Source organism: Pseudarthrobacter sp. NamB4, from assembly GCF_005796185.1.
Lineage (GTDB): Bacteria > Actinomycetota > Actinomycetes > Actinomycetales > Micrococcaceae > Arthrobacter.
Genome location: NZ_VAHM01000019.1, coordinates 1 through 56,880, shown reverse-complemented (window position 1 = coordinate 56,880; position 56,880 = coordinate 1). Strand labels below are relative to the sequence as shown.

At 63.6% G+C, this 56,880-nt stretch carries 52 protein-coding genes and 3 pseudogenes (1 of these 55 only partly in view); 33 read left to right on the top strand and 22 right to left on the bottom strand.

The features are described from left to right. Window positions 1-47 carry the final stretch of a hypothetical protein gene (locus FDW81_RS15935; RefSeq protein ID WP_138135191.1) on the top strand. 1,522 nt of this gene lie to the left of the window's left edge, so 47 of the gene's 1,569 nt are visible here — the last part of the coding sequence; its start codon lies off the left edge, out of view; the stop codon is at window positions 45-47. A gap of 35 nt (window positions 48-82) precedes the next feature. Here the strand turns inward: FDW81_RS15935 and FDW81_RS15930 are convergent, their stop codons facing one another. Beyond that, window positions 83-1,432 carry a hypothetical protein gene (locus tag FDW81_RS15930; RefSeq protein ID WP_138135190.1) on the bottom strand — a complete coding sequence of 450 codons (1,350 nt, stop codon included), beginning with the start codon at window positions 1,430-1,432 and terminating at the stop codon, window positions 83-85. A 131-nt stretch (window positions 1,433-1,563) separates the two neighbouring features. On the opposite strand from FDW81_RS15930, the gene FDW81_RS15925 reads away from it, so the two are divergent. From FDW81_RS15925 to FDW81_RS15900, 6 genes are all read left to right on the top strand, one after another. Next, a complete protein-coding gene (locus tag FDW81_RS15925; RefSeq protein WP_138135189.1) occupies window positions 1,564-1,821 on the top strand; it encodes a hypothetical protein in 258 nt (85 codons plus the stop codon). A 397-nt stretch (window positions 1,822-2,218) separates the two neighbouring features. Then, window positions 2,219-2,785 (top strand): hypothetical protein, encoded by a 567-nt coding sequence (locus FDW81_RS15920; RefSeq protein ID WP_138135188.1) that lies wholly within the window; start codon window positions 2,219-2,221, stop codon window positions 2,783-2,785. Further along, the gene (locus tag FDW81_RS15915) at window positions 2,782-4,470 is read left to right on the top strand and encodes a nuclease-related domain-containing DEAD/DEAH box helicase (protein ID WP_138135187.1); all 1,689 of its coding nucleotides are present in this window, start codon (window positions 2,782-2,784) and stop codon (window positions 4,468-4,470) included. The genes FDW81_RS15920 and FDW81_RS15915 overlap by 4 nt, the downstream gene beginning before the upstream one ends. 78 nt (window positions 4,471-4,548) lie before the next feature. Beyond that, on the top strand, window positions 4,549-7,152 hold the full coding sequence (locus FDW81_RS15910) for a sigma-70 family RNA polymerase sigma factor (protein ID WP_171027248.1): 2,604 nt from the start codon (window positions 4,549-4,551) through the stop codon (window positions 7,150-7,152). Between the two features lie 161 nt (window positions 7,153-7,313). Next, window positions 7,314-9,782, top strand: a complete 2,469-nt coding sequence (locus tag FDW81_RS15905; RefSeq protein ID WP_171027247.1) for a PD-(D/E)XK nuclease family protein — start codon at window positions 7,314-7,316, stop codon at window positions 9,780-9,782. Further along, entirely contained in the window at window positions 9,779-12,955 is a 3,177-nt protein-coding gene (locus FDW81_RS15900) for an exodeoxyribonuclease V subunit beta (protein ID WP_138135184.1), read from the top strand. The genes FDW81_RS15905 and FDW81_RS15900 overlap by 4 nt, the downstream gene beginning before the upstream one ends. Window positions 12,956-12,969: 14 nt before the next feature. On the opposite strand, the gene FDW81_RS15895 is transcribed toward FDW81_RS15900, so the two are convergent. Then, window positions 12,970-13,215: a hypothetical protein gene (locus FDW81_RS15895; RefSeq protein ID WP_138135183.1), complete on the bottom strand. Its 246-nt coding sequence runs from the start codon at window positions 13,213-13,215 to the stop codon at window positions 12,970-12,972. A 724-nt stretch (window positions 13,216-13,939) separates the two neighbouring features. On the opposite strand from FDW81_RS15895, the gene FDW81_RS15890 reads away from it, so the two are divergent. Next, window positions 13,940-15,091: an ATP/GTP-binding protein gene (locus tag FDW81_RS15890; RefSeq protein ID WP_138135182.1), complete on the top strand. Its 1,152-nt coding sequence runs from the start codon at window positions 13,940-13,942 to the stop codon at window positions 15,089-15,091. Beyond that, window positions 15,088-15,441, top strand: a complete 354-nt coding sequence (locus FDW81_RS15885) for a hypothetical protein (protein WP_138135181.1) — start codon at window positions 15,088-15,090, stop codon at window positions 15,439-15,441. Before FDW81_RS15890 ends, FDW81_RS15885 begins: the two co-directional genes overlap by 4 nt. A 325-nt stretch (window positions 15,442-15,766) precedes the next feature. On the opposite strand, the gene FDW81_RS15880 is transcribed toward FDW81_RS15885, so the two are convergent. The 4 genes from FDW81_RS15880 to FDW81_RS15865 all read right to left on the bottom strand — a co-directional run bounded on the left by FDW81_RS15880 (window position 15,767) and on the right by FDW81_RS15865 (window position 18,645). Continuing rightward, window positions 15,767-16,486 (bottom strand): hypothetical protein, encoded by a 720-nt coding sequence (locus tag FDW81_RS15880; protein ID WP_171027246.1) that lies wholly within the window; start codon window positions 16,484-16,486, stop codon window positions 15,767-15,769. 470 nt (window positions 16,487-16,956) lie between these two features. Then, the gene (locus FDW81_RS15875) at window positions 16,957-17,736 is read right to left on the bottom strand and encodes a carbon-nitrogen hydrolase family protein (RefSeq protein ID WP_138135179.1); all 780 of its coding nucleotides are present in this window, start codon (window positions 17,734-17,736) and stop codon (window positions 16,957-16,959) included. 48 nt (window positions 17,737-17,784) lie between these two features. Continuing rightward, complete coding sequence (locus FDW81_RS15870) at window positions 17,785-18,072, bottom strand: hypothetical protein (RefSeq protein ID WP_240720345.1); 288 nt, start codon at window positions 18,070-18,072, stop codon at window positions 17,785-17,787. 105 nt (window positions 18,073-18,177) lie between these two features. After that, window positions 18,178-18,645: a carbon-nitrogen hydrolase family protein gene (locus FDW81_RS15865; protein WP_240720344.1), complete on the bottom strand. Its 468-nt coding sequence runs from the start codon at window positions 18,643-18,645 to the stop codon at window positions 18,178-18,180. Between the two features lie 298 nt (window positions 18,646-18,943). Between FDW81_RS15865 and FDW81_RS15860 the strand changes: the two genes are divergently transcribed. The 3 genes from FDW81_RS15860 to FDW81_RS15850 all read left to right on the top strand — a co-directional run bounded on the left by FDW81_RS15860 (window position 18,944) and on the right by FDW81_RS15850 (window position 22,205). Further along, window positions 18,944-19,693 (top strand): FadR/GntR family transcriptional regulator, encoded by a 750-nt coding sequence (locus FDW81_RS15860; protein WP_138135178.1) that lies wholly within the window; start codon window positions 18,944-18,946, stop codon window positions 19,691-19,693. A 1,343-nt stretch (window positions 19,694-21,036) separates the two neighbouring features. Continuing rightward, window positions 21,037-21,735, top strand: coding sequence for a hypothetical protein (locus tag FDW81_RS15855; RefSeq protein ID WP_138135177.1), 699 nt, complete (start codon window positions 21,037-21,039; stop codon window positions 21,733-21,735). A 5-nt stretch (window positions 21,736-21,740) separates the two neighbouring features. Then, complete coding sequence (locus FDW81_RS15850; protein ID WP_138135176.1) at window positions 21,741-22,205, top strand: hypothetical protein; 465 nt, start codon at window positions 21,741-21,743, stop codon at window positions 22,203-22,205. A gap of 418 nt (window positions 22,206-22,623) precedes the next feature. On the opposite strand, the gene FDW81_RS18635 is transcribed toward FDW81_RS15850, so the two are convergent. The 6 genes from FDW81_RS18635 to FDW81_RS15820 form a co-directional block, all read right to left on the bottom strand. Next, the gene (locus FDW81_RS18635) at window positions 22,624-22,758 is read right to left on the bottom strand and encodes a hypothetical protein (protein WP_255467123.1); all 135 of its coding nucleotides are present in this window, start codon (window positions 22,756-22,758) and stop codon (window positions 22,624-22,626) included. A 252-nt stretch (window positions 22,759-23,010) separates the two neighbouring features. Then, window positions 23,011-23,742 carry an SDR family NAD(P)-dependent oxidoreductase gene (locus FDW81_RS15840; protein ID WP_138135175.1) on the bottom strand — a complete coding sequence of 244 codons (732 nt, stop codon included), beginning with the start codon at window positions 23,740-23,742 and terminating at the stop codon, window positions 23,011-23,013. 15 nt (window positions 23,743-23,757) lie between these two features. Continuing rightward, on the bottom strand, window positions 23,758-24,525 hold the full coding sequence (locus FDW81_RS15835) for an SDR family NAD(P)-dependent oxidoreductase (RefSeq protein ID WP_138135174.1): 768 nt from the start codon (window positions 24,523-24,525) through the stop codon (window positions 23,758-23,760). Beyond that, window positions 24,512-25,903, bottom strand: coding sequence for an MFS transporter (locus tag FDW81_RS15830; RefSeq protein ID WP_138135173.1), 1,392 nt, complete (start codon window positions 25,901-25,903; stop codon window positions 24,512-24,514). Before FDW81_RS15830 ends, FDW81_RS15835 begins: the two co-directional genes overlap by 14 nt. After that, window positions 25,900-26,790, bottom strand: coding sequence for a polysaccharide deacetylase (locus tag FDW81_RS15825; RefSeq protein WP_138135172.1), 891 nt, complete (start codon window positions 26,788-26,790; stop codon window positions 25,900-25,902). The genes FDW81_RS15830 and FDW81_RS15825 overlap by 4 nt, the downstream gene beginning before the upstream one ends. Before the next feature lie 43 nt (window positions 26,791-26,833). Then, window positions 26,834-27,856 carry an asparaginase gene (locus FDW81_RS15820; RefSeq protein ID WP_138135171.1) on the bottom strand — a complete coding sequence of 341 codons (1,023 nt, stop codon included), beginning with the start codon at window positions 27,854-27,856 and terminating at the stop codon, window positions 26,834-26,836. Between the two features lie 215 nt (window positions 27,857-28,071). On the opposite strand from FDW81_RS15820, the gene FDW81_RS15815 reads away from it, so the two are divergent. From FDW81_RS15815 to FDW81_RS15790, 6 genes are all read left to right on the top strand, one after another. Then, window positions 28,072-29,154 carry a LacI family DNA-binding transcriptional regulator gene (locus FDW81_RS15815; protein ID WP_240720342.1) on the top strand — a complete coding sequence of 361 codons (1,083 nt, stop codon included), beginning with the start codon at window positions 28,072-28,074 and terminating at the stop codon, window positions 29,152-29,154. Window positions 29,155-29,255: 101 nt separating this feature from the next. Then, the gene (gene pxpA / locus FDW81_RS15810; RefSeq protein WP_370279108.1) at window positions 29,256-29,993 is read left to right on the top strand and encodes a 5-oxoprolinase subunit PxpA; all 738 of its coding nucleotides are present in this window, start codon (window positions 29,256-29,258) and stop codon (window positions 29,991-29,993) included. A gap of 28 nt (window positions 29,994-30,021) precedes the next feature. Continuing rightward, window positions 30,022-30,261 (top strand): acetyl-CoA carboxylase, encoded by a 240-nt coding sequence (locus FDW81_RS15805; protein WP_138135169.1) that lies wholly within the window; start codon window positions 30,022-30,024, stop codon window positions 30,259-30,261. Between the two features lie 8 nt (window positions 30,262-30,269). Further along, a complete protein-coding gene (locus tag FDW81_RS15800) occupies window positions 30,270-31,619 on the top strand; it encodes an acetyl/propionyl/methylcrotonyl-CoA carboxylase subunit alpha (RefSeq protein WP_138135168.1) in 1,350 nt (449 codons plus the stop codon). Further along, window positions 31,616-32,521 carry an allophanate hydrolase subunit 1 gene (locus tag FDW81_RS15795; RefSeq protein WP_138135167.1) on the top strand — a complete coding sequence of 302 codons (906 nt, stop codon included), beginning with the start codon at window positions 31,616-31,618 and terminating at the stop codon, window positions 32,519-32,521. The genes FDW81_RS15800 and FDW81_RS15795 overlap by 4 nt, the downstream gene beginning before the upstream one ends. Next, a complete protein-coding gene (locus tag FDW81_RS15790; protein WP_138135166.1) occupies window positions 32,511-33,497 on the top strand; it encodes a biotin-dependent carboxyltransferase family protein in 987 nt (328 codons plus the stop codon). The genes FDW81_RS15795 and FDW81_RS15790 overlap by 11 nt, the downstream gene beginning before the upstream one ends. A gap of 92 nt (window positions 33,498-33,589) precedes the next feature. Here FDW81_RS15790 and FDW81_RS15785 read toward each other — a convergent pair whose 3' ends face one another. Both FDW81_RS15785 and hisC read right to left on the bottom strand, forming a co-directional pair. Next, complete coding sequence (locus FDW81_RS15785) at window positions 33,590-35,002, bottom strand: amino acid permease (RefSeq protein WP_138135165.1); 1,413 nt, start codon at window positions 35,000-35,002, stop codon at window positions 33,590-33,592. A 55-nt stretch (window positions 35,003-35,057) separates the two neighbouring features. After that, window positions 35,058-36,153 (bottom strand): annotated as a pseudogene (gene hisC, locus FDW81_RS15780) (histidinol-phosphate transaminase). A 93-nt stretch (window positions 36,154-36,246) separates the two neighbouring features. Between hisC and FDW81_RS15775 the strand changes: the two are divergent. The 3 genes from FDW81_RS15775 (at window position 36,247) to FDW81_RS15765 (ending at window position 39,445) form a co-directional block, all read left to right on the top strand. Next, window positions 36,247-36,750 (top strand): Lrp/AsnC family transcriptional regulator, encoded by a 504-nt coding sequence (locus tag FDW81_RS15775; RefSeq protein ID WP_138135164.1) that lies wholly within the window; start codon window positions 36,247-36,249, stop codon window positions 36,748-36,750. Between the two features lie 119 nt (window positions 36,751-36,869). Then, window positions 36,870-38,528, top strand: coding sequence for a thiamine pyrophosphate-binding protein (locus FDW81_RS15770; RefSeq protein ID WP_138135163.1), 1,659 nt, complete (start codon window positions 36,870-36,872; stop codon window positions 38,526-38,528). Window positions 38,529-38,632: 104 nt separating this feature from the next. Then, a complete protein-coding gene (locus FDW81_RS15765; RefSeq protein WP_240720340.1) occupies window positions 38,633-39,445 on the top strand; it encodes an alpha/beta fold hydrolase in 813 nt (270 codons plus the stop codon). Window positions 39,446-39,807: 362 nt separating this feature from the next. On the opposite strand, the gene FDW81_RS18175 is transcribed toward FDW81_RS15765, so the two are convergent. Further along, window positions 39,808-40,011, bottom strand: coding sequence for a hypothetical protein (locus tag FDW81_RS18175; protein ID WP_205754627.1), 204 nt, complete (start codon window positions 40,009-40,011; stop codon window positions 39,808-39,810). A gap of 45 nt (window positions 40,012-40,056) precedes the next feature. Between FDW81_RS18175 and FDW81_RS15760 the strand changes: the two genes are divergently transcribed. Beyond that, on the top strand, window positions 40,057-40,986 hold the full coding sequence (locus FDW81_RS15760) for an NADP-dependent oxidoreductase (protein ID WP_138135161.1): 930 nt from the start codon (window positions 40,057-40,059) through the stop codon (window positions 40,984-40,986). A 34-nt stretch (window positions 40,987-41,020) separates the two neighbouring features. Here FDW81_RS15760 and FDW81_RS15755 read toward each other — a convergent pair whose 3' ends face one another. Further along, on the bottom strand, window positions 41,021-42,190 hold the full coding sequence (locus FDW81_RS15755; protein WP_138135160.1) for a pyridoxal phosphate-dependent aminotransferase: 1,170 nt from the start codon (window positions 42,188-42,190) through the stop codon (window positions 41,021-41,023). Between the two features lie 77 nt (window positions 42,191-42,267). Between FDW81_RS15755 and FDW81_RS15750 the strand changes: the two genes are divergently transcribed. Next, complete coding sequence (locus FDW81_RS15750; protein WP_240720338.1) at window positions 42,268-42,594, top strand: glycerophosphodiester phosphodiesterase family protein; 327 nt, start codon at window positions 42,268-42,270, stop codon at window positions 42,592-42,594. A gap of 92 nt (window positions 42,595-42,686) precedes the next feature. Continuing rightward, window positions 42,687-43,109, top strand: a complete 423-nt coding sequence (locus FDW81_RS15745) for a hypothetical protein (protein WP_138135159.1) — start codon at window positions 42,687-42,689, stop codon at window positions 43,107-43,109. Between the two features lie 240 nt (window positions 43,110-43,349). Here the strand turns inward: FDW81_RS15745 and FDW81_RS15740 are convergent, their stop codons facing one another. Further along, entirely contained in the window at window positions 43,350-43,757 is a 408-nt protein-coding gene (locus FDW81_RS15740) for a nuclear transport factor 2 family protein (protein ID WP_138135158.1), read from the bottom strand. Continuing rightward, the gene (locus tag FDW81_RS15735) at window positions 43,757-44,422 is read right to left on the bottom strand and encodes a dihydrofolate reductase family protein (RefSeq protein ID WP_138135157.1); all 666 of its coding nucleotides are present in this window, start codon (window positions 44,420-44,422) and stop codon (window positions 43,757-43,759) included. Before FDW81_RS15735 ends, FDW81_RS15740 begins: the two co-directional genes overlap by 1 nt. Window positions 44,423-44,564: 142 nt before the next feature. Between FDW81_RS15735 and FDW81_RS15730 the strand changes: the two are divergent. Continuing rightward, window positions 44,565-44,948, top strand: a pseudogene (locus tag FDW81_RS15730) (alpha/beta fold hydrolase); the annotation flags it as partial. Between the two features lie 92 nt (window positions 44,949-45,040). Here the strand turns inward: FDW81_RS15730 and FDW81_RS15725 are convergent. Continuing rightward, window positions 45,041-46,555, bottom strand: coding sequence for an MFS transporter (locus tag FDW81_RS15725; protein WP_138135156.1), 1,515 nt, complete (start codon window positions 46,553-46,555; stop codon window positions 45,041-45,043). A gap of 170 nt (window positions 46,556-46,725) precedes the next feature. Between FDW81_RS15725 and FDW81_RS15720 the strand changes: the two are divergent. The 3 genes and pseudogenes from FDW81_RS15720 to FDW81_RS15710 all read left to right on the top strand — a co-directional run. After that, a pseudogene (locus FDW81_RS15720) lies at window positions 46,726-47,062 on the top strand (PEP-utilizing enzyme); the annotation flags it as partial. A 172-nt stretch (window positions 47,063-47,234) separates the two neighbouring features. Further along, window positions 47,235-47,774: a hypothetical protein gene (locus FDW81_RS15715; RefSeq protein ID WP_138135155.1), complete on the top strand. Its 540-nt coding sequence runs from the start codon at window positions 47,235-47,237 to the stop codon at window positions 47,772-47,774. A 167-nt stretch (window positions 47,775-47,941) separates the two neighbouring features. Next, window positions 47,942-48,631 (top strand): response regulator transcription factor, encoded by a 690-nt coding sequence (locus FDW81_RS15710; protein WP_138135154.1) that lies wholly within the window; start codon window positions 47,942-47,944, stop codon window positions 48,629-48,631. A gap of 13 nt (window positions 48,632-48,644) precedes the next feature. Here the strand turns inward: FDW81_RS15710 and FDW81_RS15705 are convergent, their stop codons facing one another. Both FDW81_RS15705 and FDW81_RS15700 read right to left on the bottom strand, forming a co-directional pair. Continuing rightward, window positions 48,645-50,318 (bottom strand): GAF domain-containing protein, encoded by a 1,674-nt coding sequence (locus FDW81_RS15705; protein WP_138135153.1) that lies wholly within the window; start codon window positions 50,316-50,318, stop codon window positions 48,645-48,647. Window positions 50,319-50,575: 257 nt separating this feature from the next. Next, window positions 50,576-50,896 carry a GYD domain-containing protein gene (locus FDW81_RS15700; protein WP_138135152.1) on the bottom strand — a complete coding sequence of 107 codons (321 nt, stop codon included), beginning with the start codon at window positions 50,894-50,896 and terminating at the stop codon, window positions 50,576-50,578. A gap of 286 nt (window positions 50,897-51,182) precedes the next feature. Between FDW81_RS15700 and FDW81_RS18505 the strand changes: the two genes are divergently transcribed. The 5 genes from FDW81_RS18505 (at window position 51,183) to FDW81_RS15675 (ending at window position 55,714) form a co-directional block, all read left to right on the top strand. Next, window positions 51,183-51,341 carry a PEP-utilizing enzyme gene (locus FDW81_RS18505; RefSeq protein ID WP_240720336.1) on the top strand — a complete coding sequence of 53 codons (159 nt, stop codon included), beginning with the start codon at window positions 51,183-51,185 and terminating at the stop codon, window positions 51,339-51,341. A 104-nt stretch (window positions 51,342-51,445) separates the two neighbouring features. Then, window positions 51,446-52,510: a glycerophosphodiester phosphodiesterase family protein gene (locus FDW81_RS15690; protein ID WP_138135151.1), complete on the top strand. Its 1,065-nt coding sequence runs from the start codon at window positions 51,446-51,448 to the stop codon at window positions 52,508-52,510. Between the two features lie 166 nt (window positions 52,511-52,676). Continuing rightward, a complete protein-coding gene (locus FDW81_RS15685) occupies window positions 52,677-54,173 on the top strand; it encodes a serine hydrolase domain-containing protein (protein ID WP_370279104.1) in 1,497 nt (498 codons plus the stop codon). A 49-nt stretch (window positions 54,174-54,222) separates the two neighbouring features. Further along, window positions 54,223-55,224, top strand: coding sequence for a bile acid:sodium symporter family protein (locus tag FDW81_RS15680; protein WP_138135149.1), 1,002 nt, complete (start codon window positions 54,223-54,225; stop codon window positions 55,222-55,224). 226 nt (window positions 55,225-55,450) lie between these two features. Beyond that, window positions 55,451-55,714, top strand: coding sequence for a hypothetical protein (locus tag FDW81_RS15675; protein ID WP_138135148.1), 264 nt, complete (start codon window positions 55,451-55,453; stop codon window positions 55,712-55,714). 48 nt (window positions 55,715-55,762) lie between these two features. Here the strand turns inward: FDW81_RS15675 and FDW81_RS15670 are convergent, their stop codons facing one another. Continuing rightward, entirely contained in the window at window positions 55,763-56,677 is a 915-nt protein-coding gene (locus FDW81_RS15670; protein ID WP_240720334.1) for a DUF1524 domain-containing protein, read from the bottom strand. Window positions 56,678-56,880: the final 203 nt, after the last annotated feature.

The following is a 56,880-nucleotide window of genomic DNA, read 5'->3' as shown; positions in this document are numbered from 1 at the left end:
AACGGGCACTGGAAGGCGAAGTCCAGACGCTGCGGAATGCGTCCTAGGGTGAAGGGAAAAGATGGGCGTAAGTGCCTGCTTGCTACACCCTTGCTTTTTGCAGCGCGACGCCAGGAAGTCCCGGTGCAGCAAAATACATCGGCGTGTCATCAGAGCCGTGATCGGACGTGGACGAAGCCAGCTGCAACTGGGCGGCACCGTTCCACAGCCAGCCAACGTCAGCCGATGGCGCGATTCCACGGCCGGCAGTGCCCACAACCAGCGAGACGTTAGTCTGACTGGCAGTCTTGGCAAGAAATCCAGTCAGGGTTTCTACGGCCTTAGCCGACTCCTCGACTACAGCCTTGTCTGCGCTCCCTTTTGTAAGGGCATCAAGATCGTCAATGAAGATAGCGATGGGACGTGCCAAGTCCGCAGGAACCCGAAAGTCCCTTACGTCTTTAGTGCCCAGCCTTCGACAAGCATCGAGGCGTGGGAAAACTTGATCGCAAACTAGCCGCAGGAGTTCCCGCGCCTGCACGACTCCTGTCGACATAGCCTCCCGATGATGTCGCCAATTGGTGCTGAATGCGGAATCCGGGGCGGACGCGGCTACCCACGTAGGAACTCCAGATTCCTGCGCAGCCATGGCCATCGCTGCGATCAATTCCGACCTTCCGGGACGTGAACCACCCCGTACCACTAGGTTTTGCGCCCAGGCAGTCGAGAACTTGACCTCTTCAATCCCAATCGGCAGTTCCAGAAACGCATGCCCCTCGACTATGCCATCAGGTCCTAGAACGGGATTGAAAAAGGTTGACGGGGATCCGACGGGCCCTTCATAAATTGCCGTTCCATCAGGAATGACAGCATCCTTCAGGTCGCCGAGCAGGTATTGAGTGGTATCCGTCTGGTTGCGACTGCCGAACTGAATCCGGCAGGCATCGCCTAAACCACCGACAAGAAGCTTGGAGATGTCCAAGTCGCGACCAGCCAGCACCAGCGATGCTCCCCCTTGAGGGGGGTGAGACATTAGCCAGTCGAGCTTTTCGGCAAGGAGGGATGAGTATGAATGGGCATCAGCCTGGAGTAACTCAGCGCCGTTGACGATGACAGTTGTACCGCGCGGATCCTCATGCATTCCCCCAAAAATCTCGCCGACCTTCATACAGGCTTCCCCCATGGATCTGGAAAGTGTCCTCATGCCTTCCAACATCCATCCATAGTCACCTCCGACGAGGTCGATAACGTGCGTCGCACTGGTACGGCAAAACTGGCTGATGATGTCGTCGAGGTATGTCCTTCCCGTCGTCGCTGGAGCTTGACCGCGGATCAGCAGAATTCCTCCGCCTGCCGGCCAACGTTCAGCCGCATCACAGAGGTGGAGACGCCCGCCGTCAGGCAAAGTCCCAAGCATTACGGGGCGGTCATTCATGTGCAAGGCTCCGATCACGGTTGAAGGCTGGAAGAAAGTGTATTGCCAGGAACAGACACTGCCTCACAACAATTGTCGGACCTCGTATTCATAATGCTCTCAAGGGCTCGCAAAGATGCCTCGAAATACTTGGAGGAACCAAATGGCAGATGGCTACGAAGTTTTTGATACGGGGGCACAATAGGCTGGTTTTTCAACACCAACGGCTGAATGCACAGCAGGTCGAACAAGTCATGGCCGGGCTTCGTGCGCTCCATTTGAGTGGTGCCGAGGAGGCACGAATGGTGCTTTTGAAAGCATGCGGCCGACGCGTAACGCTGGTTACGGAGTTGTATGACGTGGAGCTCCACAAGGCGCTGGCCTACATTGCCCAGGAGAAGCGCCGTCGCTTACTTGAGCCGCGCTGACCTCGTGGGTCGAACAAACCCCCCTTCGTGTCGCCTGGACCAGACGGACGCCAAGTCGCCCACCGAGCTCGTTCGTCAGGATTGGACATCGCCGTCGTAACTTTCACCCGCTCACTCCACCGAATTCGCGTCACCGGGGGGGAACCGCTCAGGTGCCCGAACCCTTGCAGACCACATCCAACCCGCAATTCCGGGATTTTCCTCGGGCCGCCGGGACAGTCTCCATTTATGCAACTTCTGGTGACGCGAACCATGAATCCGATAATGACGGGCCGTGCTGATACAAATATGATCTGAAACATCTTCTGAACTCAGCGAGGAGCAACACCACGCTGCGGTGGCCGGAGCCTAAGAACCGTGCGCGTGCAAATGCGCAGCAGTGGAAAGATTGATACCCGTGATGGAAATGCTCAGCGGAGCCAGCGTAGACACGTTCAGGAATCTCGTATTGTCCGTTGCCGTGATTGTCGGCTTCCTGTTTTTACTCGGAAGCCGTGTGTCCACTCCCCTGACAATCGCCGCCAGGCTGATCACCGCCGCCACTGCAGGTACTGCGGCCTTCGCGGCGGCCAATCTCGCGGTGGTCTTCTATATCCTTGCGCACCTCATGGATCCGCGCTGGTCTGTCGGTAGAGATGCAACGCTTCAGAGCCCTGAACTGTCTGCAGGGCCCTTCTTCCAGCCGGTCACCGACACGTTGAATGACATCCTGGACGGCCTGACGGGCAACTTAAATAATGTCATTGCCCTGAAGAACGCGTTCCTCACCATGCCGGAATTTATTATCGCCGCCGGCTGGGCATCCTTTGCGCTGGTGGGCTTTGCGATCGCGAATCGCATTCTTTCCTCGATCATCGAAAAGAAACAGATGAAGCAGATCGACCGGAATACGCAGGACCTTGCTGATATCCGCGCCCAGATTGGGTTGCCCGCCTTCCAGGACACCAAGGTTGGGGCGCGGTGAGGTGCATTCCGGAAGAACCGGAGTTCGGCGAAGGACATCACGCGGAAAAGGCCGTCTGGACTGCTCTCAGGAACAGCCTGCCCGATGACTGCGTCCTGGCCCACTCGGTCCAGGTCCGCGACGGCCGTAATGAGTACGAGATTGACCTGCTGGTCCTCTGGCCCAACGTTGGCATGGCTGCCATCGAGGTGAAGGGCGGCCAGGTCAGCGTCATGGACGGGCAGTGGTACCAGTCGGACCGGAACCAGAAGCGCAGAATCCAAAGCCCCGTGGCGCAGTCACAGAGCTCACTTCATGCGCTCAAGGACTGGCTTGAGATCCAGCTAGGTTCACGTATCAGCAGCCGCTGCGCCTACATGGTCAGCCTGCCCTATACCGACGTGCCACGGAACTGGACCATGGCCGGCTGCCCCCGGTCACTCATCCTCGATAAAGATGACAGCAAGTCCCCCGCGGAGCTCGTCCGCCAGGCAATTGAAAACGAAGGCGGCGGCGCCGCCCCTCTTGCCCCGGCCTTCCTGGAACGCGTCGTCCGCAAGCTGGGCGGAAATCTGGGCACCGCCGTCGTACCTTCCACCGCATCCCAGGAGGACGAGGCAGCGCAGGACCATCTCACCGAGCGCCAGTCCGTGCTGCTTCAGGCCACCCGCTCGCTCCCCCGGATCCGCTTCACCGGCGGCGCCGGCAGCGGAAAGACCTGGCTCGCCGTCGAAAAAGCCCGCATGCTCAGCAAAGAGGGCAAGCGAGTGGGCCTCTTCTGCTACAACAAAGGTTTGGGGCAGTACCTTCAGGACCGTGTAGAAACATGGCGGCGGCAGGCGAAGCCGGTGTTTACGGGCGAGTTCCACGAGTACGTGCGCGGGCTCGGCGTTCCCGACGGCAAGGGGCAGGACTACTTCGACCTCGAGATGCCCCGCCTTCTCAAGGAGCTTGCGGCCGAGATGGACCCGCACGAGCGGCTGGACGCCATCGTCGTCGATGAAGCGCAGGACTTCGCTCCTCTCTGGTGGGACGCGCTGCTCGCCTGCACCACCGACCCCGACGCCGGTGAGGTGTACGCCTTTATGGATGACCGGCAGGACGTCTACCAGCGGTGGGGAGGCGCGACGGCGGACCTCACCAATGGCCCGATGGCCACCCTGGTGCCCATCCACGTGGACGACAACCTCCGCAACACCCGCAAGATCGCCGAGACCTTCAAACCCTTCGCCGGCGACTACTTCACACCCCGAGGCAGCACTGGCCTGCCGGTGCGGTTCGTGGACTGCCCAACCGAGGGGGCGCTGCAGGTCGCCGATGACTGTGTGGATGCCCTAATCGACGAGGGCTGGGCGAACAACCAGATCGCGCTCCTCACCACCAAGGACCGCCACCCCATCCATTTGGACTACTTCAAGCGCGATGCCACCGAGGAATACTGGCGGGACTTCCACGCCAACACCGGTGAGTTCTACGGCCATGTGCTGGGATTCAAGGGACTGGAGCGGTCCGTAGTTGTCCTCTGCATCAACGGGTTCAAGGACATGAGCAGGGCACGGGAACAGCTCTACGTCGGCTTGTCCCGGGCGCGGAGCTTGCTGGTTGTTGTGGGTGATTCCGGGCTGCTGGAGCAGGCCGGCGGCCGCGAACTCAAGCTCGCGCTGTCCCGGAGCCAGGCGTGGAATCCTGCGCTGGAAAACGGTTAGTGGCGCTGCTCACCTAAATTGTCGGTGCCCCGCAATACTCTTCAGGCACCAGATGAGAACCGTCCAATGGGGGATGAAATGCCAGAACTAGCCGACGCCGGGCCCTACCCGGTTGCAACGCTTCCGCGGATGCCCGTTCCGGCCCCGCCCGCGGCGGTACCTGCCTCGTATGACTACGCTTTTCTTTACCCCTGGCAGCAGGAAGCTCTGAAGGCATGGCACTCGAATGCGCGCCGCGGTGTGGTGGAAGCGGTGACCGGTTCCGGCAAGACACGCGTTGGAATCGCCGCCGCTTTTGAAGCCGTCCGGCAAGGCATCAAAGTCCTGATCCTGGTGCCAACGGCCGAGCTGCAGCGCCAATGGCTGGTGTCCCTGCGCCGGGACCTGCCCGCTGCACGGCGTGGTGTCCTCGGCGACGGCCGGACTGATTCCCTCGACGACGTCGACATCCTCGTCGCCATCGTTCACTCGGCGTCCAATCGGGAGTCGCTCCGCACCCACAAGGCCGGCCTCATCATCGCTGACGAATGCCACCGTTATGCGGCACCCATGTTCACCGGTGCACTGCAGGAGGGGTACGCCTGGCGGCTTGGGCTGACGGCCACGTTTGAAAGGGCGGACGGTGAGCACGAGAACCTCCTGACACCCTACTTCGGCGGCGTCATCTACAACCTCTGGTACGACCGCGCGCTGAAGGACCAAGTCATCGCCCCGTTCGACATCGCTCTGGTTGGCGTTGATCTGACCCCTGCGGAACAGACCGACTATGACGAGTTCTCGGCCGTGATGGTGGAGGCGGCGCGAAACCTTGAGACGTACGCAGGCATTCCCCGCCGGCCCTTCCCGCAGTTCATTGCAGCGGTGGCCACGCTGGCCGCTTCGGACTCGCCCAGCCGGGAAGCAACAATCGCACGCCGGTACATGCGGGCAATGTCCTCGCGGCTCAACCTGCTGGCCGAAGCCAAGACAAAATACCTGGCGCTGGCAGCACTGAAGGAAACGGTTGATGGGTCCAACGGGACCTTGGTCTTCACCCAGACCCAGGATTCCGCGCGGCGGGCGCAGGAGCTGTATACGTCCCTCGGCTCGACGGCCTCTGCAGTGTTCAGTGGTATGGCCAAGGACGACCGCCGGCAGGGCCTGGAGGATTTCCGCACCGGCGCATCACAAGTTCTGACCGCGCCGCGGCTCCTCGACGAAGGCATCGACGTCCCCGAGGCCGACCTCGGGATCATCGTTGCCGCCAACCGCAGCCAGCGGCAGATGGTGCAGCGGCTCGGCCGTGTCATCCGCAAGAAGGCCGACGGACGGCCCGGCCGCTTGGTTGTCCTCTACTCCAAGGGCACAGTGGAGGACCCGGACGTCCAGGGCGAGGAATTCCTGGGCAAGGTGCTGCCGTTCGCACGCAACGTGGGGTTCTTCGACATCAAGACGGACCTGGAAGGGCTGCAGGAGTTCCTCCGCCACGTCGAATCTGAAGAGGTTTCAGGACCCGAGACTAACGGGACGACAGCGGGCACGCCTGGGAACGGCACTGGACCGGAGAGCGGCACTGCGCCTACGCCGGTGGTGGAGCCTTCTGTGGAGGAGGAAAGCGCACCGACATCGTTTGATCTCGACGACTCCGGCTGGCTGGAGGAACTCCAGGGGCTCGAGGGCTTCAGCGACGACGGGGTTTCGGACTACCTACAGCGGGCAGGGCGCGCGGACCTGCTGACAGCCGAGCAAGAAGTGGAACTCGCGAAAGACATCGAGGCTGGCCTCTATGCTGCGCACCTGCTGGCGGACGGCAGCGCCCGTGGCCGCAAAGAATCCCGGGAACTCCGCACGATTGCCTTGCTCGGCGAACGCGCCGCGGACGCCCTGCTCGAGGCGAACCTCCGGCTGGTCATCTCCATCGCCAAGAAGTACGTGTATCAGGGCATGGACCTGCTGGACCTGATCCAGGAGGGGAATATCGGGTTGCATCGGGCCGTGTGCAAGTTCGACTACACCCTGGGTTACAAGTTTTCGACTTACGCGACGTGGTGGATCCGGCAGGCTGTCACCCGGGCGCTGGCCGACCAGTCACGGGTTATCCGGCTCCCAGTCCACATGGTTGAGCAGATCCATAAGGTGCAGGCAATTCAGCGTGACGCCGCCCGGAAGGGCCTCGAATACAGCTTTGAGGAACTCGGCAAACTCACTGATCAGTCGGCTGAAAAAGTGGAGCATCTTCTGTCACTGGACCAGCCTGTGCGTTCGCTGGACTACCTTGTACCGGACGGCAGGGGCGGCCTCGAGCCGTTGGCGGACCAGCTCCTCGATCCCTGGCACGTTGATGTTCTTGACCAGATCGCCAAGGAACAGCTCAAGGCCCAAGTGCACGCGGTCCTTGACACCCTGACAGAGCGGGAAGCCGGCGTCATTGCAATGCGCTCCGGCATCTACGACGGTGAGGAGAAGACTCTCGATGCTATCGGCAGGGTCTACGGCGTCACGCGAGAGCGCATCCGCCAGATCGAATCGAAGACCATGACACTGTTGCGGCACCCCTCTCGCTCACAGGTCCTCAAAGAGTTCCTGTTCACCTGCAAAGAAGCTCCCTCAGCAGGAGCCGGTGCAGAGGATGAGACGGAGTTGTCAGAGCCCGCCTCTAACGTGGTAGAAACGACCACCAGTCAAAGCATGGGGGAAAAATGAAGATCGAGTTCGGGTGGCATCTGGACCGGGCGCCTTGGGCCTACACCCAACCGGGTCTTAATCACATCCGCGTCGGTAGGAAGAACTTTACTGCGCTCCTGCAGACGCGCTTGGGAATCACCCGCCCTGACACTGGGCACGCTGAGCGGGTCAGTCAGTACATGAACCGTCTCCAGTCAATTGACTCCCCCGACGCGTGGTTCCACTCTTCATTTGAGGTGGACCCTTGGTCCACTGCCCAGGAATTGCTCGCAGCCCGTGATGACGCCGTTTCGAACGGCTGGAGCGGTGAGCTTCCCGAAGCGGAGACAGGCGGCGTAGCCAGCTCCCCGTTGCTTCAAACACTTGCCGCTGCCGAGAAGGCACCAGGGCAGCTCGCACCTTCGCTGGCGGACGACGTCGCAGAGCTGGTGACAGCGCTTAATTCGCCTTTGTCGCTTGGCATAAACGAGCTGATACTTCAGCACGCCGAGCGCAGCTTTCCCCACATTTGGCAGGTCATTATCGCCAAACTTCGGAGCCGGGGAATCAAAGTCAGCGAAGCAGTGACTGCGAACACCCAACTAAGGCTCACACTGCTCACCGCCGAAACCGAGTGGGAAGCCGCTGAGAACAGCGCGCGGTGGATCTCAGCAGCGGGGAACGAAAGCACCGCCGTCGTGGCTTCCGACAGCACCGCCGTTCTGGACCACTTTCTGGCTGAGCACAGTCTGCCTGCGGTGGGCGCCGGCACGCCATCAGTGTGGCGCCCACAGGATCAACTCATTCCCCTCTTTTTTGAAGTGATCTGGGGGCCACCGAACATCCAACTCCTCGCTGAGTTCCTCACATTGCCGGGCTCGCCCGTGCGTCGGGCTGCAGCGCGCCTCCTGCTGGGCGCGCTCAGGGCCGAGCCCGGAATCGGAGGGGATGCTTGGAAGGCCGCTGTTGCCGACATCGAACGCGATGAACAACTCGGCCCGGATCTGGCGCTGATCCTGGACCAGATGTTCAGTACCGGGCTGCTCCTTGAGGAAAAGGGCGTCAGCGGGACGGAGCTGGCGGAGCGAAGCGAATGGCTAGCGGCACGGCTACGTGCCCGTGCCGCCATCGATGAGACTGCCAAGAGTACCGCGGCCTTGCTGCAGCGGATTCTCGCACTGACCGCACCGCTCACCCGCGTGTCCCGCCGGGACCTGCGCCGAATCATAGCCTCAGTGATCTCTCCGACCGCCATCTCCCTGGTCGCGGCTGAAGCCTCCCCCTGGCTCCGGCTCGGCCATCTGGCCGAGCTCACCGATGAGGTCGACCACGTGCTTTGGTGGGGATTCCAGAATGCAGGTGCCCCGCGGCCTCGCAGGTGGGACGCCCAGGACGTGGACACTCTCGCGTTGGTGGGCGTTCATCTATCGTCTCGTGAAGAACTGAGTGCCCTTGAGGTTGCCCAAACCCTTTCCGGGGCCACCCGGACCAAAAATCTGGTTCTCGTGCAGATTCAGCAACGCGACGGCGAACGCGTGGAAGGCAACCCGCTCCTAGAGGCGCTGGTGGCCGCCCAACAAAGCGTTAAGGCGCAAACCATGGCAGATCGCCTCGCCGCCATCACCGTTTCCCCCGCTGATCTCACAGATAGCACCGGCCACTGGTCCCTAGCTGGCCGCCGTTCGCAGCTCGTAAAAGTCAGTCCACACCGCGCCACAGCACCCCTCCCTGTCCACGTGGTAGCTCCAAACCCGGCACTCCTGCCAGAACGCATTTCCTACACCCAGCTGTCCACGCTGCTTGGCTGCTCACTCGCATGGGTCCTCAAACACAAGTCACACCTTCGGGTGCCGGACGCTGCGGATGTCCCCACCGGGAACAAGATGCTCGGGATATTCGCCCACAAGGTCGTCGAAGTACTCCAAGAAAGGCTTCGGAAGGAACATCGGGCCGTTCCGCAGCTGGCGGAGGTTAAGACCGTAATCGACCGGCTGCTGCCCGAGCTGGCGTCGGAGCTGCTGCTGCCCGGACAAAAGCACCGGCTGGCCGGAGTGCGTGCAACCATCGAAACCACCGTTCTCATGTTCTTTCAGCAGTTGCAGCGGGGCGGCGTGGTGCTTCAGGAGATGGAGAAGGCTTTCAGCAAGGACTTGTCGTTGATAGCGGGCGGGTCGGAAGTTACTGTTGCGGTCGAAGGCCGAGTAGACGCTGTAGGCATTGATGCGGCAGGCCGAACCGCTGTCGTCGACCTCAAATGGACCAACTCCGAAAAGTACCTCCGCGAGGACGTGCAGCAGGGCGAAGCTCTTCAGCTAGCCCTGTACCAGTGGGCCTTGAACGACGGCGACGTTTCGCCCCAGAGTCCGGCCGCGTATTTCATGCTCAAGCAGGGCACATTCGCGTCCGCCCACCCGGAATTTGGCCCCGCACTGCAGGCTGCCCAAGACGCGCCCGAGCTCTGGCGCAAAGCCATTCGGGCCGTTGAGTTCACCGTGGACGAAGTGCTGTCCGGGCGGATCACTGCAACGCAACGGGTGGAGGACGTGCTGGCGGAAGGCGAGCTTAGCGCCGCCGCCCTGGCTGCCGAACAAGAACGCTTGCACAGGAAGCCGAACTGCACGTACTGCAATTTCGGCACGCTCTGTGGAGTCAAAGGGGACTATTCATGAACTTGCTGGACAACGTCACCATGGTTTCGGCAAGCGCCGGCACCGGGAAAACGTACACTCTGACGGGCAAAATCGTTGACCAGATTTCGGCCGGGCTGCCGGCTGGTGCCATCATGGCCACGACGTTTACCAAGAAGGCGGCGGGCGAGCTCCGTGAGCGTATCGCCGCCAGGCTTCTTGAACAGGCGGAGGTAACGGACGACGCCGATGCTGCCACTGCACTGCGGCTGGCTTCCCAAGAGCTTCCGGCGAGCCTAATCGGCACGGTGAACAGTGTGTGCGGCCAGTTGCTGCAGGAACACGCAATCGACGCCGGCCTCTCCCCTGCGCTTGAAATGATCGGCGAGGAGCAGCTCGCCAGCATTTTTAACCTTGCTACCGACGAGGTCCTAGCTGAGCACGCCCCGGCGATCCTTCCCATCTCCCATCGAATGGGCACCGACGGCAACGGTGCCCGCGACGCCAAGACTTGGCAGGACATGGTCCGGTCCGTTGTTGACGCTGCCCGTACAAACCTTCTGGATGCCGCGGAGCTGGATGCCTGCGCAGAGCGATCCTGGACTGGCTTGCGGGAGCTGCTCGACGAGCCCAGTCTCGATGAACGGGAGAAGTGGCTGCTCGACCTTCGCAACACCGTTCCTGACTTAGAGGCCATGGCGCGCGACGGCAAAACACCCGCCGGAAAGCCTGTGTCCACTACGTCCGCCGCCTTCACCGAGCACGTTCCGAAGATCCTGCACAGGATCGCTTCCCTAGGTGAAGTCCCCGCCATCACTTGGGAAAGCTGGCGTGGCGTCGTTGGATCTGCTGCGCCCTCCGCTGTTAGGACTCTCTTCGCCCCGGCGACCGGCGCCATCAAAGAGGGACTTCTCTCCAACCCCGCCTTCCACTATGACCTGGAGCAATACATCCGGCTGATTTTCCGCTGCGCCGCTGAATGTCTGGAGGCTTATTCAGACTTCAAGCGACTCCACGGCCTCATGGATTTCGTGGACCAGGAGACCCTTGTTCTGAGGCTGGCACGCGAAAACGAAGCGTTCCGCCGCTCGTTCCCCGAGCGCGTCCAGTTTCTGGTTGTTGACGAGTTCCAAGACACCAGCCCCCTACAGCTGGAACTTTTCCTGCAGCTGAGCCAACTCGTCCAAGAAGCCGTGTGGGTGGGTGATCCCAAGCAGGCCATCTATGAGTTCCGCGGCACTGATCCCGAGCTTATGGAGGCCGTGGTTGGCAAGGTTAGCCGGCGGGAGCAGCTTTCCGAGACATGGCGCTCCCATCAGGCCGTGGTTGATCTGAGCAATGCCGTTTTTGAACCTGTTTTCGAACAGCACGGCATGCCGTCCGAAACCGTCCACCTTAAGCTTCCGGCGGCGCACGCGCAGTGGTCGCCCGGCACCCTTGAGGCGTGGACCCGTCGCCAGACCAACGACGGCGAACGGTTGAAGGCAACGGCGGCAGGGATAGCCTCGTTGCTGGGACGCCGACCTCAGCTGCGCCCGGGAGACGTGGCCGTTCTGGCCAGGTCAAATGCGGACGTTGAATCTATCTCCAAGGCTCTCGATGCCTTGGGTATCCGCGCCAGCCGCAACCCACGCAAACTTTCCCAGGCGCGCGAGGTGCAACTTGCCCGGGCTGGCATGGCCTATGTCGCAGATGGCTATGACACTGTTGCACTCGCCGAGCTCGTGGCACTCCACCCCAGCCACGCGGCCTATGGGAATTGGCAGCAGGAGTTGCTGGCTGCCGCCGACCCAGCTCCGGTGCTCGAATCGTGGCACGAAGACCCTGTAATCAAGACTCTCGACGCCCTGCGTGACCGGGCAGGGTTGGCTACACCTACGGAGATCTTCGAAGCTGTGGTTGCAGCGCTGGGAATCCCGAGGCTTATTGCTGCCTGGTCCTCCCCCGCCACTCGTCTGAGGAACTTGGACGCGGTCCGCGGCGTCATCAAGACGTACTACGAGCGCTGTCTCGCTTTGCGCTCACCGGCCACCTTGCGCGGCTTCCTCACGTTCTTCAGCTCGGAGGAGCAGCAATCTGCCGAGAATTCTGGACCTGAAGTTGTAAACGTCCTCACGTATCACAAGGCCAAGGGGCTTGAGTGGCCTGTAGTGGTGATGGAAGGCCTGGACAAGGACCTGCGACTGGCGGCCTTTGGGGCAGCTGTAGAACAGGAAGGCAGCTTTGACTTGGAGCAGCCCTTGGCAGGCCGCTGGATCCGCTTCTGGCCAACCCCCTTCCCGTATGGAGGCTCGCCTTTGGATGCCAAGGGGACAGCGAGTGACGTGGCGCTGCGGGCTGAGGAACGAGACCGCCGCAATATGTCTCGCCTCATGTACGTTGGCATGACCCGTGCAATCGAGACCACGATCCTCACGGCTAAAAACGGGAAACCGGACTTGCTGAACAATCTGGGCATCGCCTCCCTGGTGTCGTGGTCAAAGCAGGACGACGACAGTGCCGATGGTGTCATGCAGGTGGCCAACGGGGAAAGCCTCCCCACGCATGTCGAAGAGCTTGCCCCGATGGACGCCGTCCCTGCCGCTGCTTCCTGGACTCCAGGTTTTACTGACGCGCCGTCGACTTTTCCCAGTGTTGAGGGGATGCCAGCCAGGTTCGCGGCTTCCTCCCTTGGCTCGGCCGGGCATGAAGCGAACGTGAGTCCCGTTGCGGAACTTGGCGCCCCGCTTGCCGAGCACGGGTCCGATGATTGGGGCGCAGTAGGAAGTGCCGTTCACGCTTATCTTGGAACGGAATTCTCAGCGCTGAATTCGGCGGAACAAAGGGACCTGGCCGAGCGCATCGTCACACGCTGGCAGGTGACGGACACTGTTGACCCTTCACTGTTGGTCACTTCCGGCGACAGGTTTGAGACCTATCTCGACGCCGAGTTCCCTGGCTGGGTTCGGCATCGTGAGGCTGCCATCGGGTGGCGGCCAGAAAACCAAGTGATGGAGGGCTGGATTGACCTGCTGCTGGAAGGACCAGAAGGGTTCGTACTCGTCGACCATAAGACTTACCCGGGCAAGGACCCCGAAGGCCATGTCCGCGATAAATATCTAGGCCAAATGGCGGCGTACCGGAATGCGGTGTTGGCTGCGACAGGAAAGCCAGTGGTGCGGACGCTTATCCATTTCCCCGCGTTGGGAAGTGTCTACGAGGTCAGCGAGGTGTGAAGCCCGAGGTGCCGCTACCACCAGCGGTGGCGGCACTCAGGGTTCTGGCATGCCCACTTGGCAATGCTGCCTTCGACTTTTCCGGTGGCAGGGTAGATGCGCACTTCGGGGACAATAACGCAGCCCGCGAATTCCGCCTTCGGATTTTGTTCCATAACGTCAGGCATGACCATGCCGTAAATGATGCGCCAGGACTCCTGCCCGCACACCGGGCACTTCCTCGTCGCAGCTGCCTTCTTTGTCTTTCTGTCCTCAGTCATGCAAGGAAATTAGCCGAGGCACCAGACATTCCTCCAGTTACAAAAAGTTCTTAACCGCCAAAGCGTTTTTTGTAACCATGAGGCGTGGGGATCAAGAGCGGTTTGACGCGCTTGGGTCTTTATGCCTCCTTTCGAGGGCGTGAATTCCAGCCCAGGCAGAACTGCGTGAACACTGTCCGGATCGAGTCCACGACGTACTGTCCGCGTTTGCGGATTTTTCAGCGCTGATCGCAGCTCTGCACTGCGATCACCAGACGGTTTCAATGAGAAGATGGATAACGCGAATAGCCAGGAGCCTTGCCGCCGACTCCTCCTCATCCAGGTGATGAGGAACACGAGGATAGAGTGCCCCTCCGTGTCTCCCTAGATTCCAAAGTGCTTCGGCGAGGCAATTCAGTTATCGCACTCGGTCTTGCAACATGGGCCAAGCGCTTTGACGATACTCAACAAGTCCACATAGGCACCATGAAGCAGTTGTGGAGAGTGTCAGGCAAGAGGATCGCGACAAATACCCCACGGAAACTAGCTACCGCCGACTCTCAGGGTTGGCTGGAGCGCCGGCGGGAAGTAATCGTTCAGTGTCACGTCCTATGGGCACAAGCATTCCGATGGCTTTGAGCTCACAAAGTGACTCGGCTGAAAGCCAGCTTAAAAGTTACAACGATCGGGACGACAAGGGGGCCACTTGCGGGAGGAGGAATGGTCGCTCACGTAAGCTCGTCATATGGAATTGAACAGAGCTCTGGAGCAGCACATTGCGGTGTTTGGTGAGAGCGGCAGTGGCAAAACCGTCATGCTCTCCTCGTTCTATGGAGCGACACAGGAGCCACGATACCTTCAGAAGAGCCTGTTCCATGTTCTGCCCGATGATGTCGGCCAAGGCAACCGGCTGCACCGGAACTACCTCGGGATGAGGAATTCGGCGCGACTCCCCGAGCCCACCCGTTTCGCTGGTACTTCTTACTCTTTCTCCTTGAAGCTCAAGGATGAGGCTGACGCCGACTTGATGAAAGCTAAACCCTTTGACGCCTTGCGCCTGGTTTGGCACGACTACCCCGGGGAGTGGTTTGAGGAGGACGTAAGCGGTCCTGAGGAGGCCCAACGCAGGATTGACACCTTCAAGGCTTTGTTGGGTTCCGATGTCGCACTTTTGCTGGTGGACGGTCAACGGCTGCTGGACAACTCCGGCGAAGAAGAGCGTTACCTTAAGTTATTATTCACCAACTTTCGTAACGGGTTGCTCTCTTTGAAGAGTGAACTATTGGAGGACGGTAAACCTCTCGTTGAGTTCCCCCGCATTTGGATCTTGGCGCTTTCGAAGTCCGATCTACTGCCAGAGCTAGACGTGTTCAAGTTCCGTGATCTTCTTATTGAAAAGGCCTCCGACGATATCGATGAATTGCGTAAAGTCATCGCTGGGCTTGTCGAGGCTAACGGGGCCCTATCAGTGGGGGAGGACTTTGTGCTTCTTTCATCCGCAAAGTTCGAGTCGGGCAAGATTGAGGTGGCCAAGCGCGTTGGTTTGGACCTTATCCTGCCGTTAGCCGCCGTGCTCCCGTTCGAGCGTCACACCAAATGGGCTGAGGCGCTGCACATCCCAGGCAAGGTACTCGAGAATCTGTTGCGCGCCGCCGGACCTTTTGCCGCAGTCTTGATTGGAGGTAAGGGCACCTTGCCAGGCCCCCTTGGTTTTCTACAGAAGCTTGTCGGTCCCGACGTCGTAAAGGACGCTGCCAACCTCGCCGCGGACAAACTGCGCGAAATCAACGCCGAGGCCGTCGCCAGACGCGACTACCTTACGGCCACGCTAACGCGCTTCAAAATGGACTTGACGCAGGGTGAAACGGATCAGACCCTGTTGAGGAGCCGTAGATGAAGCTCATTTGGGCCACCCGCGGGCGTATGTGGGGTTTCCGGTTCCTTCGTGATGGGGGCTTCCCGGATCCGCTCATAGAGTACGACAAGGCCTTCTCGGACGTTGAGGGCGAGCCGGAAGCCTTTCGCCGCGTCGGCGACACAGTGGCTCTCCGATTCCCGGATCCTTCGGGATGGCAGGACGCGGCCGGCAGAGTCATCCCGCACGAATTCGTCGTCTTCCCGCCCTTGGCCGAAGTAATCAACTCGGTCGAAGACGGTCTGCGCGAAGTCTGGCCCCTCGTTGCTGACGAATTTGCCCGGGTCTGGGAGTTACCCAAACCCCTCTCGGTTAGGGACAGTGTCGAGTGACAGCATCGCGGCCCGCCGGCACCCTGATGCCTCCGAATCGCTAGATGGCAGCAGGCAGCTCCATCTCCTGACCTCAAGGTATTGCAACCCGAGTCGTGTATGGGCTTGAGGGATCTGGGAGTGGGCCGCATCATCACCGAGTAGCCCACCCTCCCGCGCACGCTTATGGAGGAACGCGGAATGAAACTGCCCAAGGCTTGCGCGGTCCTGGGGTAGGTTCCCGCTTGAGACCACGTGAAGCAACAGGCGACAGAACGGCTTCTCCCGAAGAATTACTAGCCGTGCGCCGCCGAAAGAACTGCCCAACAAGCCCTGACTGGCCTGGTCAGGAGAGGGCCCAGTAAGCCCTCGCCTTGTCGCTGAAGGACAGTCTCCTCTCCACGAAAATTCTGGCCCCGTCTGTGGCTCCCACGGGTACGTCCATGCAAACTTGGTAGGTTGCTTTGCCACCATTTTCGAGGGTGGGGACTTCCATCGCCGCTTGTGCAAGCACGGCATTACATTCATGCGCGTCATACTGTCTGGCATCTGAGCCGACGAAAGTCGGCGAGAGGTCAATCCATGGGTTTCCTTCGCCCACTCCCACATATCTCACTTGTAACTGGACCAAGACATATTGGCCCTCGGGTGGGCCATTGAAACGGTTCACTGCCAAGACCTCGGCAGTAGCGTCAAGCTTCACCGCGACCACTGTGACTTCGTAATCCGGGCCCATTGACGCCGTCGTCCCAAGCGGAAAGGGTCGATTGGCAGTACCAGCGTCAGGTTCCGAGGGATTTGCGGAAGGACTGGCTTCGCCAGCGGGAGGGCCACTCTCCGACGTGATCGCGGAGGGGCGCTGCCCCATCTCATCCTTAGAGACCCCAAAGGCATCGCTGATGATTGATTGGTAATAGGCCTGGCTGGCAAGCACACCAACGACAGAAAGGATGCTGACAGCAACAGCAGCTATCGCCATTCCACGGAAACTGGACTGCGCTCCGATCGTCACTACTGATGCAACGAGAGCTAACACAACGGCGGCAAGTCCAAGGACAAAGACCAAGTTGTTGACTACTGGAACCCAGCAGAGGAGCAAGGCGATACCACCGACGGTTAGGGCAGTGATTGCAATTGCTTTGCCACGTTGGTTAGACGGCCCAAAAACATCTGAATCTTCGATCCAAAACTCATGACCGGGAGGTGGCGGCCCCCATTCTGGATCGGGCCGCCAGCCAGGAGGAGGCTGCCAACCCGGGGGCGGAGTTGGCCAATTTGGTGGAGAGTTATAACGCTTCACGCCCGCCCCTTATCGACCGACGACATCGGCAACATCACCAATGCCAAGAGGAATACAGGGAGCATACAATTTCTTAAGACGCCAGAACATACCTTTGCGTTCGTTTCTATCCCGGCTTGGGCGTGAACAACAATATCACTGACTACCCCACCGGCTGCGCACCCTAGTGGGAAGCATGCTCCTCGAGCTGCCAAGGCATTCAACGTGAAGGCGCAAACACCAGAACGGTAATGCCCTCACAACCTTCTTTGCCGGAACATCGGGAACGACTCCCGCACCCGTTCCACCGTCTCCAGCGAAACCTCCACCGCCAGCACCCCAGGCTCCAACCCAAGGTCGGCCTCGACAACCCCCATTGGATCCACCAGCACACTCCGCCCCACCGAGACCGGCAGCGACTGGCACACCCCCGCCACGTACACACTGTTCTCGATCGCCCGGGCCGCGTTCAGCGCCAGCCACTGCTCCGTCTTGTGCTCGCCCGGCACCCAGGACGAGCAGACCAGCAGGACCTGCGCACCGGCGTCGGCCAATGACCTTGCCAGCTCCGGGAACCGCAGGTCGTAGCAGGTCATCAGGCCGAACCGCACTCCCCCATGCTCGAACACCACCGGCTCAAGGGACCCGCCGGGCTTGATGAACTCGGACTCCCCGAACCCCTGCGCGTCGAAAAGGTGGATCTTCCGGTAGGAAGCCAGCCGGCCGCCGTCGGGCCCAAACGCCACCAGCGTGTTGTACGCCCTGCCCGGCTCCTCCGAGGTCTCCACCACGCCCGCCACCAGCGCGATGCGGTGGCGGCGGGCGGTGGCTGCAAGCTCCCGGCAGACCGGCCCGTCCAGCGGCTCGGCTACCTCCGGGAACGTCGCGTCCACCTTCTTCTTCTCGTACGTTGCGTACTCCGGGAAGGCGACCAGCGAGGCGCCGTCGCGCGCTGCCTCGGCGGCGAACCGGTCGATCGCGGCGAGGTTGGCCTGGATGTCGGCGCCCGACTCCAGCTGCCCCAGCGCTATCTTCACGAACTTTCCTTCCCTCGGCCCAACAGCCGGAACCAAACTAACCAGAACTCAGGCGGCTGCCTCGACCGTTGCCTTCTCCGTGGCCGTCATCTCCGGCGGCGAGGCCTTGAAGCCGCGGGTGATCAGGGCCAGGACCAGCACGCCCAGCACCAGCCAGGACACCCCTAGCGTAATGGCGTTGCTGTCCAGCCGGGAGAGCAGGTAAGCGCAGATGACGGCGCCAATCACCGGGACCACCACGTAGGACACCGGGTTCAGCTGCTGCCCGGCCCGGCGCTGGCGCACGTAGTGGAACACCACCGCGGCGTTCACCAGCGTGAAGGCGGGTGAAGGCACCAAAGTTGATGAACGACGTCGACGTGGCCACGTCCAGGAAGATGGCAATCAGGCCCACGATGCCGGTGACCACCAGGTTCGCCACCGGGGTGTGGAACTTCTCGCTCAGCCGGCCGAACACTGCCTTGGGCAGGACGGAGTCGCGGTGGGGCCGGCGCAGTTGACGCTAACCATAAAGACCTGGTTCACGATGGCGTTGGCTTTGGCGAGGATCAGTTCCTGCTTGCGGTCCGGGGTGGTGGTTTTGACGACGTTGAGGATCACGTCGGCGCCCATCCAGGCGAGCTGGCGGGACACCCCCGGGTACCAGGCGTCGTAGCAGATGTTCAGGCCCACCCTGCCGATGCCCGGCAGGTCCACCGTGGTGAACCGGTCGCCGGGGTCGTAGGGCTCGAACGGGCGCCACGGGAAGATCTTCCGGTAGTAGCCGGCCAGCTCCCCTTCCGGGGAGAGGACCAGTTGCGTGTTGAACAGCTGGCCTTCCGGGCCGCGTTCGCAGACGCTGCCGGGGACCAGCCAGATGTTGAGGTCTTTGGCGAGCTGTTTGAGTTCATTGACCCGTGGGCCGTCCAAGGGTTCGGCACTCGCTTGTAGGATTCGGTTCTTTGCAGGTCCGGGTCCTCATCGCCGAAGAGGTGCAGCTCGGGGAAGACGACTAGCTTGCTGTGCGGCTGAGCTTCGAGGGCTTTCTTGACCTCGTCGGCGAAGGCCGAGACAGGTTCGCCGATGAGCCGCGGCCGGGCCTGGACAGCGATGAGGGGAAGGATGCGTTGCATGGGTTTGTCTCCGCGTTGGGGTGTGATCCGGGTTATATTAGATCAGAATGAACTAATAAAGGAAAGGGGGCGGCGTGGCCCGTAAGGTAGCGGATATGACCCGTCAGCTGCAGGACACCGCCGAGCCCGCCCGCCTTGGTGCCGGCAGGATGCCCGGGATGGAGCGCCGCAGCGCCATGGACGCGGTCCGGATGCGGATTGGAATGGCAATTTCGCTGGGGCTGTTGAAGCCGGGTGAGCGGCTGCCGGACCAGGAGGATGTGGCGCTGGGTCTTTCGGTCAGCCCGATTACTGCCCGCCGCGCTCTTGCCAGCCTGGCGGAGCAGGGTGTGGTGGTCCGCCGCCGTGGGCGGGCCGGTGGAACCTTTGTGGCGGATGCGCCGCCTTCTGATGTATTAGCGTCGCTTTCGGCTTCCCCGGCTGAGTCCCAGGCAGTGAACCGGCTGGTGGATCGGCGGCTGCTGTTCGAGTGCGCAGTGACGCACTACGCGGCGGTCAATGCCACCGCTTCACAGTTGGATGAGCTGGAGCGGCTGACCCGGGACATGGCCGAGGCGACGGACTGGTCCGTCTACCACCAGGCGGACGAGCGGTTCCATCAGCTGGTGGGGACGGCGTCAGGGATGGGGACCCCCGTCGAGGTTTACCACGAGACCCTCGCCGAGCTCTACGACTACTTCATCCCCTACCCCATCGAGAAACTCCACAAGTCCAACCACGACCACATTGCGCTGGTGGCCGCCCTCCGCGCCGGCAAGGTTGAGGAAGCGGTCGAGGTTTCCCGGAAGCACGTGGACATCCTGCACCGGACGATGTTTATGGGGCTGACGCAGGGCCGGGCCTAAGGCACGATGACTGCAATACTTGCTACCCGGCGCTTTCCTGCTGCTACGCCGTAGACAACGGACTCTGGGGCGCGCTAAGGCGCGCCGATTAGACTAGAAAAATTCATAATACCTTAGGGGGCTTGCATGTTTGGAGCGCTTTTTGGATGCGCCAATCGCTCATTGGATTCCAATGACCGCATGTACCCGTAAATAGCGGCCAACACGACACCACCCCAGAAACCGACGTCTCCGATGACGACTGCGAGGATCAGCGCTATAGCTACGGGGACTAGAAAATCTAGGACGCTGCGGAAGTAAATTCCCAGCCCTATTCCTCCGAAAATTAGCCCTATGACCGCCGCCAAATTCGGATTCGTTGGACGAGCCACGGGAGGCACCTTACCCCATATTCCCAAGGCAATTTCTAACATGGCGATTCCTATTTAAGCCCCAAGGGATGTTCGAAGCCGGAGACACGTCTACGTCTGAGTCATCTGCACTTCGGCGTCTTGACTCATCCTCTGTGTCATCAGCAGTGCATGGACGACTCGCAACTGCGCGGGTTCCACTAGGAATTGAGTTAACGACTTGAGATTAAGCCGACCCGGTGCGCACGTCAACCCTCAGCCACCCCCTAATTCTCTCGTCCTATAGTGCTGCACCGCGCTATTTAGAGGGTAGGCCCAGGGCCACTCAGGGGCGCATCTTCTGCCATTAGCAGTCCGGCTTCTGTTCATTTCGCTATGTGACATCACGGGCGGATGACGTCACACGATGTCTCCAATAACTCCATATGGTTCCTCACAAGGGATGGATTGGTTGACATGATTACACGAGCGGTTGCTAGGGCAGCGGTTGCAGTAGGCCTGATGTTGTGTATTTTTGGCTACTTTCGACGGGACACCCCTCAGGGGAATCAGCCGAAACACCTACTCCCGCAGAAACATTAGTGCAGCAGGAGCCACGTCCGTTACCCCCGATCCGCAGGTGGGAGGAAGCATTGCTGGCCCTCTATAGCTGCCGCCTGATCCTCCTCCAATTGTTGAGGAGGAGCCTGCCCTACTGCAGTGAGCCACGAGGTCGATCCACAATGCCACTATAGGCACGACGAAGGCGAGGCGTTGTTTGTCCAATACCTGCATTTCCGCGTTTGCGATTGGTTCGCCTGCTTGCCCTGGTGGGATGGCTGTAGTGGTTCCTCTGACTTCTTGGAAACGCTGAGGAAGGCCCTGCGATCATCCGATTGCAAGGGCATTTCTGGTGCCCTTCCGGGTGGGTGTTGGTCGCCGCAGCATTGGCTTCCAGCGTTCCTTGTGCTGGCTCCGCACTGGTACGCCGACGGGTGACGTTGACGCGTCAGCGTGACCGCGAAGGCACGCACCGATTACGTCCTGACCGGCACCACCGAAAGGACGACCACGTTCAAAACTGCCTCCGCAGCGGGCAAGTTCACACCCGTATCCCCCACCCGGATCCTGGACACTCGGTCCGGGTTCCCCGTCGGGCCCGGCAAGAGCCTCGCTGTCGATGTCGCCGGGAAGGCGGGTATCCCTGCTGGTGCCAGTGCGGTGGCCCTGAACCTTACAGTGGCGGAACCGTCGTCGTACGGGAACGTCTATGCCGCCCCCTTCGGCCAAGCGAAGCCTGGCACCTCAAACGTCAACTACGACGAGCAGGAAACTGTCCCCAACTACGTCAGCCTCAGCAATGAAGGACTGGGAAGCGCTCACCTGATTGCCGACGTCGCGGGCTACTTCACCGGCGGAACGCCGACGGACAGTGGCGCGTACCAGCCGCTGACACCGTTCCGGGCGGCCGACAGCCGAGGCGCCGGCGGCACTCCTGGAGGGCAACAGCCCGATGTGCAGCTGTCTGGCCTGTCCAGCTTGCCCGCGGACGTCGGAGCCGTGCTGGTGAACCTGACCGCGGCACGGGTCCAATCACCGGCAACAGGTGAAAGGACCGGCTACGGGCACCTGACTGCGTTCGCCAGCTGGACCACCCGTCCCGCTACATCCAACGTCAACTACGACTGGCAACCGGCGACACACCGAACCTAGCCATCGTGCCGGTCGGTGCGGACGGGAAAATCAGCATCACCAACACCTCCCCCGGACCCGTCGGAATCATCGTGGACGTGATGGGGTACTTCCGCAAGGGCGACGCCACCACTCCCGGTTCCTTCCAGGCAGTAGCCCCCAATCGTCTGCTCGATACACGGCAGACCGCCGCACCCGTAAGGGCAGGCCAGGACGTCGGCGTCAGCCTGGCAGGCGCCAACGCCATTCCGGCAGGGGCGAAAGCAGCGATGGTCAACCTGACAGCGACCGTGCCAACGGCCTACGGGCACCTGACCGCCTACCCCAGCGGCACAACCCTGCCCACCACCTCGAACGTCAACTACAACCGCAGCCAGAGCGTCGCCAACTTCGCCGTCGTCCTCATCGGTGCCGATGGCAAAGTCACCATCCGCAACACGTCCGCCGGCGCAACTTACGTCATCGTGGACGTGGTGGGGTACATTTCTTAGGGTGATGCGCCTGCACAACACCAGCATGAGCCAGCTCGGCAAATAGGGTGAAGGGGCGCGTCCGCCAAAGCCGGACGCCCCTTTCTGCAGCTAACCCTCGAAGGGTTGAAAGCACCTAGTTCAGTCGATGAGCATTGACTGCTTGTAGCCGTCCGCAGCTTCGAAAACGGCCGGAACTCTTTTGGAACGCCGGTTCAACCAGTTCGCCACCGCTAGAAGCGCCACGAGTCCGAATGAGCTCAGGAGCTGAGGGCGCGAATCCTCGCGGATGAAGCCACAGTGATAATTGCCGCGAAGATGCGCAGGCCAAAGCGCGTGAGCCAGGGGAAGGTAGCTATCCTCAGGGGAAGCTCCGTTCCCTCGCGGTCGGCGCAAGGCGCAGGGCGAGCTGTGCGATGAATGCGTGCGGAAGGGAGTTTCATTCCAGGGCCTCTTCCACGGCGAGCGCAGTAAGTGCCTTGCCCAGGAGGGCCGTCCGGGCCGGCAGGCCGGCGTTGGCGGCCTGCTCCGCGTAGCTCACCTGCCGCTCAAGCAGTGCGCGCAGGGAGGGCACATCGGCACAACAACCTATGACATCTGCCCACAACTCTTGCACTGTGCGGCACAATCGGGACGCCCCGGAGGGTCCGTAGGTCAGCCATCCATCAGCGAGGGCCTTAACTTTCGGCGTTCCGGGGACTCCGGAGCATAAAGCGTTCACTGTTGCGGCCACGATCAGATGTTGCCGCATGGTCCGTACCGGCCCCAAGGCGGGGTCGGCTACGGTAGTCCTTCCGCAGGCGCCGCACATCTCCGCTCACACTCCTTACGGCATAACATCGCCGGAATTGGGCCCCAGCGTCTGTCCCACAAAGAGGTTGCCGCCCGGATCGCTGGCCAGCAGCAAGGCGGCAGGCGCTACCTCCGCCGGCATCCCGAAGCGCCGGAGCGGAAGTTCCGCGCGTTTCGCGGCCTTCCAGCTTTCCGAGATGCCCTCCACCAAGGGAGTCTCAATAGGACCCGGGGCGATGCAGTTCACCAGGACGTTGTCCGCCGCCGTTTCCAGGGCAAGGGCCTTGGAAAGACCAATCACCCCGGCCTTGGCAGCACTGTAATGGCTCAGTCCCACACCGCCCTTGATGGCCAGCTGGGAGGCGATGTTGATGATGCGGCCCCACTTCCGCTGCCGCATCTCCCCCACCACCTCCCGGCAGCACAGGAACACACCGGTCAGGTCCACCGTGAGGGTCTCATTCCACATGGCCAGCGACATGTCCTCCAGTCGGGACTCCGTCAGCAGGCCGGCGCTGTTCACCAGCACGTCAACGCGGCCAAGCCTGTCCCGTGCCTCGGCGAAGGCCGCCCGCACGCTGGCTTCATCCGCCACGTCCACACGGATAGTGCCGTTCCCTCCGGCCCGGTCCAGCACGGCGACCCTGTCCCCGTTGGATACGAAAGCCTCGGCAATGGCCTTGCCGATCCCGCTGGAACCGCCGGTGACAACCACCGCCCGGCCGCTGCCGGAAGCGTGATGACCCGCCTGAGTTGATGCGTCCATGGTGTCTTTCCCCCGTCAGGCGCGCATCTTGACGGTAAGCCCGCCGTCCACAACAAGCGCCTGTCCCGTAATGTAGCGGGACTCATCGGAGGTCAGGAACCCGATCACGCTGGCCACTTCCTCCGGTTTTCCCACCCTGCCCCAGGGAATGTCCTTCCCCGCCCGCTGCAGCCCCTCGGGGCCCAGCGAATTCACCGGATCCAGGGACTGCGGTGTCTCGATCAGTCCCGGGATGACGGCGTTCGCGCGGATCTGCCGCGGACCCAGTTCCACGGCCACACTGCGGACCAGGCCCAGGACGCCGGCCTTGGCGGCGGCATAGTGGGCGTGTTCCTCCCAGCCGTACACCCCCCCTGCGATGGAGGAGACGGCAACCAGCGCGCCGCCGTCGGTCATTCTCTCCGCACCGGCGCGCAGCGTGCGCAGCACCCCGGTGAGGTCAACATTGAGCATGTCGTGCCAGCGCTCATCCGTCATCTCCCCCAGCGGTGAATTGCGCAGGATCCCGGCGTTGGCGATGGCGTAGTCCAGCCGTCCGTACTCATCCACCGCCCGCTGGGCGAGGGCGTCCACCGAAGCGGTACTCCGGACATCCACTTCGTGGATCACCCCCTCTCCGTTGGCCTCCTTGACCAGGCGGAGGGTTTCCTCCGGGTCGTGCGGGTCGCCAGGAAAGGTGCCGATGATTGACACGACATCATGGCGGGCGTAGTGGACGGCCAGGGCACGGCCGATGCCGCTCGCCGCACCGGTGATGATCGCAACTTTGCTAGGGGACGTCATGGGGGTGGTCCTCGAGCAGGGCTTCAACGGGGGGCTTGGCCGCGATCATCAGCAGTCCTGAGAACAGCGTCCCGGCCGCGCCAACCCACAGGGCTGCAGCGCCGGTTCCCGCGGCTGCTGCAGCTGCTGTAAACAGTGCACCGCCAAGGATGGTGCCGGGCTGGCTCATGGCGCCGATGAAGGCGGTGCCGGTAGCGCGGCAGCTCACGGGATAGCACTCGGCCATGAAGTACTGGATCGCGGCGTAGGGCCCAACCAAGAAGAACAGCCCGGCGCCGTAGGTGAGGATGATCATGAACGGGCTGGTGACGAGGGGGCTGAGCATGAGGGCGAAGGAAAGACCGGAAAGGATCCAGCCGCCGATGATCGTCCGCTTGCGGCCGATCTTGTCCCCGATCCAGCCGTGGAAGACGTAGCCGAAGTAGGCCAGCAGGTTGATGATGATCAGCATCCAGAACGCCTGCTCGAGCTCCACGCCCTTGGCGTTCTTCAGCACGGAGGTGCCAAGGACACTGAAGATCATGATGCCGAAGAAATTAAAGATCCAGGCCAGCGAGAAGACAACGGTGTTACGGGCAAGGTGCGGTTCCCAGATGCGCTTCAGCGGGGCAGCCGAGGAGTGCTCCACGCCGAAGGCGTGGGCAAGTGCGTGGGCTTCCCCTGACTTGCCGCTCTTTTCGAGTTCGGTGAGTTTGTGGTGCAGCTCGAACTGGGGCGTCTCCTTGAGCTTCTTGGCGATGAGCCAGACGATGACCACGGCCGGAATGGTGGCGACCAGGTAGAGGGCCCGCCAGCCGAGGGCGGGGAGCAGCAGGAGGCCCAGTGCACTGGCGAGCAGGAAGCCCAGCGGCCAGCCGCCCTGAATGAAGGAGTAGTGGAAGCCTGGCCGTTTGCGCTTGTCGGGGACCTCGGTGACCTGGTAAACCTCGTTCATGTAGGTGGCGTTGACGGCCTGTTCGGAGAACCCAAGGCCTCCGAAGGACCGGACAATAACGAGCAGGGTGTTGCTCAGGATGGGAATGCCGGTGGGGATCAGTGCCGTCAGGCCGGAGACGACGGCGGTTCCGCCTACGGTGACCATCATGCCTTTGCGCCGTCCCAGCCTGTCAATGACGGGGCCGATGCCGAAGCACACGATGGCTGTGCCGACGGCGATCCAGGTGTTGATCGCGTACGCTTCCGGTGCGCTCCAGCCGAACTCCTCCTGCATCGCGGGCAAAAGCGTGCCGAAAAGTCCGTAGTCGAAAACGGCGACAGTCCAGGCCAACAAGGCAAGGACAGTGGCAGTAGTAGTCTGCCGCTTGGTGAATACAGGGAACCTGCGCTTTTCACCAGGTCCCGGCTGAGACAGATCGACGTCCGTCTGCTGCGTAGTCATGACGTGCTTTCCTTTCGGGGGCTGCGGGCGAGGAAAGAATCGGCAATTTCATCAAAAGTCAGCCAACTCACGCCCTGGTGGGAGTTGATGTGTTCAATCAGCCGCTCCAGCATGAGCAGCACTTGCGGCCGGCCGGCAACATCGGGGTGGATGGTCATGGTGAAAACGGCATAATCCATCTCCCGGTACACCCAGTCGAACTGGTCACGCCACATCTGTTCAATGTCCCGGGGGTTGACGAAGCCGTGCGAGTTCGGCGCCGCCTTGATGAACATCATGGGAGGAAGGTCATCGAGGTACCAGTTGGCCGGAATCTCCACCAGGTCGGTTTCCTCGCCGCGGACCAGCGGCTCCATCCAGGTTTCGGCGTCCTTGGTGTAGTCGATCTTCTTCCACGAGTCGCCAACGCGGACGTAGTACGGTTCGAAATCGCGGTGCATCAGGGAGTGGTCGTACTTGATGCCCCGTTCAAGAAGGATCTCGTTGGTGACGGGCGAGAATTCCCACCACGGCGCCACGTAGCCGGTAGGCCGGCGGCCGGACACTTTTTCAATGAGTTCTATCGAGCGGTCCAGGATGGCGGTCTCCTGCTCCCGCGTCATGGCAATCGGATTCTCGTGGGAGTACCCATGGACGCCCATCTCGTGCCCGGCATCGACAATCATCTGCGTCAGGTCAGGGAAAGTCTCGATCGAGTGGCCCGGCACGAACCAGGTGGCGGGGAGGTTGTACTTCTCAAACAGCCGGATGAGACGGGGTCCCCCGACTTCACCGCTGAACAGTCCACGGGAGATGTCGCATGGGGAGTCTTCGCCTCCATAGGAGCCGAGCATTCCCGCGACCGCGTCAACGTCCACGCCGAAGGCGACCTGGATATCCTTTGTCATCGGAACTTCCTTTCAATTGGGGCAGATCTGGAGGTTTGGAACGTCAGTGGGAACTTTCAGGAGGACTCCCCCTTTCAGCGAAGACTTCCGCGATGCGCTCGTGCGAAAAGTGGAGTCTCAGCAGCAGGCTGAGCAGGATCAGCGACTGGGATGGCCGGAGGAGCCCTGACCCGATGGCTCCGGCGGCACGAAGGTCCTCACCGCCGCCGCCGGCACCGTAGATAGGGACCACCGGTCCCGCTTCGACCCGGGTACTGGTGACCACCACGACGCCGGCCGCTTTCGCGGCAGCCACCTCGGCACAGAGCTTTTGGTTGGCGTTGCCCGTGCCGGTGCCCTGAAGGACAATTCCTGCCGCCCCCGCTTCCAGGGACGCATGCATGAGGACCGAGTCGGCACCGGGGTAGGCCGCGACGAGGTCCACGCGGGGCGAGCTGCTGCCCGCCGGCGGTAAGGGAAGCGGTGCAGGCCGGCTGCCCTGGACAACCATCGCAACTTTTCCTTGGGCTGATACCTGGCCCAGTGCCCCAAAATCCGGATTCGAGAAGGCATCCAGCCGTACCGTCTGGCTCTTCCGGACACCGCGGGCAGGGAAAATCGTTCCCGCGAAGCAGAGCAGTACGCCCCGCCCCCTCGCGTCCCTGGAACCGGCGACGGCAATGGCCTTAACCAGGTTGGCCGGCCCGTCGGGATCCTGCGAGTCCGCAGCCCGCTGCGAACCGGTGAAGACCACAGGCCGTTCGTCGCCGTGGGTCAGATCGGCAAGGAACGCCGTCTCCTCCATGGTGTCCGTCCCGTGGGTCACAACCACCCCAAGAACCCGGGGGTCACCCAGGACTTCCTTGATCGTGGCGCAGATTTTGGCCATGTCCTCGAAGGTCAGGAGGTATGAACCCTTCTGGAACACATCCAGGACCCTGACCGGGTGGGAAACCGGCGAGCCAAGCGCCCCGAACACCTCTTCCCCGGTGTCTGTGGCCACCGCTGGTCCGCCCGCCAGCGAAGAACGGGACGAGATGGTGCCGCCGGTGGCCAGCAGCACCACATGGGCTTCCGCAACAGTCATGTCAGCTCCGTGGACTCGACTTCAACACCCAATGGATCGGGCGGGTTCGCGGGCGATGGCCATTTGCTTAAGCCTGAAGCTGCCGATCTTCCTTGACGCCTGTTGGAAGATCTTCTACCCAAACGATTGGGTAAGCTCTGCGAATTGACTATAAGATGTGAACCAGGTCACGTCAAGGCTGCCCGGGAAGGCTGCTTAGGAGGAGCTGGGCTAGAGTGACCACAGCTGGCAGGGGAGATGACACCATGGGCAAAGTCAACGGGGGCCGCACGGTCACGCTCAAGGATCTGGCAAGGGAGCTTGGCATCCACCCTTCCACCGTTTCCAGGGTCCTCCACTCCGGATCCGACGTGGCCAAGGGGGCAGCGTCGCAGGCCACGGCGGAGCGCGTCCGCGAGCTGGCCCGCAAGCGGGGCTATTCCCCCGACCCGCAGGCCGCAAGCCTGCGGACCCGGCAGACCAAACTTCTTGGCGTCATCGTCCCCCGGCTTTCGGACCTCGTCCTGGCCCTGATGTACGAGGGGATCGATGAAGCAGCAGCCGAGATGGGCTACTCGGCCTTTGTTATGAACTCCCGTGACGATCCCGAGGAGCAACGGCGCAAGATTGACCTCATGCTTGCCCGTCGGGTGGACGGGCTGATCATCGGTGATGCGCACTTGGACGGCAGCCTGCTGCAGGAACTGAGTGCCCGTAAGGTTCCGTTCGTGCTGATGAACCGCCGTGTTCAGGAGTACCCGTCGGCCACGTGTGATGACGTGCTGGGCGGCGAACTGGTGGCAGAGCACCTGTGGGAAAAAGGGCACCGCCGTGTTTCGGTGATTGCCGGTGAGCCCTATGCGAGCACCGCCGTTGACCGCACCTCCGGCTTCATCAGCAGGTGGCGTTCCCTGGGCGGCCAGATCTCGGACGACGACGTCGTGTGGTCCAGGTTTGATACGGCAGGTGGCCGCGGGGCTGCCAAAGGGATTCTGACCAGCGGCAAGCCGCACCCCACCGCCCTTTTCGCGGTGAACGATTTTGCCGCCATCGGGGCGATGGGCGAGCTGCGCTCCCACGGCCTCACGGTTGGACAGGACGTCGCAGTGGTGGGATACAACGACACTTCCCTGGCGGCTGAGCTTCCGATTCCCCTGACGTCCGTCCACTCGCCGATGCTGGATATTGGAAGGACGGCGGTACACCTCATCCAGCGCGTCCTGAGGGGCGAACAGCCAGAACCGGCTGCACTGAAACCCACCCTCCGCGTCCGCGAGAGCAGCGCCTCGCGTGCACCGGCAGAGGTCCGTGCCAGATAGGGGCAGCCCGGGTGTTGCGGTGGTTGAACAGAGCGCTTCCCCGGATCAGCAGGGTTCCCAGCGGTGACCACCGCGAGTACCGTTGCTTCATGCAAGCGAATGTGACAGAAGCCACAAACCGCAAAGTGCTCCTTAATTCCGACATGGGCGAGGGCTTCGGCCTGCACGAGTTCGGCAACGACGTGGCCCTGATGGACATCATCGACGTCGCCAATGTCGCCTGCGGCTACCACGCCGGAGACCCCGATGTCATGAACCGCACGGTAGCCCTCGCGGCGGAACACGGGGTAGCGGTTGGGGCCCACCCCGGCCTCCCCGACCCCATGGGATTCGGCCGCCGCCGCATGGTCCTGACCCCGGAGGAGGTCGAGTCCATAATCCTCTACCAGACGGGCGCGCTCACGGCCTTCCTGGCAAAAAACGGACTGACCCTCAACCACATCAAGCCGCATGGGGCCCTGTACGGCATGCTGGCGGGCGACGAAGAGCTCATGGAGGCGGCAGCCGGAACCGCGAAGCAGTTCGGCGTACCGTTTTTCGGCCTGGCCGGCACTGCCCACGAATCGGTGTGCCGATCCATGGGCGTGGACTTCATCGCCGAACTGTACGTGGACCTCAACTACGGTCCCGCCGGGGAACTTCTCATCAAGCGGCGTCCCGAACCCACCGACCCAAGCGCCGCAGCCGAACGCGTCAGCCGCGCGGTGGCAGGCCAACCTGTCCTTGCCGTTGACGGAACACCTTTAGGCATCACGTTCCAAAGCATCTGTGTGCATTCCGACGCTCCCAATGCCGTCGCCGTCGCCTCTGCAGTACGCTCCGCCCTCAAAGCCAACTGACCCACCCACTCCTGAAAGCGAGCAGAACATGGCCACGATCGTCTCCCCACTTCCCGGAGTTTTTTACCGCAAGCCGGCACCGGGCAAACCCCCCTTCGCCAACGAAGGCGACACCATCGAGGTGGGCCAGACCATCGGGATCGTGGAGATCATGAAGCAGTTCACCGAGATCCAGTCCGACGTCGCGGGTACCCTCGAATCCTTTGAAGTCAACGAGGGGGAGATGGTCAATCCAGGTGACTCCCTCGTCATCATCCGTGAAGGGTAGCGGCGGGCATGAAACTCTTCATCGCAAACCGCGGCGAGATCGCGGCCCGGGTTACCCGGACCGCGCGGGAGATGGGCATCGAGACGGTCCTGGCAGTCAGCGAGCCCGACGCCGAATCCCTCGCCGCGAGGTCAGCGGACCATTTCGTGGTGGTCGGCCCGGCCCAGGCGGCCGCGAGCTACCTAAACCAGGACGCCCTCGTGGCGGCCGCGCTTGAGCAGGGATGCGACGCCGTCCACCCCGGCTACGGCTTCCTTTCAGAAAATGCCGACTTCGCCAGGAAGGTCTCCGACGCCGGCCTGACGTGGGTGGGTCCCAGCGCGGACACCATCGACATGATGGGCAACAAGTCCCTGGCCAGGGAGGCCGCCGCCAAGGCGGGCGTCCCCGTGCTACGGGGATCTGACGGTCCCCTCGACCCCGATGCAGACGCTGTGGATATTGCCCGCGGCATCGGCTACCCGCTGGTGGTCAAGGCTTCCGCAGGAGGCGGCGGCCGCGGCATCCGGTTTGTGCACGCCGAAAGCGAGCTCCTGGCCACGATCGAAATGGCCCGCGGGGAGGCCGCGGCGGTCTTCGGTGATTCAACGGTGTACCTCGAACGGTTCGTGGAGCATGCCCGCCACGTCGAGGTACAGGTCCTTGGCGACGGCAAGAACTTCATCCATCTGGGAGACCGTGACTGTTCCATGCAACGGCGCTCCCAAAAGGTGCTCGAAGAGGCTCCTGCTCCCGATCTTCCGGACGCCGTCCGGCAAACAATCCGGGAATCCTCCGTCGCACTCGCCCGGGAATGCCGGTACAGCGGGGCCGGCACGGTGGAATTCCTGTACGACCCCGCGAACCATGAGGCCGCCTTCATCGAAATGAATACCCGCATCCAGGTGGAGCATCCGATCACAGAAGAAATTACAGGCGTCGACCTGGTCCGGGAACAGCTGCTGATTGCCTCTACAGGGTCGATGTCCATTTCGCAGGACGACGTTCGGTTCAACGGCCATGCGATCGAATGCCGCATCAATGCCGAAGACCCGAACCACCATTTCTTTCCCAGCCCGGGTGTCCTCCGTTCGGTGGACTGGCCCTCGGGTGAGGGGATCCGCGTGGACACAGGGGTGGAAGCAGGCTCCGTTGTCAGCCCCTACTATGATTCCCTCCTGGCAAAGCTGATCGTCCACGCCTCGGACCGGAAGGCTGCAACCGCCGCCATGTTGGCAGCCCTGAACAAAACCCGCATCGAAGGGGTTAAGACCACCATCCCGGTTCATGAAGCGCTGTTGGCCCGCGCCGAATTCGCGGAGGTCAGCCACCACTCGAAGTTCATCGAAACCGCATCTGACCTTTTGGGGGCGAAATGACCAGCGAAGCGGCAGTCCTTCCCGGTGCGCGCTACACCTGGGGCGGGGATGAGTTCCTGTTCGTCGAGGTGTCGGAGGCAATGAGCCTCCCGGCGAACTTCAAGGTGATGTCGATTGCCGGCAGGCTGTCCCAGGCACGCCTGGGCGGCATTGTGGACATCTGCCCCGCCAACGCGTCGCTGCTGGTACGGTTCGATCCCGACGTCCTGCCACCGGAAGAACTGGAAAGGGCGGTGCGGGACATAGAGCGTGACATCCTGGAGCACCACGAACACGTCCTTGAGACCCGGATCGTTGAAGTTCCTGTCTGGTACGAGGACCCGTTCACGGCAGAAGTGGCCCAGCGGTTCCGGGAAGGATTCCACCAGGAGCCTGAAGGCAGCGACCTTGACTACGCCGCCAAAGTGAACAATCTGAAGGACAGGGCGGAGTTCATCCAGCGCCACCACGAGCAGCCGTGGCTGGTTTCCATGGTGGGATTCGTGGCCGGGCTGCCATTCCTGTTCCAGCTGGTGGACCGCGACAAACAGCTGGAGGTTCCAAAGTATCTCAGTCCCCGGACCGACACTCCGAAACTGACTGTTGGGCACGGCGGCTGCTTCGGCTGCATCTACTCGGTGCGGGGTGCGGGCGGCTACCAGATGTTCGGCGTGGCGGCCGCCCCGATCTTCGACCCGGCGCAGGCACTCCCGGACTTCGAGGACTTCATGGTGTTTTTCCGCCCCGGTGACATCGTGAAGTTCAAGCCAGTGACGGAAGCTGAGTACAACCGCATCCAGACGGAAATCTCCGCCGGCACTTTCCGCTACCGCCAGGCGCCCGTGACCTTCGATCTGTCCAAAGCCCTGGCAGACCCCGAAGGGAACAACCGCCAACTCATGGAGGCCCTCAATGGCATTTGAAATTGGAAACCCGGGCCTGGCCACCACTGTCCAGGACCAGGGGCGCACGGGCCACTACAACGTGGGCATCCCGCAAAGCGGTTCCATGGACCAGTATTCTGCCGAGCTCGGAAATGCCCTTGTGGGAAACACGGCACGGGAAGCGGTCCTTGAGTGCACCTACCTTGGCCCGGTGGTGACCGCCGACAGCAACGTGGTTATCGCCGTCACGGGCGCCCCTGTGGAGGTGAAGGTCAACGGTGAGCCGCGGCCCCAGTGGAGCCGCCTGCTGCTCAAAGCCGGGGATGAGCTCTCCTTCGGCGTCATCCAGGGCGGCACCCGCTACTACATCGCAGTCCAGGGCGGCATAGACGTCCCGGAGGTGCTCGGAAGCCGCTCCACGTACAGCCTCGGCGGGATCGGCGGGTTCAAGGGCCGGAAGCTTGAGGCGGGCGACGTCGTCCCCGTAGGCGCTCCCCTCTTAGGTGGAAAACTTCCCCAGGCCGACACCGTTCCGGAGGAATTCCGGCCCGGTTATGCCAAGGAGCAGGAAGTGCGGATCGTGCTGGGGTTGTACGACCACCGCCTCACGGACGAAGGCCTGGGAAATCTCCTGAATGAGGAATGGAAGGTGACTCCGGTGGCTGACCGAATGGGGCTGCGCTACTCGGGCCCCGGCGTGAAATGGAAGGAACGGGAACAGCCCTTTGGTGCCGGCTCGGACCCCTCCAACATTGTGGACGCAGGATACGCCGTGGGGTCCATCCAGATTCCCGGCGGTACGCAGCCGATCATCCTGCACCGCGATGCCGTTTCCGGCGGCGGATACGCGATGGTCGGCACGGTCATCAGCGCCGACATGGACCTGGTTGCCCGGGCGGCGCCCGGAACGGCGACCCGCTTTGTGGCTGTCAGCCTGGCTGATGCCCTGGAGGCCCGCGGGGATCTTGCCGAACGGCGGAACAAGGCATGGGCGGCACTGGGCGCCAGCCGGTGACAAGAGGCGGGTCCCCTGTCGGGGCCCGCCTCTGCCGGTTCAGTTATCGTCTGGTTCTGGGCAGCGAAAGCCCGGCCAATTCCTGTTAGCTCTCAGTCGATGAGCACCGGGGGCTTCACACGGTCCGTGGCTTCAACTCGGCCACCAACCTTCCGGTTCCGGTGGTTCACCCAGTTAGCCACCGCCAGGAGCGCCACGAGTCCGAAGGTGCTCAGGAGCTGTGGACGGGAGTCCTCGCCGATGAAGCCCACCGTGAAGATCGCCGCGAGGATGAGCAGGCCAAAGCACGTGAGCCACGGAAAGCCGGGCATCCGCAGGGGAAGCGCCGTTCCCTCCCGGTCGGCGCGGAGGCGCAGCGCGAGCTGGGCCAGGAGCGCGGACGTCCACACCAGCAGGCACGTCGACCCCACGATGTTGAGCAGAACGCCAAGGACCATCTCGGGGAACGCCAGCTCCAGCACCACCGTCACAACGCCGAAGGCGACGCTGGCCAATACGGCCACAACCGGGACCTGCGCCTTGGACACCGAGGCAAGCAACCGTGGTGCTTCGCCCCGCTCCGCTAGGGAGAACGCCATGCGGGAAGCACCGTAGAGGTTTGCGTTCAGTGCCGAGAGCAGTGCAGCCACTGCTACCAGGGTGATGACGGTGGCCGCGCCGGGCATGCCCGCGGCGTCCAGTACTGCGGCGAACGGGCTCTTCAGGCCTTGCGAGCCCACGGGAACGACGGCCGCGATGATGAAGATCGCACCGATGTAGAACACCAGGATGCGCCAAAGCACCGTCCGGACCGCCTTCTTCACGCTGCGTGCCGGCTCCGCGGTCTCGGCTGCCGCGACCGACACGATCTCGGTACCGCCGAACGCGAACGCCACCACAAAGAGCGCCGTGGCAATCCCGCCGAAGCCACCGGGCGCGAAGCCCTCCCCCATAAAGTTGGACAGGCCCGGCGACTGCACACCCGGCAGCCAGCCGAACAGCAGCGCAGCGCCCACCAGGAGGAACCCGACAATCGCCGCCACCTTGAGCAGGGCGAACCAGAACTCGAACTCGCCGAAGTTCTTCACGCTGGTGAGGTTCACAGCGGTGAGCACCACGATGAACAGGAAGGCCATCAGCCACACCGGCAGGGCCGGGAAGATGGTGGCCAGCAGCCCTGCTGCACCAAGCGCTTCGGCCGCGATGACCACCACGAGCTGCAGCCACCAGAGCCAGCCCACTGTCGCACCGGCCACCGGCCCGTACGCCTTGGCGGTATAGACGGAGAAGGCACCGCTGTCCGGGTTGGCGGCGGCCATCTCGCCGAGGGCCCACATCACCAAAATGATGAGGGTGCCGGCCACGAGGTAGGAGATCAGTACAGCCGGGCCCGCAGCCTGGATGCCTGCGCCGGAGCCGATGAAGAGGCCCGCACCGATGGCGCTTCCCAGGCCCATCATCGTGAGCTGGCGGGGTTTGAGGGCCGCGCCGAGCGCGCAGGCAGACGTCTTTGTCTGTTGTTCCATGAGGATTCCTCTAATGTGTTGGTGGAACGGGTTGGGGTTGAAGGTCAGTTAAGTTTCAGGCCGCGTGGGCTTGGAGGAGCCGGAGCACGCGGTCGTTGGAGGCGGGGTCGGCGACGGTGATCCGCACGCCGTCGCCCTGGTACGCCCGGACCATAATGCCGGCGCGGTCGAACGCGTCCACCAGCCTCGTCAGGAGATCTTCATCTGCACGGATCCACAGGAAATTGCCCTGGCTCGGCTGCATCTTCCAGCCCTGGGCTTCCAGCTCCGCAGCCATCCGCGAGCGCTCCTGCCTGACGGCGGCCACCCGCGCTTCCATCTCCTCCCCCGCGTCCAGCGACGCGATGGCCGCCTTCTGAGCCAGCGCGCTCACCGCGAAGGGCAGCGCGGTCCGGTGCAGCCCCTCGGCGATGGCCGGGGCGGCCACGGCGTATCCCACGCGCAGGCCGGCGAGCCCGTAGGCCTTGGAGAAGGTGCGCAGGACGCAGACGTTGGGGAACCGGCGGTAAAGCGCCAGGGAGTCGGGGCCGCTGCCGCCGTCGGCATATTCCACGTAGGCCTCATCGATCACCACCAGGACGTCGGAGCGGACGGTCTGCAGGAAGGCCTCGAGGCGGTCGTGGCTGATCGGCACGCCGGTCGGGTTGTTCGGCGTGCACAGCAGGATGACTTTGGTGCGGGCGGTGACGGCAGCGGCCATGGCGTCGAGGTCATGGCCCTCGGCGTCGGCCAGCGGGATGCGGACCGGTCGGGCGCCTGCCAGCTCCACCAGGATGGGGTAGGCCTCGAAGGAGCGCCACGCGAACACCACCTCGTCCCCGGCGTCGCACAGTCCGGTGATGATCTGCTGCAGGACGCCCACGCTCCCAGGTCCCACCGCCACCTCTGCGGCGGTGACGCCCAGGTGCCGGGCGAGCCGTTCGCGGAGTTCGACGGCGGCCATGTCCGGGTAGCGGTTCATCCTGCCGGCCGCTTCAGCCACCGCAGCGGTGGCTGCGGGCAGCGGCTCGTGGGCTTTCGTTGCTGGCGAGGGCGGCCATGTCCGCACCGGCACTGCGCCGGCCCGGGACGTAGGCCGGAAGGCCGGTGACGGCGCCGCGGAGGGTGGGCAGCGCGGTTGCGGGTGCAGCCAGGAGTTGATCGGGGGTCATGAAGACCGATCATGATTGTGACCCGGCGCACATCGCAAGATACGCTCAAGCCATTGGGACTTTTGCTCAACTTCTAGCATCTGTGGTGAAAATATGACCATCGCGAACTCTCGCACCCTCGATTCCCTCGACGGCAGGATCATCCTTGCCTTGGACAAGGACCCCGAAGCCAGCGCCCTGGCACTCTCCCGGACACTCGGCGTCGCACGCAACACCGTCCACGCCCGGCTGGCGCGGCTGGAGCGCAGCGGCGCGCTCCGCTCCTTCAGCCGCAGGCTGGACCCGGCCGCGCTGGGCTACGAACTGATGGCCTTCCTCTCCCTGGAAATCAGCCAGACGCGGTTCGGCTCGGTAGAAAACGGCCTGGCCGCGATCCCGGAGGTCATCGAGGTGCACGCCACCACCGGCGACGCGGACCTCATGGCCAAGGTGGTGGCCCGCGGCACCGCCGACCTCTACCGCATCACCAACCAGATCCTGGAGATCGACGGGATCCAGCGGACCAGCACCGCCATCTCCGTCATGGAACTCATGCCGCCCCGCTACGACGGGCTCATCAGCCGCCTGTCCGAGGAGGAATCCCGCACTACGGACTAAGCGCGGGTGACGCGCACCACACATGGGCAAATTGTCACCCTGAGCTCTTTCTACTGCCAAAAGTCCCAGGAGCAACAAGCGGTATTGCAAATGTGGGATGCAGGCCACACGATTCCTGCATGACTTCACTTACCGTCTCCGGCCGGGTGGCACAGGTTCTCAGCAGCTATGTCAGCGACGTCTTCGGCGTCATGGGCAACGGCAATGTCTATTTCCTGGACGCCGCGGAGAAGCAGGGCCTGCGCTTCTCCCCCGTCCGGCATGAAGGCGCCGCCATCGCTGCGGCTGACGCCTACTATCGGGCGTCCGGACGCCTCGCTGCCGGCACCACCACCTACGGCCCCGGCTACACCAACGCGCTCACCGCCCTGGCCGAAGCGGTGCAGGCGCAGATCCCGGTCGTGCTGGTCACCGGGGACGCGCCCACCAGCGGCGCCCGACCTTGGGACGTCGACCAGGCGGCCATTGCCGCCGGCCTCGGCGCGACAACCTTCACCGTCACCCGCGACGCCGCAGGTGCCATCACCCGGCAGGCGCTGGAGTACGCACTCACCCGGCGCACCGCCGTCGTGCTGGCCATCCCCTACGACCTCGCCGCGCTCGAGGCTGCGGACGAAGAACTTCCCGAGCCGCTGGCAGCAAAGGTGACGGACGACGTCGACGGCGGCCTTGGGCAGGTTGCCCGCCTGCTCGCCGATGCCAGGCGGCCGCTGATCCTGGCCGGCCGGGGCGCGCACCTCGCCGGCGCCGGCCCGGAACTCCTCGAACTCGCCGACCGGCTCGGCGCACTGACCGCCGGAACCGCACTGGCGCTCAACCTCCTCAAAGGCGAGGGGTACCTGGGCGTCGCGGGCGGTTTCGGCACCGACACCGCGGCCGGGCTCATGGGCGAGGCCGACGTGGTCCTGGTGGCCGGGGCGAGCCTGAGCCCGTTCACCATGCGGTTCGGGCACCTGCTCGGCCCGGACAGCACGGTCATCCAGGTCGACACCGCGGTGGAGCCGACCAACCCCCGGGTGGACTTGTTTGTCCGTTCGGATGCGAAGTCCGCTGCGGGACGCATCCTTTCGTTGCTTAATGGTGAAGCCGCGGCGGAGGGCTGGCGCGCGGAAGCCCGCCGTCGACTCGCTTCCGGACCCGGCCACGATCCGGGCACGGCTGAGACCCCAGACGGCCGGCTGGATCCGCGCGCCTTGGCCACGGCGCTGGATGCCGTGTTGCCGGAGCGCCGCACGGTGGTCCAGGACGGCGGGCACTTCATCGGGTGGGCGCCCATGTACTGGAACGTCCCGCGGCCGCAGGACCTGGTAATGGTGGGGACCGCATACCAGACGATTGGGCTGGGGCTTGCGAGCGCCGTCGGGGCAGCCCGGGCTTTAGAAGAGGGCCGCACTCTGGTGCTGGCCTCGGGCGACGGCGGGTTCCTGATGGGCCTGTCAGATCTCGAATCGCTAATCGCCGCCGGCCGCAGCGCCGTCGTGGTGATCTACAACGACGCCGCGTACGGGGCCGAGATCCACCAGTATGGATCCCAAGGCCTGACCGAGAAGCCCATGCTGATTCCCGAGGTGGACTTCAGCGGTGTTGCACGGGCTTTGGGTGCGGAGTCTGCTGTGGTCCGGTCCCTTGGTGACCTGTCCGTGCTTCAGGACTGGATCCACGCCGGCGCCAAGGGAACCTTCGTGGCTGACTGCCGGGTCACGTCCACGGTCCGAGCGCCGTGGCTGAGCGAGTGGATGAAGGCGTCGCAGACAGCCAAGGCGGCGGTGGCGGGGTAGCTTTCGCTCTTCCGCAGTATAGGACGCCCCCGGCCTCTCAGTAAGGGCTGGTGACCACAGTAAAGCTATAGGCTTTGCCGGTGATGAGCTGGAATGAAAGGCACTTGAGCGTCGTAACCGAGGGGGCGGAACTAGCGGTATTCAGATACGGCCCGGAGCCGGTAGCCGGCGTCCCCACCCTGCTCCTGGTTCATGGCTACCCGGACGACCACCGCCTATACCTTCCGCTCATCCAGGAGCTGGCGGAAACATGCCACATCATCGCTTATGACACCCGCAATGCCGGATCATCATCCGTCACCGACAAGCCCGGGAGCTTTGCGCTGCAGGTTCTGGTGGATGATCTGTATGCCGTGCTGGCGGCAACGCATGCCCCGCCCGTGCACCTCGTGGGCCACGACTGGGGGTCCATTCAGGCGTGGGCAGCAGTCCAGGACCCACGTGCCGCCGGAAGGATCAGCCACTTCACGAGCGTGTCCGGGCCGGACCTGCAGCATTTTTCCTGGTGGATACGTGGCAGGCTGCGGCACCCGCGTGGCTGGGCACAGCTATTGGGACAACTCCTGCGCAGCTCGTACATTGCCGTTTTCCAGATTCCCTTGTTGCCCGAAGCGCTTTGGCGTCTTTTCCTTACCGGCTCCTACGAGCGGGCCACCGGGCGCGAGGTAGGCAACAATCCCATCCGCGGGCTTGCTCTCTACCGGGAAAACTTCCAGTCCAGCCGCCAGCCGCCGCGTCGGGTACTGGTTCCTGTCCATGTGATTGTTCCGGTCAAGGACCCTTTCGTCTCCCCGAACCTGATCGACGGCTTGAGTGATTGGGTTCCTAGGCTCAGGGTGACGAAAGTGAAGGCCGGCCACTGGTGGCCTGCTACCCACGCCGCGGACTTCGCCAAGATACTGCGTGTTCCAGTCTGACCATGCCCGCGGTCGGGGATGGTTCAGCCCGTCCGGATGAGGCACCAGGCGTTCCCAAACCGGCCGGCGGAAGGTCTGAGCCGCGTATCCAGACCTCAAGGCTGCCGGCGTCACCAAACCACCCTTCAAGAGTGGTCCAGGTCTCGAGGTCCGCTATCAGGCGATGCTCATCAAAGGGGCTCGCCAGGGGCAGGAAGCTGTGCAGGAGCTCCCGGGCGATGACCTCTCCGTGCTCCGTGCAGGGCCTCTCCGTTTTCGTTGTCATGCATCATGCGGTTCACCTCAGTCCGGACTAGTCAGCGGTTGGTTCACCGGACATAAACTCACGGCCACCCTTGCCATCCGGATGGCCGTCAGTGTAGTCAGCGTAGGGGTTGCTGCTCCGCTTCCACCGCGGCAGCGGCCTTGATGGCGTCCTTCTCGGCCCGCAAAGCCTCGGCGTCGTGCTGTTCTTCGGCTTCTCCTGGGCTGGCCCAGGATGAGTGATCGTGATTCTGCGCGGCAGGCCGTCGTTGCATGCCTGCATGGCCGGGGAGCCTATCTCCCCGTGCTGTTCGCCACTTCATGAGGGATCCGGAATAGCTAAGCATGACTGTGCCGTTGTGCCAGGCATGAAGGCAATCACTTACAGCTCATACGGAAACCCGGAAGTCCTCGAATTCGGCGATCAGCCAATGCCGAAAGTCGGGCCGGGAATGGTCCTGGTCAAAGTCAAGGCAGCCGCGGTGAACCCGGTGGACTGGAAAATCATGGCCGGGTACCTGGACGCCGTCATGGATCTGCAGTTTCCCGCCATTCCCGGCTGGGATGTAGCAGGGGTTGTGGAATCGCTGGGAATCGACGCCCGGCAGTTCCAGCCCGGCGACGAGGTCATCGCCTACGGCCGCAAGGACTACGTCCACGGTGGAAGCTTTGCCGAGTACATCGCGCTGCCGGAGCGGCTCCTTGCCCGGAAGCCAGCCTCGCTCGGGTGGAACGAATCTGCGGGCCTGCCGCTGGCCGGCCTGACCGCCTACCAGGTCCTCAACCGGCTGGGCCTGAAGTCCGGCGAAACTGTCCTGATCCACGGAGGTGCCGGAGGCGTGGGCTCCCTGGGCATCCAGATCGCCGTGGCCCTCGGTGCCGATGTCATTGCCACTGCCTCGGAGAAGAACCACGAGTTCCTCCGCTCCCTGGGAGCCGAGCCGGTTGCCTACGGGGAAGGGCTCGCAGAGCGCGTCCGCGCACTGCGACCTGACGGTGTGGACGTCGTTGCCGATTTCGTAGGCGGAAACCTCGAGGCGACGCTGGCCGTGCTGGCCGAAGGAGGCCGCCATGCCTCGATCGCCGACAGTGAAGTGGAAGAGCACGGCGGCGACTGGATGTGGGTCAAGCCGGTGGGGACCGACCTGCAGGAACTCGCCGACCTGGTCGACAGCCGCAAGATGCGGGTGGAAGTTGCCGAGGTCTTTCCGCTGGAAAAAGCCGCTGATGCCTTCCGGTCCAACATGAAAGGGCACACCCGCGGCAAGATCGTGGTTGCCGTAAACCAGGATTCCTGATCCAGGCAGCTGGCTGACGAAGGCTCCCAGGTGCTCAGCGCAGCGCTGCGCCGAACCGCTCCCCGATTCCCTTCAGGCGCTCCAGCGGCTCTGCGGAATAGACCAGGCGGACGTACTCCGGTGCCACGTGCTGTCCCCACTCCGTCATCGGCGTCGCGGCAATGCGCCCGTGCTGAAGCAGCCGCTGCGAGAGTTCGGGCGCCTTCAGTCCGAGGGCGCCCGCGTTCACCAGGAGCGACCACCCGCCGTCGGGCTTGACCACCGGGAGCCCGGCCAGCTCCCGGACAATCAGGTCCCGGCGGGCCTGCCAGTCGGCCACCGCGGCAGCCACGCCGTCGCCCCCGTCCCGGGAAGCCGTGAGCGCGGCGGCCGCGCCAAGTTGTCCGAAACCGCTGGCCACGGTGGTGTTGTACGTTGCCGCCAGCGCCACGTCCCTCATCACCTCTGCGGGCCCGACTGCCCAGCCGATGCGCCAGCCGATCATCCTGTAGTTTTTGGACACGCCGCCCAGCGTGATGGTGCGCTCCGCCAACTGCTCCAGGGAGGCCGGGTGGCGGGAGCGCAGGCCGTCAAAAAGAATTTTGTCCATGGCTGCGTCGTACAGCAACCAGCAGTCGGCCGCTGAACAGGCTTCGGCGACGGCGTCCCATTCGGCATCGGTGAACACATGCCCGGACGGCATGGACGGGCTCATCAGCAGCAGGGCGCGCGTCTTTTGGGTGACAGCCGAAGCAAGCCGGTCCAGGTCCAGCCGCCAGCGGCCGTCCACCACCCTGAGCGGCACGAAGACGGGGGTGGCGCCGGCGAGCCTGATGCGGTTAATGAACCCCGCGTACGTCGGATCGGTGACCACCACCTCGTCGCCGTGATCGACAGTGGCAAGCAGGGCGCTGAGCAGGCCAGCGAGCGCACCGCCGGTGATGGCTACTTCCGTGACGGGGTCATAAGTGCGGCCCGTCTGGGCGCTGAGCTGATCCGCAACCACTTGGCGCAACTGCCCCAGCCCGGTGAAAGGCAGCCAGCTGTTCGCATCCCGGCGGCCAACAGCCTGCCGGGTCACTGCCACGGCGGACGGCGGTGGGGCGACGTCCGTGTCCAGGTTCTCCATCCGCAGGACTTCAGGGTCATGGCCTGCAGCGGCGGCCGCCTTCTCGATGCCGAAAGGCTGGATGTTGAGGAAGCGCGCCGTTCTCCCGCGGGACATGAGTTGAGCGTCCCACCGGTCCTCGGGGCTGTCAATGGGGCGCTGACGCTCTCCGTTTGAGAGCCTTTCAGCCGCTGGTGAACCTCCCAGCAGCGCCAGCAGACCCGGCCGATGAGCGGCCAGCGGCAGCTGCTTTAGGCTACGACGTCGTCTCCCCCACGTTCCGCTCCGTCACCCCGCAAATGATCGCAGAAGCGCACGAACTCGGCCTGCCCGTCATCCCGTGGACCGTGAACACCACCGCCGACATGGAACGCCTCACGGACCTGGGCGTGGACGGCATCATCACCGACTACCCCACCCGCCTACGCACCCTCCTGCAAGAACGCGGCCTCAAACTGCCCAAGGCTTACGAGGTGAAGGGGTCGCCTGCGAACGGTTGCAGCTGTCACGGAGCTTGGTGACCCTTGTTTAACAGAGGGAAGAGAGGGAGCGACGCGATGAGCACGGACTTCCGCTCCTTGAGGTGAACATGTATCCCCTTGTGGTTCGGGGCATGCTCGGCGATCGCCTGGAAGTTGTCACCGACAGTCGACATTTGGTGGGCTCCCTTACGGTGCCACTCGAAGAAGCGGATCTGAGCCTGCAGGAATTGGCGTCCCTGCCCGTTGAAAAGGGCTGGGGCACCATCTCCACAGGACGGTCGCCGGGCATTCGCGTCGAGGATTTGGAAAGCATGTTTGGGCTACGGGCAGCTGTGATCGTGCTCGGCGCCCTAGCCGATGCACTACTTTCCGAGGCCATCAACGCTGATTTGTACGGCAGGCCATACCTTCCCATGGACCTGGCGGAGGATAACCGTTATGAAGAAATTCTTGCCATGCAAAGAGAGCTGCAGCAGATCAGCGATGCTGATGAAAGCCTCCGTGCCGTCCGGAATGCCTTCGATCAGATCATGAAGCGCAAATTTCCCCTTTGAAATAAGACTCCACCTAAGACCACCAGGACGTGGTCTTTTTTCATCCCCAAAACATTGGAACCTGCCTGTGAGCCGGATACCTGAGCCGCCAGCTGGCCAGCTGGCATTGATCAGCGTCTGGCTCAGCTTTTTAGGGGTGAAGAACGGAACTCCTTCCGCCGCATGTTAATCCGGGCGGGTGAGGTGCACCGCCGACGGACCAGCCTCGCGTTTTCCCTGAGATCTGGAGAGCCCGCTTTCCTAAGGAGCCGGCGGTGGCGGGTCCGCAGGCGCCGTAGCGCGCCATGGCTTCCGCCATTCCGCCGCATCCCAGCCGTCCATAATGTAGATCCGCTCGTGCGCGACCCGGTCGCCCCGGAACTCCAGGATGTTGACGGTGTACATCCAGGGGGCGCCGTCGTAGCTGATCAAGTTCTCGACCACCACCAGGTCCTCACGGTGGGTGATCCGCCGGGTGTGGAACTTGAGCTTCGCCGGGTACTGCCGCCGCCATTCGCGGAAGTTCTCCACCCCTTCGAACCGTTCGCCGGACTGGGGAAACTCAAGTACTGCGTCGTCGTGGTAGATCTCGTGGGCGATGTCCTCGTCCTTGCCGGAGTACTCCCAGTGGCGCCGCAGCACCCGCAGAAGGTCACTGTCGTTGAGCATCACTCACCTCCTGCCGTGCGGCGGGTGAAGACCAGGTGCACCACCCCTTGCGGCGAAGGGGTCACTTCAATGTCAAAGCGTTCCTCGAGCCCCTCGAGTCCGTCCCAGAGCCGTTCACCCCTGCCCAGGAGGATCGGCACGAGGACGATGTGCATGTGGTCGATGAGGTCGGCCTCGAGGAACTGCCGCACCGTGCTGGCGCCGCCGCCGATCCTGACGTCCAGGCCGGGTGCCAGGGCGCGGGCCTGTTCCAGTGCAGAGACGGGGTCCGCGTCAACGAAATGGAACGTTGTTCCGCCCTCCATTTCAAGGACCGGCCGGGGATGGTGCGTCAGGACAAGCACAGGAGTGTGGAACACCGGGTTATCGCCCCACCACCCCTTCCACTCCTCGTCCTCCCACGGCCCGCGTTGGGGGCCGAACTTGCTGCGGCCCATGATTTCGACGCCGACCCCGGTTCCCCACTGGCTGGCGAACGCCTCGTCTACACCGAAGGATCCTTCCGATTCCCCGTGCAGGCCCATCGCGCGGAAGGTCCGCGTCTCGAAGGCCCACTCCAGCAGCCGCGGTCCTGCGTGGCCGAACGGGGCGTCCGGCTGCTGGCCCTCACCGGTGCCGAAGCCGTCGAGGGAGACCGAGAAGTTATGCACGCGGACAAGGGACATGTCATCTCTCCTGAAGTGTGTCGTAGGCAGACACTGTATGGCGCTAAATCCCCACCGCTCAAGACCTGTGCCCGGCGTACCCTGAAACCATGGAAGCAGCCGATATCCGGCACCTCCGCCTCCGCACCGGCATCACCGTGCCGTGCCTCGTCCAGGACAACAGCAAAGACAACAGAGAGGACGACGGCGGCGCGCCGCCAGTTCTGCTGCTTCACGCCTGGGGCGAGTCCCGCCGCAGCTTCGACCGGCTGATCCCCGGCTCACCGGCTGCCGCGTTTACGCGCCGGACCTGCGCGGGCACGGTGAGGCGGACAAACCCGGGGACGGCTACTCCCTGGCGGAGCAGGCGGAGCAGGCGGAGGACGCCGCCGCCATCCTGGACGCGCTCGCCCTGCCGCGGGCCGCCGTCGTCGGTTCCTCCAGCGGAGGCTACGTGGCCCAGCAGCTCGCCGCCGGACATCCCGAAAAGGTGGCGGCGCTGGTATTGGTGGGGTCTCCGCTGAGCCTGCAGGGAAGGCCCGCCTTCGCCGACGAGGTGGACGCGCTCACCGACCCCCTGGACGAGGCCTGGGTTCTGACTTTGGCACTTGGACAAGTGCCGCCGTCGAACGCCCTTACTTACATCACCGTCGGCTTTCCCGGCCCACTCTTGTGCTCCGCCCTCGCGATCTCGAAGCTTTCCTCGAACGGCAGCGTCTCCACGTCCAGCAGCGGGTTGTGGTCCTGCGTCTCCACCAGCGTCCGGGCCGCTTCCTCGGACTCCACGTTCGGCATGGACCCGGGCAGGTGCCGCCGGGCAGATTCGGGCAGGAAGTAAATGGTCACCGCGGCGACGGCGGCCACGGCCATGAGGTAGTAGGCAATCGCCATGTCGTCGCCGGTCAGCCCGATCAGGGCCGCGATGATGAACGGGGCCGTCCCGCCGAAGATGGCCACCGCCAGGTTGTAGGCGATACCCATGGCGGAATAGCGGTGCTCGGTGGGAAACAGCGCCGGCAGAGCCGAGGCGAGGTTCGGCACCGAGAACGCCACGGGGAAGGCGAGCAGGGCCAGGCCCAAAATCGTTGCCTGGAGGCTGCCCGCCGCTATCGCCAGGAAGGCCGGAACCGCGAACACTACGGTGCTCAAGGCACCGATCCACAGCACGCGACGGCGGCCGATCCGGTCCGAGAGAAGCCCGGTAAACGGGATGCACAACGCCATCGCCACCAGCACCGGGATGGTCAGCAGCGTCCCTTCCACCTCGCTGTACCCCTTGTTGGTGGTCAGGTACGTGGGCATGTAGGACGTGAGGGCGTAGGCCACCGTGTTGGCAGCAGCCGCCAGGATCATGGCCAACAGGATCGGCCGCCAATGCGCCTTCAGAATGCCGATTGGGCCAACAGGGCGGAGCTCCTCCCCCGTCTCGGGATGGTTGGCCGCCACGGCTTCGGCTTCCAGCGTGGCCTTGAAGGCGGCCGACTCCTCGATCTTCATCCGGAAGTAGACGGCCACGGCGCCCAGCGGGCCGGCCACCAGGAACGGGATCCGCCAGCCCCACGCCTCCATCTGCTCCTGGCCCAGCGTCAGCTGCAGGATGGACACCACCAGTCCGCCCGCGGCGAAGCCGAGGTAGCTGCCCATGTCCAGGAAGCTGACGTAGAAGCCCCGGCGGCGGTCCGGCGAATGCTCGCACACAAACGTGGTGGCTCCCGAGTACTCCCCGCCGGTGGAGAAGCCCTGCGCCAGCTTGAGGAAAACCAGCAGCACCGCCGCCCAGATGCCCAGCACCGAGTAGCCAGGCAGCAGGCCGACGGCGAACGTCGCTACGGCCATGAGCATCAGCGTCATGGCCAGCACCTTCTGGCGGCCGATCTTGTCACCCAGCCAGCCGAAGAAGATGCCGCCCAGCGGCCGGGCAATGAAGGTGGCGCCGAAGGTCCCCAGCAGGAACAGGTTCTGCACGGCCCTGTCCGCCTCCGGCAGGAACACCGGACCCATGGTGGTGATGAGGTAGCCGAACACGCCCACGTCGTACCACTCCATCGTGTTGCCCACGATGGTCCCGCCCAGCGCCTTCCGCAGCGTGCGCCTGTTGACGACGTTTACGTCAGATACCTGCAACCGCCGCGTCTGCCCGCTGTGCTCTGTCATGCCCGTTCACCGCCGCCTCGCTCGCTTAGCTGGGCACACGTCGTCGTTCTTCCAGCCCGCCTGAGAGGCGGGGGCCCAACACTTTCGATCATCCTGCTGCCGCGGCACGGTGGCAACAGTGGAATGGCAACAGTGGAATCAGAGGTGGCCAACCGGCAGAAAAGTCATTCCTTACGGGCACTCCGGCCTCGGCCGGCACCGCCACCGGCAAAGTCAGGGTGGTCCTGGATCCCGCGGGCGCCCACCTTGAACCGGGGAAATCCTGGTGGCTCCTTCCACGGATCCCGGCTGAACACCGCTCTTCATAACAGCAGGCGCTTTGGTGACGGAGATGGGCGGCGTGGTGTCGCACGGTGCGGTGGTGGCCCGGGAATACTGTATCCCCGCAGTGGTGGTGGTTCCGGATGGCACCACCGGCTGCGCGACGGCCAGAGCATCACGGTGGACGGGGCCGCCGGAACAATTACTTGGCGAGTTGGATCAAGTCCGGGACTTTCAGCCCTATAGACGGGTTCATGACTCTTGCCATTCTTGTAGAGGCGCCGTCCGGGTCCTCACGTTGCGAGGCCGGAACGGCTTTCCATGCGCAACTCCCCCGTTCCGTCGTGGATGAATCGAAAAAGCACGTCAGCCGGTGTCAACGTGGACACCGGTCTGGCTGTCCTGTGAAAGGATCGGAATGCCCGCTGACATTCTCACGCTCCACACCGCCATGACTTCGCAGGCGGAAGCAGCGCGCCGAAGGGCGATGCTCCTGCACCCATCCAATTTCAACCGCACACAATCGGACGGCAGCGAAGCTGCGGCCCGAGCGGAACAACTCGCCACCCGGTTCAAGTGCCTACATGAGCAGCTCACCAGCCAGGGGCTTCCGGAAGGCGAAGCACGCACGGAAGTGGCCCGGATTGCAGCCCGGGAAGTCTGGAACGGGTTCGCCGCCCAGCTCCGCCACCACCGCGCCGCGGGCCACCAGATGGACGCAAGTGTCCTCGCTGTCGCCCTCAGCTCGATCCAAGGGCTGGCCCTCCCCCTGGTTCGCCACGCCGGCGACGTAACGTATGCCAGCCGCGCCGTGAGCACCGCCCGCCGTCGCCTCCAGTACAACGGCGGCCTGCTGCACCGCCTGCATCCCTATAACAACCCGGCCTTCAGCGATGCAGACGCCACCCTTGAGGCGCTGGAGGCTTTCCTCGCCCGGTCCCAGCCGAAGGCGGCCTGAACGGGCGCAGTCAGCCATGTCCTCATCACGCGGCTAACGGGCATCCGGACTTTCGGCCCTGCTGAGGGAGGGTGGCGTGCTGGATGATGTAGTGAGGTTCCTTTCGTAGGAGCGGCAGCTGGAAGAGAAGCGGCCGGGGAGGGCATCGAGCCGATGGAAGCGTCTTCATGGAAACACCAGCAACACCCCCGCACACGGTTTGGTCCCCGGTCCAGCCTGTCCGGGTCTTCATCGTCAACGAACACAGCCTGGTCCGGCAGGGCCTGAGGGACCTGCTCGAGCAGGAGGGCTTCGATATCGCCGGCGAAAGCGGATCAGCCGCAGACGCCCTGCGCCTTATCGCCTCCCTGAAGCCGGACATCGCCCTGCTGAATGACCAGTTGCCGGACGGCACCGGCATCGAGGTATGCCGTGATCTGCGCTCGACTGCACCCCAAGTGAAATGCTTGCTCCTCACCGGCTGGGATGTACAGCACGCTGTGCGGGCAGCGGTCCTGGCCACCGCGTCCGGGTACGTCCTCAAGCAGATCGGGGACAACAACGAACTGTTCAACGGCATCCGCAGTGCCGCGTTGGGCCGGTCACTGATAGGTGCGGGGGTCCGGGCAAGGGTCGCCGAGAGTCTCTGCGCAACTGCTTCTGCCCCGTGGATGGGAGCCATGAGCATGCAGGAGCGCAACGTACTCGCCTACATGGCCCGCGGCTTGAGCAACCGGCAGATCGGGGAGGAGATGGTGCTGCCGGACACGGCGGTGGCCACCTGTGTGTCCTCCGTACTGGAGAAACTGGGCTTCCGGCGCCTTCGCCAGCTCACCCCCGCTGAACGCAGCAGCATCATGCGGGAGTCGTTGCACTGACAGCGCGGCCCTCCTATGCCGTGGGCACTGACCAAGTCACGCTTGTGCCCTCACCCGGAGAGCTCTGGATGACGCAGGTACCCCCCAAACGGGAGGCCCGGCTCCTCATGTTGTCCAAGCCGCTGACCCGCTGCGGGTCTTCAAAGCCGCGCCCGTTGTCCCGGACGGTGAGCACCACCTCGTCCTCCTGTGCCGCAAGCAGGACGTAGATGTCCTCCGACCCTGAGTGCCTGACCGCGTTACTGACGCTCTCGTGCAGTACCGGCAGCAGCTGGTCGGCAATCTCCGGTCCCACAGCATCATCAACAGGGCCGGAGAGCTGGATCCGTGGAAGGAAACCGGCGGCGCTGGCAGTCTCCTGGACGGCGCGGAGGACGCGGCCGCTGAACAGTTCCTGGTCGGACCCCCGCGCCTGGAGCGAGTAGATGGTGTCACGAAGCTGGCGGATGCAGCCGTCCAGTTCCTCCGTGACACCGGCGATGCGCTCAAGGCAGAGGGGGTCCGAGGCGTACCGGCGCAGGCCCTGGATGTTCAACCCCGCCGCAAACAGCCGTTGAATCACCAGGTCGTGCAGGTCCCTTGCGATCCGTTCCCTGTCGATGAACAACGCATGTTCTTCCCGCAGCTGGTTCGCCTTCAGCAGGTCCAGCGTCAGGCCTATCCGGGAGGCGAACACAGTGCTCGATTCAACATCCACGTCCGTGTAGCGGGTGCCACCGGCAGGCCGGGCCAGGATCAATACACTGTTGCGGTGGCCGTCACTGTTGTTGCCCAGGGCTGCTACCAGGACCGGCCCAAGCTTTTCAGCCGACGCCGTGTCAAACACCTCGAGCGGATCCGTCAGCGCCCTGGTTTCCCCCGTCGCCAGCACTTCAGCCAGCACTGGCCCGCCGGGCAGTTCCTGCCCGCCGGGCACCGCCTGGGCCCCCACCGATGTCCGGCATCTAATGCTTCCGTCCCCGGCCACCGAGGCAATGAGTGCCAACGACGAGGCCGACGCGTGAAGTGCCCGCTCCGCGATCATGTCCAGGTTCTCGGTATCGGACCGTGGCTGGGCCTTCAGGCTGTCACTGACTTCCATTCCCGCCTCCAGCCACCGCTGGCGGCTGGTGCTGTCCTCAAACAACCGTGCGTTCTGGATCGCCACACCGGCGGCAGAGGCAAGGGCCACTGCCAGGTCCTCGTCCTCGGCCGTGAAATCGACGCCGTCCAATTTTTCAGTCAGGTAAAGATTCCCGAAGACCTCATCCCGTACCCGGACCGGCACGCCCAGGAACGTCTTCATCGGCGGATGCTTGGCCGGGAAACCTGACGCTATGGGATGTTCGCCCAGGTCATGGAGGCGCAACGATTTGGGTTCGCGGATCAGTTGCCCCAGAACGCCGTGGCCGGTGGGAAGGTCACCGATCACCCGGGCCCCTTCTTCGTCGATGCCGACGGTGATGAAGTGGCTGAGCTGCTGGTCATCGCCGATGACGCCCAGGGCTCCGTACCGCGCGCCGACAAGTTCGCACGCTGACTGCACCACCCGGTCCAGCACCGCCTCCAGGCTAAGGTCCTCCGTCAGGGAAACGACGGCACCGAGCAGCCCCTCCACATGTTCCTGGGTTCTTACGAGTTCATCTGCCCGGTCTACAAACTCCCTCAGAAGTTCCCGGGTTCGCCGCCTGATTGGCTCACGCCACATGAGAAAACACCCCAATAATTGAGCACGTCATCCAGGGCGGGCTGCATCGCCCTGAATTCGATATGTGTGACAGCCCCCAGCGTCTCTCTTACATCATGCTAACGGCCGCTCCATGGCATGGCGTAACCATTACGGCACTTTTGTCACTTCGGGGCAGTAATCATCGGCGGCGATCCTTCCGCCGGTGCCGGCAGGCCGCCGTCGTAATGTACGACGGCGGCCCGCTGGCAAGGTGCCAAAAAGTGTCCTTCTGTCCCCTACTGTCCGGGTGCACGGTAAGACGGCGTCTTCTTGGCCGCCTCGTCGATGGTCTCCGCCGTCAGCAGCGGCTTCAGGCGGACATTGACGTTGCCCGTGGAGTTGATCAGCAGCGACAGCGCTGCAGCACTTGCGTCATCGGGCACTTCGAAAACGCCGAGGACGTCGTAGTAGCCAAAAGCGTAGTAAAAGCTCTCCAGCGATCCTCCTACAGAGCTGAGTGCCTTCTCCAAAGCTTCACGCCGCTTGGTGCCGCCTTCCTGCATGAGCCCCTTGATACCGTCACCCACGTAATTTGCCTCAAAGAGATACTTCGGCATGGTCTTTCCCTTGCGCCTCATTCGGTGAGAAACGGGGGTGTGGCCCCGTTAGGGCAGACGCTATTCCCCCCGTAACAGGCAGTCAATACGCCTGGCTACCTAATCACGGCCCCCTTTCGGTCCAAGTATACGGGCGAGCTCCGGCCGGGTCACCGCGCCGGCCCGGGCCCTGCGCGGCCCGCAGAATTTCCCCCTGATGCAGCCCGGCGAGGTCTTGGTGGCCTGTATCACCACCCCGCGTGGACGTCGCTGTTCGCGATGGCCTCCGCTGTGGTGACCGACGTCGGTGGTCCCGCTGAGCCACAGCTCCCTCGTGGCGCGGGAGTACGGAATCCCTGCCGTCCTTGGCATGGGGTTGCGAAGCAGCGGATCAGCAGCGGGCAGCAGCGGGCAGCAGGTCACCGTGGACGGCGATGCCGGGACGGTCACCATCACCTCCAGTTAACCTCCCCTTCAACTGCGCACACCAAGCCGCAACCTCCCTTCCCTAGGGTGAACGGGTCACCGGCCGACAGGCCGCCCCTTGTTTCTTGCTGGAGGAAACCACCCATGCGCACAGTCCTGACCGCCGCGGCGGCCGCCGCCCTCATCGCCGCCATGGCGAGCCCCGCCGTCGCAAGCCCTGCTCCCGAAGCCGGAACGCCGTCGTCGAACGCTGCCGGCGCCGCCACCTCAGCCCTGAAGGTGAACGAGCGCAACGGCTCCTTCGACCTGCAGTCCCACCGTGGCGGCCGCGGCGAATGGACCGAGGAATCCCTGGCCGCGTTCGCGAACTCCCTCGCCTTGGGCGTGACCACCCTGGAACTGGACACCCACCTGGCCGAGGACGGCAAAGTGATCGTCTGGCACGACGACACCATCCAGGCCGCAAAGTGCATCGACACCACACCCGCCACCGCCGGCGACCCCGAATTCCCCTACGTCGGCGACCGCGTGGCCGAACTGTCCCTCGCCCAGATCAAGACCCTCGACTGCGGCTATACGCAGCTGGCCGGCTACCCGGAACAGGACGTCATTGAGGGCAACCGGATCGCCGAACTCAAGGACGTCTACCAGCTGGTCCGCAACGCAGCCGCCCACAAGGTCCGCTTCAACGTCGAGACCAAGGTGGAAAGCAGCCAGATCGGCGGCGCCGGGATGGAATCACTCACCCGCGCCGTGGTGGCCGAGATCCAGGCCTCGGGAATGGCGGACCGCACCACCCTGCAGTCCTTCGACTGGTCCTCCCTGAACCTCAGCAAGGAACTCGCCCCCGAACTGCCGCTCGTGGCACTCTCCAGCGGCGACGCCTGGATGGGTGTCGGCCAGCCCGGCGCCAGCCCCAACCTCGGCGGCATCGACATCGACGACTACGACGGTTCCCTCCCCAAGGCCGCAGCTGCGTTAGGCTACGATGTCGTCTCCCCCACGTTCCGCTCCGTCACCCCGCAAATGATCGCAGAAGCGCACGAACTCGGCCTGCCCGTCATCCCGTGGACCGTGAACACCACCGCCGACATGGAACGCCTCATGGACCTGGGCGTGGACGGCATCATCACCGACTACCCCACCCGCCTGCGCACCCTGATGGAGGAACGCGGCCTGAAGCTGCCCAAGGCATATGTAGTTTCCTAACCACTTACGGGATCCTCCGCATTGTTTTCCGCCTGCACTGGCCATAGCGTGAAGGGACGGTCGGCTAAGTGCAGGTGCGGGCATGCGGAGGATTTCCTGGTTAACGCGCTGTTTCCTGTTGTGCCTTATGGTTCTCGGTTGCCTTCAGGTGCCGACGGCGGCCGCAATGGAAGCGCGGGAGGCTGCACCTTCTGCAGGCCCTGATCAGGCGTACGAGGCGGCGGACGACTTCGTGCGGGAGCAGATGGCGGAGATGGACCTGCCAGGTGCCGCCGTCGTCGTTGTTAGAGACGGTGTCCGGGTGCACTCCGCAGCCTTCGGCAGGGCAGATGATTCCGGACGGCCGATGACCGCGGACACGCCTGTGCTGCTGGCGTCCACCACCAAGTCCCTCACCGCCGTCGCCGTGATGCAGCAGGTGGAGGCCGGGAGGCTCCGCCTGGACGAGCCGGTGCAGACCTTCATTCCCTGGTTCACCCTGCGGGACAGCCGCGCGTCCCGAATCACCGTCCGCCACCTGCTGCACCAAGCCAGCGGGATGGCGGCCAAGGACACTGCCTTCGAAGGCTCCTTCGCCGAGGGCCCGGAAGCCCTGGATGAAGGAGTCCGGGCGCTGGCGGGCTCTCCTTTGGCTGGTGCGCCGGGCGAATCCTTCGGCTACGCCAACGCCAACTTCAACATCCTCGGCCTCCTGGTGCAGACCGTCAGCGGCCAGCCGTTCGGGGACTACATGCGGCAGGAGGTTTTCGAGCCGCTGGGCATGACCAACAGCCATCCCACCCGCACTGCTGCCCGCGTCGACGGTGCCGCGGCAGGCCATTCCCGGTGGTTCGGCAGCTTTTGGCAGCAGACGGAGGTGCCCGCACCCACCACCGGGATGCCGTCCAGCACGATGTATGCCGCCGCGAATGATCTGGGCCAGGAACTGATCATGCTGCTGAATGAAGGTCAGTACCGGGACCGCCGGCTCCTGCAGCCCGAGAGCGTGCGGACCATGCTGGAGCCCGGCGTGCAGGTGGACGGATCCAAGATGTACGCCATGGGATGGTTCACCCGGCCCCTTGTCGAGTCCGTCCCACCCTCTGAAAGCGCTGGCGGAGCGGGTGCGAACCTGCCGCTGCTGGCCGAGCATCAGGGCGAGTGGGGCAACTCGCACACCTACCTGGCGATGGTGCCGTCATCCGGTCTGGGAGTCGCCCTGGTCATCAATGCCAACGACACCTCCGCCCCGTCCCGGCTGAAGTCCATCGACACCAACATCCTGCGGATCCTGCATGGCCAGGAGCCTATCCCGGCGGTGGTGCACGAGGACTGGCTGCAGCGGTACAGCTGGGCGGTGGCGCTGGTGCTGCTGCTCGCGGAGCTGCTCAGCCTGTGGCTGGCACTTCGGGTTTTGCTTGCAAGGCCGCGCGGAAATGCGGGCAGGAAGCGACTGTTGGTTGTGGGCCTGGCAGCGCTTGCCCTGGACGCCTTCGCGCTTTGGCTGTGCTTTATCTACGCTCCGGCAAGGTTCGACACCGGTTTGGCGGTCATCATCCGCCAGTTCCCCGATGTCGGGGTGATGCTGGTGCCGGTGCTCGGGCTGGCGCTTCTGTGGTCACTCCCCCGGACGGTCTGGCTGCTGCTCAAGGTCCGCTCGGGCAAGGCGTTGCCCGTGTCATGAACCTGGGCTGATTCCGAGAGCCAGCACTCACTGTGATATTCCGGTAGTCATGTCTTCTTTATCTACACCTGCCACCGCGTCTGCCGCCGAAGAACGCAACGCGCGCCTCGCCGTCACGCTTTTCCCGATTCTTATCCTCGCTGGAGGAGCCGTAGCGCTTGCCGCCCCAACCGCCTTCACGGGGCTGGGCGCCTGGATCAACCCGCTCCTGGGAGTCATCATGTTCGGCATGGGGCTGACGCTGACGCCCCCTGACTTCGCCGTCATTGCCAAGCGCCCTGTCCCCGTGGTGATCGGCGTGGTGGCCCAGTACGCGATCATGCCCTTCCTTGGTTGGCTGGTAGCGGCCGCACTCGGGCTGCCGCCGGCGCTGGCTGCGGGAGTCATCCTGGTGGGCTGCTGCCCCGGTGGAACCGCCTCCAACGTGGTGTCCTACCTGGCCAAGGGCGACGTCGCCCTGTCCGTGGCGATGACCACCGTTTCGACACTGATCGCCCCGTTGCTGACTCCGGTGCTGGCGCTGTGGCTGGCCGGCCAGTACATGCCGGTGGACGCCGGATCGATGGCATGGTCCATCGTCCAGATCGTGCTGTTCCCTGTGCTGCTGGGACTCGTGATCCGGCTCTTCCTGCCCCGTCTGGTCAACAGGGTGCTGCCCGCACTGCCCTGGATTTCCGTACTCGCCATCACCGTCGTCGTGGTCGCGGTGGTGGCCGGAAGCGCCAAGGCGATCTTCGCAGCCGGCCTGCTGGTTCTCGCAGCAGTCATCCTGCACAACGGACTGGGCTATGCCCTCGGTTATGCCGCAGCGCGGCTGTGCCGGCTGCCGGTTCCTTCCCGGCGTACCACCGCGATTGAGGTCGGCATGCAGAACTCTGGCCTTGCAGCAGGCTTGGCGCGGCAGTATCTGACCCCGGAAGCGGCCCTGCCCGGCGCCATCTTCTCGGTCTGGCATAACGTTTCCGGTGCGGTGCTGGCCGCCTACTGGCGCCGCCGCAGCACTCCTGCAGTTCACAATGGCAAGACGGTTCCGGTGGCTGTTACGGAATAGACCATTCGAGGTACTCTGCCGGGCGTTCATTGTGACTAGAAACAGAGCGTGCCAGGGCCTCCCGGCGACGGAGTGCGGTGCAAGACCCTCGTGGACTCTGCCCGCTTTGGTCCACGAGGACTGCGCTCCGGCGTCGCCGAGGCTTTTTGTGGGGCGTAATGGTGGAAAAGATCAACGGTGTTTCGGGCACAGCGGAGCGTCTGTGCTGGGCTGGGGAACTGCAGTAGTGACTGTTGTGCTGTCTGTGGGACTGGGAGGATGTACAGCCGACGCCGAAGGCATTCCACTCACCTACACCACGGCGCCCGGCGACACGGAACAACAGGTCTCTTTCCGGTTCAGCGTGACCGACCTCCGGGCAGCTAACGGCCCGCTCACCGGCACAGGCGGAACCTGCTACGAGTTCACTGACCTGCCGACCGTGGAACTGGCACCGGGGCAGACCATCAGTCTTGCTCTGGACAAGCCCATCAACAAGCCCGGCCTCTGACCCTCTCAACGCCCCCTTCCCGGCATGTGGAGCCCGCCGCCGGTCGCGCTACCCCTCGCAGGCGATGCCGTCGCCGTCGCCGTCCAGCCCTGAGCGGTAGCCGGCGGAGCCCGCGTGCAGGGGCGCTGCTCCGGCAGCCACCACCTCTGCACAGTTGGCGTAGTAGACGGGCGCAGGGGCGGCAGGTTCGACGGCGGCCGGCGCCTGCTGCCCGGGGCAGCCGGCCAGGATGCCCGCGATCGCGTCGGGCTCGGCCTGCGTCACCCACAGGCTGTACCGCGCCTTCACGGAAACCTGCCGCGCGACGTACTCGCAGCGGAAACCCTTGTTAGGCGGCAGCCAGGTGGCGGCGTCGCCGTCGCCCTTTTGCTGGTTGGTTGGACCGTCCGTGGCCTGCAGGTTCAGCGGATCGTTGGCGAACGCCGTCCGCTGCTCCGTAGTCAACTGCTGCGCCCCCTGCTGCCACGCGTCGCTGAGCGCCACCACGTGGTCGATCTGTACGGCGCTGCTGGTGGTTGTCCCGCGGACGAAACTGATGCTTGTGCCCGTGTAGGGGTCCGCCAGGGCTCCCGACTGTACCTTGCACGGGACGCTGTTGGTGTACGTAATGTCTGTCAGGTCGCGCTGGAGAATGTCGTTGCGGGTGTCGCAGCCGTTCTGGTCAACGTCCGCCCATGTGGGACCAAACAGTGACCGCTCATAGCCCGTCTTAGGCGCGCGGCCCTTCACCGGAAGCGTCTCCAGCAGGTCCGCGGCCTCGACGGCGGCGGACGGATCGGCCGTGGTGGCGCCATCGGCAGCAACAGCCGGCAGATTTCCGCTGACGAGGGCCAGCAACGCGGAAAGGACGACGGCAGCCGTCCACCGGGTGCGGAAGGCAGGCGTAGTTTCGGGCAAGGACGTATAGCCGGACATGTAGTTCCCCAGGTTGTGGGCACGAAGTTTAGGGGCGTCAGCCCCCATAGCCGCTGACGCCAAAGACGAGCTTAGTGGCCTGCACCGGCCGAAAATGCCGGAATCAGGGGAACTGGGGCAATGCTTACCGACTCCTGCCCCAACCCTGCGCTTCGGACCCTCCCGCAGTTGATGTCGCTTTTCCCCCGACGCTCTATCACCTGATGTCGCTTTTCCCCCGACGCTCTATCACCTGATGTCGCTTTTCCCCC

Bases quoted from the DNA above. Each gene is read 5' to 3' on its own strand.
- FDW81_RS15755 (WP_138135160.1), bottom strand. From the start codon at position 42,190: ATGTCCCGCGGGAGAACGGCGCGCTTCCTCAACATCCAGCCTTTCGGC.
- FDW81_RS15905 (WP_171027247.1), top strand. From the start codon at position 7,314: ATGAACCGTCTCCAGTCAATTGACTCCCCCGACGCGTGGTTCCACTCT.
- FDW81_RS15740 (WP_138135158.1), bottom strand. From the start codon at position 43,757: ATGCTCAACGACAGTGACCTTCTGCGGGTGCTGCGGCGCCACTGGGAG.
- FDW81_RS15890 (WP_138135182.1), top strand. From the start codon at position 13,940: ATGGAATTGAACAGAGCTCTGGAGCAGCACATTGCGGTGTTTGGTGAG.
- FDW81_RS15925 (WP_138135189.1), top strand. From the start codon at position 1,564: ATGGCTACGAAGTTTTTGATACGGGGGCACAATAGGCTGGTTTTTCAA.
- FDW81_RS15690 (WP_138135151.1), top strand. From the start codon at position 51,446: ATGCGCACAGTCCTGACCGCCGCGGCGGCCGCCGCCCTCATCGCCGCC.
- FDW81_RS15685 (WP_370279104.1), top strand. From the start codon at position 52,677: ATGGAAGCGCGGGAGGCTGCACCTTCTGCAGGCCCTGATCAGGCGTAC.
- FDW81_RS15830 (WP_138135173.1), bottom strand. From the start codon at position 25,903: ATGACTACGCAGCAGACGGACGTCGATCTGTCTCAGCCGGGACCTGGT.
- FDW81_RS15805 (WP_138135169.1), top strand. From the start codon at position 30,022: ATGGCCACGATCGTCTCCCCACTTCCCGGAGTTTTTTACCGCAAGCCG.
- FDW81_RS15895 (WP_138135183.1), bottom strand. From the start codon at position 13,215: ATGACTGAGGACAGAAAGACAAAGAAGGCAGCTGCGACGAGGAAGTGC.
- FDW81_RS15670 (WP_240720334.1), bottom strand. From the start codon at position 56,677: ATGGGGGCTGACGCCCCTAAACTTCGTGCCCACAACCTGGGGAACTAC.
- FDW81_RS15835 (WP_138135174.1), bottom strand. From the start codon at position 24,525: ATGACGTCCCCTAGCAAAGTTGCGATCATCACCGGTGCGGCGAGCGGC.
- FDW81_RS15715 (WP_138135155.1), top strand. From the start codon at position 47,235: ATGCCCGCTGACATTCTCACGCTCCACACCGCCATGACTTCGCAGGCG.
- FDW81_RS15770 (WP_138135163.1), top strand. From the start codon at position 36,870: ATGACTTCACTTACCGTCTCCGGCCGGGTGGCACAGGTTCTCAGCAGC.
- FDW81_RS15860 (WP_138135178.1), top strand. From the start codon at position 18,944: ATGACCCGTCAGCTGCAGGACACCGCCGAGCCCGCCCGCCTTGGTGCC.
- FDW81_RS15745 (WP_138135159.1), top strand. From the start codon at position 42,687: ATGCTCGGCGATCGCCTGGAAGTTGTCACCGACAGTCGACATTTGGTG.
- FDW81_RS15840 (WP_138135175.1), bottom strand. From the start codon at position 23,742: ATGGACGCATCAACTCAGGCGGGTCATCACGCTTCCGGCAGCGGCCGG.
- FDW81_RS15825 (WP_138135172.1), bottom strand. From the start codon at position 26,790: ATGACAAAGGATATCCAGGTCGCCTTCGGCGTGGACGTTGACGCGGTC.
- FDW81_RS15725 (WP_138135156.1), bottom strand. From the start codon at position 46,555: ATGACAGAGCACAGCGGGCAGACGCGGCGGTTGCAGGTATCTGACGTA.
- FDW81_RS15735 (WP_138135157.1), bottom strand. From the start codon at position 44,422: ATGTCCCTTGTCCGCGTGCATAACTTCTCGGTCTCCCTCGACGGCTTC.
- FDW81_RS15710 (WP_138135154.1), top strand. From the start codon at position 47,942: ATGGAAACACCAGCAACACCCCCGCACACGGTTTGGTCCCCGGTCCAG.
- FDW81_RS15785 (WP_138135165.1), bottom strand. From the start codon at position 35,002: ATGGAACAACAGACAAAGACGTCTGCCTGCGCGCTCGGCGCGGCCCTC.
- FDW81_RS15795 (WP_138135167.1), top strand. From the start codon at position 31,616: ATGACCAGCGAAGCGGCAGTCCTTCCCGGTGCGCGCTACACCTGGGGC.
- FDW81_RS15820 (WP_138135171.1), bottom strand. From the start codon at position 27,856: ATGACTGTTGCGGAAGCCCATGTGGTGCTGCTGGCCACCGGCGGCACC.
- FDW81_RS15760 (WP_138135161.1), top strand. From the start codon at position 40,057: ATGAAGGCAATCACTTACAGCTCATACGGAAACCCGGAAGTCCTCGAA.
- FDW81_RS15700 (WP_138135152.1), bottom strand. From the start codon at position 50,896: ATGCCGAAGTATCTCTTTGAGGCAAATTACGTGGGTGACGGTATCAAG.
- FDW81_RS15910 (WP_171027248.1), top strand. From the start codon at position 4,549: ATGCCAGAACTAGCCGACGCCGGGCCCTACCCGGTTGCAACGCTTCCG.
- FDW81_RS15800 (WP_138135168.1), top strand. From the start codon at position 30,270: ATGAAACTCTTCATCGCAAACCGCGGCGAGATCGCGGCCCGGGTTACC.
- FDW81_RS15705 (WP_138135153.1), bottom strand. From the start codon at position 50,318: ATGTGGCGTGAGCCAATCAGGCGGCGAACCCGGGAACTTCTGAGGGAG.
- FDW81_RS15885 (WP_138135181.1), top strand. From the start codon at position 15,088: ATGAAGCTCATTTGGGCCACCCGCGGGCGTATGTGGGGTTTCCGGTTC.
- FDW81_RS15900 (WP_138135184.1), top strand. From the start codon at position 9,779: ATGAACTTGCTGGACAACGTCACCATGGTTTCGGCAAGCGCCGGCACC.
- FDW81_RS18175 (WP_205754627.1), bottom strand. From the start codon at position 40,011: ATGAAGTGGCGAACAGCACGGGGAGATAGGCTCCCCGGCCATGCAGGC.
- FDW81_RS15775 (WP_138135164.1), top strand. From the start codon at position 36,247: ATGACCATCGCGAACTCTCGCACCCTCGATTCCCTCGACGGCAGGATC.
- FDW81_RS15790 (WP_138135166.1), top strand. From the start codon at position 32,511: ATGGCATTTGAAATTGGAAACCCGGGCCTGGCCACCACTGTCCAGGAC.
- FDW81_RS15680 (WP_138135149.1), top strand. From the start codon at position 54,223: ATGTCTTCTTTATCTACACCTGCCACCGCGTCTGCCGCCGAAGAACGC.